The sequence below is a fragment of the Sideroxydans lithotrophicus ES-1 genome, assembly GCF_000025705.1.
Classification (GTDB): Bacteria; Pseudomonadota; Gammaproteobacteria; order Burkholderiales; family Gallionellaceae; genus Sideroxyarcus; species Sideroxyarcus lithotrophicus.
Map to the genome: position 1 here is coordinate 360001 of NC_013959.1, position 55690 is coordinate 415690.

A 55690-nucleotide genomic window follows, 5' to 3' on the forward strand; every position below is an offset into this window, starting at 1 on the left:
TGAAATCGTATGCATACAAACAGTGGGAGCGGACTTGTTCCGTGACTGCGTACCTTTTGTATAATGGGTCAGCGACTTACGTTCAGTAGCGAGCTTAACCGAATAGGGGAGGCGTAGGGAAACCGAGTCTGATAAGGGCGATAGTTGCTGGGCGTAGACCCGAAACCAAGTGATCTATCCATGGCCAGGATGAAGGTGGGGTAACACTCACTGGAGGTCCGAACCCACTAGTGTTGAAAAACTAGGGGATGAGCTGTGGATAGGGGTGAAAGGCTAAACAAACTTGGAAATAGCTGGTTCTCTCCGAAAACTATTTAGGTAGTGCCTCATGTATCACTCTCGGGGGTAGAGCACTGTCATGGCTAGGGGTCTATTGCTGATTACCAAACCATTGCAAACTCCGAATACCGAGAAGTGCGAGCATGGGAGACAGACACCGGGTGCTAACGTCCGGTGTCAAAAGGGAAACAACCCAGACCGCCGATTAAGGTCCCCAAGACATAGTTAAGTGGAAAACGAAGTGGGAAGGCTAAAACAGTCAGGATGTTGGCTTAGAAGCAGCCATCATTTAAAGAAAGCGTAATAGCTCACTGATCGAGTCGTCCTGCGCGGAAGATGTAACGGGGCTCAAACTATGCACCGAAATCGCGGATATGTACTTGTACATATGGTAGGAGAGCGTTCTGTAGGCCTGCGAAGGTGTCTGGTAACGGATGCTGGAGGTATCAGAAGTGCGAATGCTGACATGAGTAGCGATAAAGGGAGTGAAAGGCTCCCTCGCCGAAAGCCCAAGGTTTCCTGCGCAACGTTCATCGGCGCAGGGTGAGTCGGCCCCTAAGGCGAGGCAGAAATGCGTAGTCGATGGGAAACAGGTTAATATTCCTGTACCTCAATGCAATGCGATGTGGGGACGGAGAAGGTTAAGCGAGCCAGGTGTTGGATGTCCTGGTTTAAGCGTGTAGGGAGATCTCTTAGGCAAATCCGGGAGGTCAATCCTGAGGCGTGATGACGAGTGCCTTCGGGCGCGAAGTTGCTGATACCAAGCTTCCAAGAAAAGCCACTAAGCTTCAGTTGCATTGGGACCGTACCGCAAACCGACACAGGTGGGCAGGATGAGAATTCTAAGGCGCTTGAGAGAACTCGGGTGAAGGAACTCGGCAAATTAGCACCGTAACTTCGGGAAAAGGTGCGCCCCGCTAGAGTGTAGAGACTTGCTCTCGAAGCTCGATGGGGTTGCAGTGAAATGGTGGCTGCGACTGTTTAATAAAAACACAGCACTCTGCAAACACGAAAGTGGACGTATAGAGTGTGACGCCTGCCCGGTGCTGGAAGATTAAATGATGGGGTGCAAGCTCTTGATTGAAGTCCCAGTAAACGGCGGCCGTAACTATAACGGTCCTAAGGTAGCGAAATTCCTTGTCGGGTAAGTTCCGACCTGCACGAATGGCGTAACGATGGCCACACTGTCTCCACCCGGGACTCAGCGAAGTTGAAATGTTTGTGAAGATGCAATCTCCCCGAGGCTAGACGGAAAGACCCCATGAACCTTTACTGTAGCTTTGCATTGGATTTTGAATAGACCTGTGTAGGATAGCTGGGAGGCTTTGAAGCGGTGTCGCCAGACATCGTGGAGCCGACGTTGAAATACCAGCCTGGTGTGTTCGAGGTTCTAACCTAGATCCGTAATCCGGATTGGGGACATTGCATGGTAGGCAGTTTGACTGGGGCGGTCTCCTCCCAAATTGTAACGGAGGAGTACGAAGGTATCCTAGGTACGGTCGGACATCGTACTGATAGTGCAATGGCAAAAGGATGCTTAACTGCGAGACTGACAAGTCGAGCAGGTGCGAAAGCAGGTCATAGTGATCCGGTGGTTCTGTATGGAAGGGCCATCGCTCAACGGATAAAAGGTACTCTGGGGATAACAGGCTGATTCCTCCCAAGAGTTCATATCGACGGGGAGTTTGGCACCTCGATGTCGGCTCATCACATCCTGGGGCTGTAGCCGGTCCCAAGGGTATGGCTGTTCGCCATTTAAAGTGGTACGTGAGCTGGGTTTAAAACGTCGTGAGACAGTTTGGTCCCTATCTGCCTTGGGCGCTGGAAGTTTGAGGGGACCTGCTCCTAGTACGAGAGGACCGGAGTGGACGTATCTCTGGTGTACCGGTTGTCACGCCAGTGGCATAGCCGGGTAGCTATATACGGAAGAGATAACCGCTGAAAGCATCTAAGCGGGAAACTCGCCTCAAGATGAGACTTCCCTGGAGATTCGATCTCCCTGAAGGGTCGTGGAAGACTACCACGTTGATAGGTCGGGTGTGGAAGCGCAGTAATGCGTTAAGCTAACCGATACTAATTGCCCGTGCGGCTTGATCCTATAACATTAGGTCAGTTGCAAGTAGTAACGCTCGCAGCAATCAAGACCACTTTTTTACTTCTTCCAAAATTACATCAAGCGCTGGAACTCTAAACCAGCTTCAGCGATTGATAACAGTTATGTCTGACGACCATAGCAAGTTGGCCCCACTCCTTCCCATCTCGAACAGGACAGTGAAACGACTTCGCGCCAATGATAGTGTGCATCCGCATGTGAAAGTAGGTCATCGTCAGACTCCTTACAAACAACAAAGCCCTCCTCGTGAGGGCTTTGTTGTTTGTGGCGTTTGAAAATCGATCTTCTTGAACGCAGTGACAACGAGCCGCTGTTTGGCTCGTTGTGGTGGAGACTAACTTGCGCAGCAAGTTACGTGGGAGTCAAAGTAGGTCATCGTCAGACTCCTTACAAAGCAAAAGACTCCGCCCAAAAGGCGTGGTCTTTTGCTTTGGGGGCTCGAAAGAAGACCTGCTTGAGGTTCTGACAACACGTGCCGCAGGTGTGTGTTGCGGCGCAGGTCAACATGAACGTAGCGAATGTTAAGTCCCAATGAGTGGCCGGAGCCAAAACAGGGCATCGTCAGACTCTTTACCAATAAAAATCCCAAGGTGAATACTTGGGGGGATTGGTGCGTTTGAAATGCCTGCATGCGCCATCCAGAAGAAAGCAGGATTTCTGATATGCTTTGATGCATGGTCGCGGCATAAAGCTCGCCGGGCAGCAAACATCAGAAGGAAGCGTGCGTGAAGAAGATCCTCCTCATCAACCCTGCATACAAGGGCAGCCTGCATTCCAACATCAAGGTATTGGCGCTCCCCCCGCTTAATCTGTCCATCATCGCCCGCTATACGCCAGAGCATTACGACGTGTGTATCGTCGATGAAGCCATGGAAGACCTTGATCTGGATGCACAAGTCGATCTGGTCGGGATTACATGCATGACACCGTTGGCGCCGCGCGCCTACGAGATCGCTACGCGTTTTCGTGCGCGCGGGATTCCGGTCGTGATGGGAGGGATACATGTCTCATACATGACGGACGAGGCATTGCGTTATGCGGATGCGGTGGTGGTCGGCGAAGGCGAAAACATCTGGCCGAAGCTGCTTGAAGATTTCGAGCGCGGACAGATGCAAAGCGTGTACCGAACGTGCGAATTGCCAGATGTCGAGAACCTGCTGGCGCCGCGCCGCGACCTGCTGAAAGGGAAGTACTTCGTCGAGACCGTGCAGACAGGCCGCGGCTGCCCGATCAACTGCAATTTCTGTTCGGTCACCGCCTTCAACGGTTCACGTTACCGCGTGCGCAACATCGACAGCGTGATCGACGAGATCAACTCCATCAAGTCCAAGCGCATCTTCATCGTGGACGACAATATCGTCGGCCAGGGGCCGCGTTTCATCAGGCGCGCGAAGGATTTGTTCGACCGGATGCAGGACTGTAACAAGGAATGGGGCGGACAGACCTGCCTCAACATCGTCGAGCACGACGATGTGCTAAAAGCCGCGCAGCGCAGCGGTTGCAAGGGATTGCTGATCGGCTTCGAATCGCTGGACCCGGCAACGATAGACTCCATGCACAAATCGGTGAATCTGCGCCCCAATACCCGGAATTTCCGTGATGCGATCAAGAAACTGCACGATCACGGCATCGCCATCGTCGGCTGTTTTATCTTTGGAACGGAAGGGCAAAACCGGGATGCGTTCCGGCGCACCATCGATTTTGTACTGGAAAACGAAATCGATGCCGTACAGATGTCGCTCGAAACGCCGTTGCCGGGAACCGCGTTCTACAGGCAGATGGTGGAAGAGAATCGTCTGCTATTGACCGACTATCCGAACGACTGGCGGCATTACACCATCTTCGAGCCGGTCTTCAGGATGAATGGCATGACGCCAACCGAGGCATACGAGGGCTTGCTGGAGGCGTATGCCGAAGTATCCTCGTTCAAGTCCTCGCTCAAGCGCGGAGTGCGGACCTTCCGCAACACCCGCAGCCTGTTCAGTACCGGCATTTCATTCTCCTGGAATTACCAGGCATACAAGACCATCCGCAATACGCAGACACCGCTGGTGATGAAGGACTGATCTTTCGCCATTTTGGGCTGTGCTAGAATCCGGGCAGCATGGCTCGTGCTTCTCAAAATAATTTAGCGGCTTCCTAACTTGCAACCCTTAGTCATCAGCCACCTCTCAATTGCGAACAGCCTCGGCCTGGGCCTGTCGGCAACGATGGATGCCCTGCGCAAGCGCCGTTCCGGCCTGATCCCGTGCGCGTTCGAGGATGTCGACCTGGAGACTTATATCGCCAAGGTGGAAACGATAGAAGCCTGTCGCATGCGTCCAGATCTAGACGCATACGACTGCCGCAACAATCGCCTTGCCCAGTTGGGTCTGGAACAGGACGGATTTTCCACCGCGGTCGAAGCGGCCAAGAAAAAATATTCTGCAGGGCGTATCGGCGTGTTCCTTGGAACCAGCACCTCGGGGATATTGCAGACAGAGCTGGCCTATCGCCGCCTGGATCCGCAAACCGGCGCATTGCCGCCGGATTTTCATTATGCCGAGACGCAGAATTCCTATTCCCTTGCAAGTTTCGTCACGCGATACCTCGGGCTGGGCGGTCCTTCTTTTGTGGTGTCATCGGCATGTTCTTCCAGTGCCAAGGTATTCGCCAATGCGGTGCGGATGATGGCGGCGGGAGTGTGCGATGCGGCCGTCGTTGGCGGCGTCGACAGCCTGTGCCTGAGTACGCTATACGGCTTCAATTCACTGGGGCTGGTGTCGCGCTTCCCTTGCCGTCCGTACGACGCAGACCGCGATGGCATCTCGGTAGGGGAAGGTGCAGGGTTCGTGCTTCTGGAACGCGCAACGGCAGAAAATTCTGCAGACGCGATGCTCCTGCTGGGTGTGGGCGAGAGCGCAGACGCCTATCACATGTCCACACCGCATCCGGAAGGGCTGGGCGCAAAACTGGCGATGCAGCGCGCACTTGATTCAGCCGGACTCAAGGCGAGCGACATCGATTACATCAACCTGCACGGTACTGCGACCAAATCCAACGATGCCAGCGAAGGCAAAGCGGTTGCGGAGGTGTTCGGCACGAAAGTGCCGTGCAGTTCGACCAAGGGATGGACGGGACATCAGCTGGGAGCCGCCGGGATCACCGAGGCGATCATCGCCATGCTGGCGGTCGAGCACGGCTTCGTGCCCGGAAGCGTCAATACCCAGCAGCTCGATCCGAACATCATGATCAACTACCGGATCGAAAATGGCGAAGGGAAGATCGATCGCGTGCTGAGCAACTCATTCGGTTTTGGCGGCAGCAACTGCAGCCTTGTGCTGGGGAGGCGGACATGATGCGCTGTTACATCGAGGGCATCGGGTTGCTCGGCCCCGGACTGGATGGCTGGGTTGCCGGCCGGGCAGTCCTGGCCGGTGATGCAGATTATCTGGCGGCGCCGACAAACCTGCGCGCAAGCGACATGCTGCCCGCAGCGGAACGGCGCCGTGCCGGTGTGCCGATCAAGCTGGCGCTGGCTGTCGGACAGGAAGCGTTTCTGCAGTCGCAACGCGATACCAGCAAAGCATCCACGGTGTTCACTTCTTCCGGCGGCGACAACGACAACGTGCATGCCATCAACGGCATATTGGCGACCGCGCCGCGCGAAGTGTCGCCTACCCGCTTCCATAATTCCGTGCACAACGCCGCAGCGGGATACTGGTGCATCGCAGCCGGTTCGCATGAACCCTCCACCAGCCTGTGCGCATACGATGCGAGTTTTGCGGCAGGACTGCTGGAGTCAGCGACACAGGTGGCGGTGGATGGCGCTGTCGTTGCGCTGATCGCGTACGACCATCCCTACCCGGAGCCGCTGCACGCGGTGCGCCCGATCGCGGCGGCGTTCGGGATGGCGCTGCTATTGACCCCGCAGCAAACCGAGCGCTCCCTGGCCGCGCTCGAAGTGGATTTCGTGCTCGGCAAAACTACCGAGACCACGATGAAGGACGCCGGACTGGAAGCGTTGCGCCGCGGCATTCCGGCAGCACGCGGTTTGCCGTTGCTGGCTGCATTGGCTGGCGGAAAACCGGCGCAAATCAGCATCGCCTACCTCGACGACAATCATCTCGATATCCGAGTGTCGCCATGCTAGCGGACAAGGCTGCGATCGCCAGCGTCATCCCGCACGCCGGCAGCATGTGCCTGCTCGATGGCGTGCTGGAATGCGATGCGCAACGCATCCGCTGTATCAGCAGTACACATCGCGACGCAAACAATCCCCTGCGTTCCGGCGATGCGCTGCTTGCCCTGTGCGGCATCGAATATGCGGCGCAGGCGATGGCGGTACATGGCGCATGGGATGCGAAATCCGACCGCAAGCCGCGTGCGGGTTACCTGGCTGCGCTACGCGACGTTTCTTGCCACGTGATGCGCCTGGATGACCTCGGCGATGACCTCATCATCGATGCAGAGAGGATGATGGGCGACGAAGCGCGCGTCATCTACCGGTTCGATATCCATGCAGGAACGGCCGGGATCATGAGCGGACGCGCCACGGTGGTGCTGGATGCAGACAAGGCAGGTTTATGAAACGCGCATTGGTGACGGGCGGCAGCGGCGGCATCGGTGCGGAGATCTGCCGCAAACTCGCGCAACTCGGTTATCACGTCTACGTGCATGCCAACAACTCATTGCAGCGAGCGGAGGAGATCGTCGCCGGAATCGAGGATGCAGGGGGCAGCGCACAAGCCGTCGCCTTCGACGTGGCGAATGCAGAGCAGGCGCAAAGCGCGCTGCAGACGGTCCTGGCGGACGGTGCGATACAGATACTGGTGAACAACGCCGGCATCCATGACGATGCGGTGCTGCCGGGCATGAGCGCACAACAATGGCACAAGGTGATCGACGTCTCGCTCAACGGTTTCTTCAACGTGACGCAGCCGCTGCTGTTGCCGATGATAGGCAAGCGCTGGGGACGCATCATCAACATCTCCTCGGTCGCCGCCATCGCCGGCAACCGCGGTCAGACCAACTACGCGGCAGCCAAGGCCGGGCTGCATGGCGCTACCAAGTCGCTGGCACTGGAAGTGGCCAGCCGCGGCATCACCGTGAATGCGATCGCTCCCGGCATCATCGAATCGGCCATGACCGAGAACGTGTTCGACAAGGATGCCATCAAGCGCCTGGTGCCGGCCGGACGGGCTGGCAGGCCGGAAGAAGTCGCCGACCTTGTCGCTTTCATCGCCTCCGAAAAAGCGGCCTATATCTCGGGCCAGATCATCTCCATCAACGGCGCGATGATTTAAAGCCCGCGCAGCGAATGAGGTAAAATGCGCCCGATGTAATAAACGACAGGGAGCATCATGGCAGCAAGTGCACAAGAAAAAGAGTTGGCACAACTCATCGTTACCTCACTCAATCTCGAGGTCTCCGCAGACCAGATCGAACCGGAAGCTCCGCTATATGGCGAAGGCCTGGGGCTGGACTCCATCGACATCCTCGAACTGTCGCTGGCGATCTCCAAGACCTACGGCGTGCAACTCAAGTCCGACGATGCGGACAACAGCAAGATATTCAGTTCGCTGCGCAATCTGAACGACCACATCCAGCAACATCGCGCCAAATGATCCATGCGTCCGCCATCCGGCGGGCGTTCCTGATCCCATGAACGATAACGACATCGCCTTTCGCACCGAACTCAAGGCACTCATTCTTGCCGCGGTAGACAAGGATGAGCCCGCCGGCGGCCTGCGCGACGACGAACCGTGGTTCGGTCCCGAATCCAGGCTGGAACTCGATTCGCTGGATGCGCTGCAGATATCCATGGCGATCCAGAAGAGGTACGGTGTGCGCATGCCGGACAGCAAAGACACGCGCCGTGCGCTGACCTCGCTGCTGGCGCTGGCCGAACACCTGCATAAACACCGGTCATCATGAAGCCGGTCTATCTTTCCGGTCGCGGCCTCGCCTGTGCCCTGGGATTGGATATCGAGAGCTCGCTGACAGCGCTGCGCTCGGGTGGCGTCGCAGCGGCATCCCGCTTATTGCCCGGTGCGATGGGTGGCGCCTTTCCCTATTACAGCATTCCCCGCGAACAGGACGACTTCAACGAACGCGCGCGCACGCTTGTGCAACGCGTCGCTGCTGAGGCCGGCGCGCAACGGATTCGCAGCGGGGCGCTATTCATCGCCACCTCTTCATTCGACATCGGCGCCGTGGAGCAGGGAGAAGCTCAGCTGGATTACGGCGCATTCGCCGGCAAGATCGCCGCCTGGCTGGACTGGTCCGGGCCGGTGTACGTGATCAGCACTGCCTGTACCTCCAGTATCAACGCATTGATCGCCGCGCATGCACTGCTGGGCGCAGGCGAAGCGGCAGAGGCGCTGGTGCTGGGCATGGAGCTGGACAATCGGCTCACGCTGGGCGGCTTTGCGGCCCTGCAGTTACTGTCGCGCAACAGCAGCAAACCCTTCGGCATGGATCGCGACGGTCTGGTACTGGGAGAGTCCGTTGCTGCGCTGCGTTTATCCTCGCGTGAAACCGCACAATGGAAATTGCTGGGCGGCGCGAGCGTGGTGGATGGAAGCCAGCCTACCGGTGCCTCGGCAGCAGCGGTGGCAAGCATGTACCAACGTGCCTTGGCAGCGAGCGGCCTGACGGCGGATGCGATCGACTTGATCAAGGTCCAGGCCGCGGGCAGTCCGGGCAATGATGCGATCGAGGCCCAGGGGCTGCGCATAGCATTTCAAACGTCGCCCGCACTGGTCTCGCTCAAAGCCGCGATCGGGCACACCATGGGCGCATCCGGAGCTGCCGAGATCGCGTTGCTCACCGCCTGCCTGGAGCAGGATGTGTGGCCGAAGTATCCAGATGCCGCAGATGGCGAGCTGGGCATAGAACTTGCCGCGCACATGCCGGCGTCGGTGAAGCGGCTCATGGCGACGATATTGGGCTTCGGCGGCAGCCATGCGACCGTGGCGTTGGAGCGGGCATGAAGACATTTGCCATCAGCGGCCGCTGCATCGCCACTCCGCCACCTGCGGATTGGCGCGAACAATTGGCGCAGATGCTCGGCACAAAGCCGCGCCGCATCGGCACATGGGCGGAACTGGGACTGTATGGCGCATTGTGTTGTATGGCCGATGCCGGGGAAAAGACCTTGCCGCAGGATGCGCAGCTTTGGCTGGCAAGCCGGCGCGGTACCTATACGGCGACAGGCATCGTCCTCGATCAGTTGCGCGAAGACTTGCCCATGCCGCTGGCGTTCCTGCAGACGCAGCCAAACCAGTCGCTGGCGTTGCTGGCGGCACAGCTGCACTGGCAAGGTCAGGCCTGTTTTGTGGCGGGCGCCAAACCAGAGGCATTATTGCGCCTGGCTGCCGCGCAAGCGGGTAATGACGGGATGCTGCTGGGCTGGGTGGATGAGATGGCCGGCGGCGAGACCCGCTGGCTGCGATTGCAGCCAAGCCATGATGCAATAGAAGGATATGTCGAAGCAGCCGCGGAATCGCTGCTTTCCCCGCATGTCAGCCATGTGCGTCTGGCAGACAAGGGAATGCAGGTCAGACTGGCAGGCCAGGCAAGTCTTAACCTTGGTGCGAGGGGGGTGGAATGGTAGAATCCGCCGAGTTTTTTGATCATCCCAACTAGTTGCGTGGCTGTATTGAACATTACCGAAGCATCGACCTCCCTCCCGATCAAACGCGTATTGGTACTGAGTTATTCGCAGACCGGGCAGTTGACCGAGATCACCCGACGCATCCTTGCCCCGCTGGAGCAAGACGAGCGCATCGGTGTGCATGTCGAGACGCTTCGTCCGGTCAAGCCATTCCCTTTCCCGTGGGGATTCTTCAGTTTCCTCGATGCCTTTCCGGAGTCGGCGCACATGGTTCCGCCGCAGCTGCAGCCGCTGTCGCTGACCGGAGCGGAGGAGTTCGACCTGGTGATCCTGCCCTACCAGGTCTGGTTCCTGGCGCCGTCGCAACCGGTCACCGCATTCCTAAAATATCCGCTGGCCAGCAAACTGTTGGCCGGGAAACCGGTAGTCACGGTGATCGCCTGCCGCAACATGTGGATGCTGGCACAGGAAAAGATGAAGACGCTACTCGATGGTTACGGAGCCCGTCTGCTCGACAACGTCGTGCTGGTCGACCCCAGCCCGACCATGGCCAGTCTTTGGACTACGCCGCTGTGGCTGCTGAGCGGCAAGAAAGACTTGCTCAAGATACTGCCGCCAGCTGGCGTGGATGCGGCAAGCATCGAGGCGGCTAGCCGCTTTGGATATGCGCTACGCGATGCCCTGCTCAACAACGAAGAGCGCGGCAATGCGCCGCTGCTCTCCGGCCTGAAAGCAGTGGATTCCGATCCGCACCTGCTGGTGAGCGAAAAGGCTGCGACACGCAGCTTCTATGTGTGGGGCAAGCTGTTGCGCGTGGTCGGCGCGCCTGGCCAATTTCGCCGCTATCCGTTCCTGGTCCTGTATGTGGTGTTCCTGATCGCCCTGATCCTGACCGTAGTGCCATTGAGCCTGCTCGTCCAGTCGCTGTTGCGCCCGCTCATGCGGCGGCGTTTCGCGGCATTGAAACAACGCTTCGACCTGCCATCGGGGGCGGGCGCGGAGAGGATGCACCTGTATGAGCACTGATGTGTTTCTGACGCGCACCGCGTCATTCCTGCCGCTTGAGCCGGTCGGCAACGACGAGATGGAAAGCGTGCTCGGCATGGTCGGCGGCAAGCCCTCCAAGGCCCGTCGCATCGTGCTGCGCAACAACGGCATCCAGCATCGTTACTACGCGCTTGATCGCGTCACCGGGCTGCCGATCATGTCAAATGCCGAGATGGCTGCCGCGGCGGTCAGGAATCTGGGGGAAGTCGGACATGTGGATTGTCTGGCGACCGCCACCTCGCGCCCGGACCAATTGATGCCGGGGCATGGCGTGATGGTGCATGGTGCTTTGGGCTGGCCGCGCCTGGAAGTGGTGTCGCTGGCGGGCATCTGCGTGGCGGGCGCGGCGGCGTTCAAGCATGCCTGGCTGGCAGTGCGTGCCGGGGATGCGCAACGTGCCGTGGCTGTCGCTTCCGAGCTGGCCTCGGTCGGTTTGCATGCACGCAACTTCGCAGCCGAGGCCGAGCACAAGGTGAAAGAGCTGGAAGAGCGCCCCGAGATCGCCTTTGAAAAGGATTTCCTGCGCTGGATGCTGTCCGACGGAGCCGGTGCGGTATTGCTGGAAAGCAGACCGAGCGGCCCGCTGAGCCTGAAGGTGGAATGGGTGGAACTGTCGTCGGCTGCGCATGAACTTCCGGCCTGCATGTATTCCGGAGCCGAGAAGAATGCCGACGATAGCCTGACCGGATGGCAGCAGTTCTCGCCGCAGGACTGGGCCACGCGCTCGGTGTTCACGGTGAAGCAGGACGTGAAACTGCTGAACGAGAATGTCATCCGCGCCACGCTGACCGATCCCCTGCGCGAATTGATCAGGAAGCACGATCTCGCCGCGCAGACGATAGACTGGTTCCTGCCGCACTATTCGTCAAAGTATTTTGCCGAACTGGTCGCGGCTGGTGTGGCCGAGGCGGGCCTGAACATCCCGCGCGCCAACTGGTTCACCAACCTGATCGAAAAAGGCAACACCGGTTCCGCCTCGCCCTACATCATGCTGGACGAGCTGTTCCATTCCGGGCGCATCAAGAAGGGCCACAAACTGCTGATGTACATCCCGGAGAGCGGGCGCTTCTCCAGCGGTTTCATCTTCATGGAAGCGGTCTGATGGATGTGAACGACGTACCGCAGGAAGGCAATCGCACCATGGGCGGGTATCGGCGCGCGATGTATGCGCGCGACAAGGACGGGCGCATCGTGATCGTGCCGTCGCGCGGCGGTGAAGTGGACGAGACCGTCACCCTGCAGGCGCTGGACCTGATCAGGGAACAGACCGAACAAGCCAGGACGCGGGTGCAGGCAGGCAAGACTTCGCCGCTGGAATACTGGATGTATGCACAGCGGCTGGATCTGCCGCAGCTCTCGCAGGTAACCGGTTACTGGCAATGGCGTATCCGCCGTCACTTCAACCCCGAAAGGTTCGCCAGGCTGCCCGCGAAGGTTCTTCAGAACTACGCCTGGGTGATGGGCATCACGGTCGACCAGTTAAAAAAACTGCCATGAATATCGTTAACGAAAAATTCCGGCACCGCCATGCCGCCCACTGCGAAAGCGGTGTCGCCGCCTCGATGCTGACCCATCATGGCGTGCCGATCTCCGAAGCGATGGCGTTCGGCCTGTCGGCAGCGATGGCGTTCGCCTACCTGCCGTTCGTGAAGTTCGCCGGTTTCCCGCTGATCGCCTACCGCATGCCGCCCAGACACATCCTCAAGGGCATGGTCAAACCGTTCAAGATGCGCTTCCACTTCGAGACGTTCCGCGATCCGGCAACGGGCACGCGGCGACTGGATGAGTTGTTGGCACAAGACAGAGTGGTCGGCGTGCAGACCTCGGCCTTCTGGCTGCCGTATTTCCCCGAGGACATGCGCTTCCATTTCAACGCACATAACCTGATCGTATATGGCAAGGAAGGGGACGACTACCTGATCAGCGATCCGGTCGCCGAGGATCCGCAGCGCTGCGCAAGCGATGCCTTGCAGCGTGCACGTTTCGCCACCGGATTGATGGCACCCAAGGGGTTGTTGTATTACCCGGAATCCATCGGCCAGACCACGGTGACGGCGGAGGCCGTCATTCGCGCGATCAGGAAGACCGTGCGCACCATGCTGGGCCCCGTCCCGATCGTCGGGGTGCGCGGCATCCGCATGCTGGCCAACAGGGTGGCGAAGCTCGACCCCGGGGAGAAACTCAGCCTCAACTATGCGGGCCACATCGTGCGCATGCAGGAGGAGATCGGCACCGGCGGGGCGGGATTTCGATTCCTCTATGCCGCGTTCCTGCAGGAAGCGGCACAGGTCACGGGTATCGCAGAGTTGGCGGTGCTGTCGGAACGCATGAACGAGATCGGCGACGGCTGGCGCGAATTCGCCCTGAAGGCGGCGCGCATGATCAAAGGACGTGAACCGTTCGAGCCGAAGCGACTGGCCGAGATGCTGCATGGCCAGGCCGAGCAGGAGAAGGAATTCTTTCAGGCGTTGAAGCGGGCGATTGCCTGATCGTTTTGCCATCCCCTCTCCCCCCAGGGAGAGGGTTAGGGTGAGGGGACACTCGTTGTATTTCCACTTATCTTAAAACCAACACCGTCGGGGGTAGCCCGACAGCTAGTCACTTTTCTCGTCTTGCCGAGAAAAGTAACCAAAAGAGGGCGCCCCCAGCGCGCCGCCCCTTCGGGGTTCCCTCGATATTTCACAAACAAGCGGGGCTGCGCAACTTGCCCTAGCGGGGCACACAAAACGTGCCCCACCGTGGAGCTCAAACAGTGCTCGCCTAAACCTCCGCTTGTTTGCGAAATATCGAGGCGGCGCACAGGGGGAAGTGACAAATCAAAACCGAATGGTGGGCAGCAAGCTGCCCACCATATTCAAAGCAAGCAGAAGTGTTTATATTTAACTCAGATATCTCGATAGGGAGAGCTGCCTATGGGCAACGTTATCAAGTTTCCATGCACATATGAAAGAGAGTGGGCTTTCTATGAGGACACAATTCGGAAGTCCTGCGTTGGCACTTTCTTCAATGAAGCGGTGATTGAGAATAGCCTTCCAGCAATCAAAGAGCACTGGAAGACTATTTATGAGGATGTTTCTCTTCAGACTTCCTCGGTTGAGATTCCTGGCCCGTTGACTGATGCTCAAACTATTGCAATTCGTCGCTCTGTCGATGCCGCCGTGTCGGTAGTTGTAGAACGCCTCAAGCTGGAGCGCAGCAAGAGTATGGATTTACTCATTCAAGCTGAATTAATGCTTGCATACGTTAGTCGGCATGGGGATTTGCCACCGCAAGGGTGGCTAACACAGCCAAGCAGCGTGGGTACGAAGTGCCCACGCTGTGGTTTTGGGTTTTGACTTTCCATCCCCTGTGCGCCGCCGAGTAGCGCAGACCAGACAGGGGCAGTCCGACGAATATGTTTGAGCACGTGACCGCGCAGCGGGTCGTGCGAGTTTATGAGGAGGCCTGTCTGGTCGAGCAACGGAGGGAACCCCGCAGGGGCGGCGCGCTGGGGCCGCCTTCTTTTTGGTTACTTTTTTTTGGCGAAGCAAGAAAAAGTGACTAGTTGTCGGGCTACCCCCGACGGTGTTGGTGTTGAATCTGATTGAAACCGCGTGGGCACCTCAGCGTGCCCACTCTGCAAATTACAGCGGTTTGTCCGCCAGGTAAGTCGAGAAGATCCCGAGATCAACAGTGCGGCGCACGTTGACGAAACCTGCGCTTTCCAGCGTGCGCAGGACGTTCTCGGGTGCGGCACAGGCTTCGATGGTATCCCAGTAGTAGCGCCACAACAGCGCAGTGTCCCTGTTGCTGGCGATGAGTTTTGCCAGCGTGGGCACTGCGTATTTGCAATACCCCTTGAGTAGCGCAGTGGCGATCTTGCCTTGGGGAGGCGTGATCTCCAGGATGCACACCTTGCCGCCCGGTTTGAGCACCCGATGGAATTCGGCGAATGCGACCGACAGATCCGACACATGGCGCAGGGAGTAACCCATGCTCAGGAAATCGTATCGGGCATCCGGTAGCGGGATCAGCTCGGCGCGGCCTTCGACCACGGTGACGCCGGCTGGCAGCTTGGCATTGCGGATCATGCCCGCGCTGGGATCGAGGCCGGTGACCTTGCTCGCATCGCCCAGGATCCGGACGGCCTGCTTGGCTACCAGGCCGGTGCCCATGCCGACGTCCAGCACGTGCATGCCCGGCTTCAGTCCGGCGCGACCAAGTATCGTGCGGCGATAGATCGAGCCTGTGCCCAGACCAAGGATCCGCTCCATGCGGTCATAATCGGATGCGGTCTTGTTGAACTGCTCGCCGACCCAGTTACGACGGTCTTCCTCGCTATCATAATATTCGGTGAGAGGAGGGTGTGGTGCGTGGACGATTTCGTCCGATGGATTGCTGGATCGAGTGGTCATGGTCATGCTGCAGCGTTGATGTTCAGTGCATGGATGCTAACTGAAATCCCGACATGGCGCGCATGAAAATGAGCGGGGGCAAGCGAGCGGGGCGCGGCAGCGGGATTCGAGGTAGAATGCCGGCGTAAAAACCAGCAGGCATATGCCTTGCAGTTCAATAGAGAAATCGATGCCAGAACAAGACGTTTCATATAGTGCTGTGCGTGCCTTGAGCCGACATTCCGCAGACCATGCAACCTTGCCGGGCATGCGCTTCAGGGGCGTGTGACATGGGGCGTCTGGGCAAGATGATCCTCATGCTGGCGTTCATCGGCTACCCCATCGTGCTGCACGCGTTCATCCTCAAGGAAGAGGTGGATGTCTCGCAACTGCTGCTCGTGTTCGCTCCGCTGCTGGCAGTCGCATCCTGGGTGGTGTTTCGCATGTTCGGCAAGGCGTGGTGGCCGCTGCTGGCGCTGGTGTTTGCCGCTGCGGTTTACTATGTGGTGACCGGGAACCATGAGCGCATAGGCTTGCTGGCGGTGAACGGGCTGTCGCACGCCGTACTCAACCTGTTCCTGCTCTGGCTGTTCGGGCGCACATTGCTGCGCGGTCGGGAGCCGCTGGTCTTCCAGATATCGCGCCATATCAACGGCGAGCTGGAGCCGGAGATCGTCGTCTATACGCGCCAGGTCACCATCGCCTGGTGCATCTATTTTGCCCTGCAAGTGATCATCTCATTGTTGCTGTATGTCTTCGCGACGCTCGCCGCGTGGTCGTTCTTCATCAACGTGCTGAACCTGCCCTTGCTGATGCTCATGTTCGTTGCCGAAAAGGCCTATCGTACGGCACGTTTCCCCGACCATCCGCGAACTTCCATCATGAAGGTGATCGAGGTGTACAGCAAGGATTTTGCCGTACCCAGGAAAGCAGATAGCGAGCGCTAAGCACTTACTGTCCATGTCAGCGATCCAGCTTTTTTCCCACGACGATCCCGACCGCGTGTTCGCCTATCGCGAAGGGGTGCCCGTCAGCGCTGCGCAATTCCTGCAGCATGCCGCGCAACTGGCAGGAGCCCTGCCAGACAAGCGCTACATCCTGAACCTGTGCAGCGACCGCTATCGCTTCGCGGTCGGTTTTGCGGCAGCGCTGCTGCGCCGGCAGACCAGCCTGTTGCCGCCCAATTACACGCCCAGCTTTGTCGAGCGCCTGGGACGGCGCTACCCGGCCATGTATTGCCTTGCCGATGGCGAGGTGGATTTTCAGGGGGTCGAGGTCGTGCACTATCCGTCCATGGTCGCACGGGACGACTCCATGTTTGCAGTTCCGGCGATCCCGACCGAGCACCGGGCGGCATTGGTGTTCACTTCCGGCTCCACCGGCGAACCGGTCGAACACCCGAAATCGTGGGGCAGCCTGTGCAATGGTGCGGTCGCAGAAGCTGCGGCGCTGGGCATCGTGCGCGATTCCGGCATGGCAGTGCTGGGCACGGTTCCGGCGCAGCACATGTACGGCCTGGAATCATGCATGCTGATCGCCATGCAGAACGGGCTGGCGCTGGTGGGCGAGCGGCCGTTCTACCCGGCCGACATCGTTGCGCAGCTTGCCGCCTTGCCGCAGCCGCGTTGCCTGGTCACCACGCCGGTGCATCTGCGCACGTTGTTGTCCGGTGCAACCGAACTTCCATCTGTCGAATTCGTGCTGTGTGCGACGGCGCATCTTGCGCCACAGCTGGCGAGCGAGGCCGAGGCGCGTTTTGCCGCGCCGCTCTATGAGATCTACGGCTGCACCGAGTCCGGCATGGCGGCAAGCCGCCGTACGACGCAGGGTGCGGCCTGGCATCTGCTGCCCGGGGTCGGCATGCGCCAGGACCGGGATGGTTGCCGGGTGAGCGGAGGGCATGTCGAGATCGAGGCGCAGCTGAGCGATGTGATCGAGCGCAACGCCGACGGCTCGTTCCTGTTGCACGGGCGCACGGCAGACATGGTGAACATCGCAGGCAAACGCACCTCGCTGGCCAGCCTCAATCATCACCTGAATTCGATAGCGGGCGTGCAGGATGGCGTCTTCCTGATGCCCGACGATGACGACGGAACGGTGACTCGCCCGCTGGCCTTTGTGGTGGCGCCGCAGCTGAGCGGCGAGGACATCCTGAGCGCCTTGCGCAACAGTGTCGATGTCGTGTTCCTGCCGCGGCCGCTGTATTTCGTCGATGAGTTGCCGCGCAATTCGACCGGCAAGCTGACGCGCGAGTCGCTGCTGCGGCTGCAACAGCAGTGTGCACAGCGGCGATGAACAAGCTCACGTTGCAGATCGCGGCGAACCACCCGACCGGCGCCGGACACTTCCCGGGCAACCCGATCATTCCCGGTGCGCTGTTGCTGGCCGAGGTGCTGCGCCGTATCGAACAGTCGGAGGGGAAATCGTTTTCTGCGTGCAACGTCAAGGCGGCGAAGTTCCTGCATCCGGCGCGCCCGGGCGACACGGTCGAGATCGAATATGAGCGTTCGGCGCAGGGGACGATCGAGTTCCAGTGTACAGTTGCCGGAACCAAAGTCTTGTCGGGGGGCATAGTTGCGAGTGCGTGACGGAATCGAGGAGAAGAGCGCGCCGGGATGGGTGGCCAGGCCCGAGCGCAGCAATACACTGGCGATCCGCTTCATCGTCTGGGTCGCGCTTACCCTCGGGCGCCGTGTCGCACGCCTGTTCCTGTATCCGATCTGCCTGTATTTCATGCTGTTCGCCGGCGAGGCGCGTGCCGCCTCGAAGAAGTATCTGCGCAAGGTGCTGGGGCATGAACCGCGCCTCGGCGATGGTTTCCGCCACATCCATACCTTTGCCTCGACCATACTGGACAGGGTGTTCCTGCTCAATGGCCGTTTCGACAAGTTCGATGTCCATGCGCACCTGGACGATGCCGCGCAGGCGATGATCGTCAGGAAACAGGGCTGCATCCTGCTGGGGGCGCATTTCGGCAGCTTCGAGATCACGCGTGCCTATGCCGACGAGATCAAGGGGCCGCCTGCCAGTGTAGTGATGTACGAAGAGAACGCGCGCAAGCTCAACTCGGTGTTGCAGGCGATCAATCCGCAGCTGACGCAACAAGTGATCGGGCTGGGCAAGGTGGATTCCATGCTCAAGGTGGAGCAGGCGCTGCAGCGCGGGGAATTCATCGGCATCCTCGCCGACAGGGGATTGGAACTGGGCGCTGCCAGCGTGACCTGCGATTTCCTCGGCGAACCGGCGAGGTTTCCCAATGGGCCGTTGCGCATGGCTTACATGCTGAAGTGTCCGGTGCTGCTGATGGCGGGCGTGTATCGCGGCGGCAACCGCTATGACCTGTATTTCGAAGAGCTGATGGACATGAGCCACTCCGAACTTCCGCGCAACGAATTGATCCGGCAGGCTCAGCAGCGCTATGTGGCCCGCCTCGAACATTTCTGCCTTGCCGCGCCGTACAACTGGTTCAATTTCTACGACTTCTGGAAAACATGATGCGGCTCCTGTTCATATTGTTGTACCTGGCGCCGGTTGTCGGCCATGCGGAATCGAACGCCTGGGGATTGCCGCAACTGATGCAAAGCCTGGCACAGGTGCAGACCTCGCGAGGCAAGTTCGTGGAGAAGAAATATATGAGCGTGCTGAACAAGCCGTTGGAGTCTTCCGGTACCTTGTCGTTTCAGGCTCCCGGTCACCTGGAGAAGCACACGCTCATCCCCAGGGTCGAGAATCTGGTGCTCGACCAGGGGGTGCTCACCATCGACAACGAGTCGCGCAACATCAAGCGTACGCTGGTGCTGCAGGAATATCCGGCGGTGTGGGCATTCGTCGAGAGCATCCGCTCCACTCTGGCGGGCGACCTGCCTACGCTGGAGCGCTTCTACCAGATCGAACTCGAGGGCGACGCCGCAAAGTGGCGCATGCAACTGCTGCCGCTTGAGCAAAAGACGCGCGCAGTGGTGCGCCAGATCGTCATCACCGGGCGCGGCAACCGTGTGACCGGCATCGAAACATTCGAATCGAATGCCGACCATTCGATGATGAAGGTGATCGAGGAAGCGCCGTGAGATTTCGCGGTCATAATGCAGTGATCGTCTGGCTGATGTTCGTCGCGGCCTGTGTGCTGGTCATCAGCCGCACCCATTTCACCGCCGACATGTCCGCCTTCATGCCGCGCAACCCGACCCCCACGCAAAAACTGATGGTCGACCAGCTGCGCGACGGCGTGGTGTCGCGGCTCATCCTGATCGGCGTGGACGGTGCGCCGCCGCCGGTGCTGGCGCAGCTCAGCAAGGACATGGCGGCAGCGCTGCGCACGTCTGCGGAACTGGCCGCCGTGAACAACGGCGAGCAGACGGGCATGGAAAAGGATTTCGAGTTGTTGTGGCACAACCGTTATCTGCTCAGCGATGCGGTGACGCCGCAGCGTTTTACAGCGGCGGGTTTAAAGGAGAGCCTGTCCGGCTATCTCGATCTGCTGGGCACGCCGATGAGCGGCATGGCACAACGCGTGTTGCCCAAGGACCCCAGCGGAGAGCTGATCCATTTGCTGGAACAGATGCAGGGCGAAGCGCATCCCGCGATGCAGGACGATGTCTGGTTCTCGCGCGACGGCACGCGTGCCATGTTGCTGGCGCATACCCAAGGTGCTGGCAACGACATCGACGCGCAGGAACGCGCCATGCGGGCGATCCAGGGCGCGTTCGAGAATGCACGCAAAGCGGTTCCGGCGGCGGCATCGGCGCAGATGCGCATGACCGGCCCCGGCGTGTTCTCGGTCGAGTCGCGCGCTTCGATCCGCGATGATGCCTGGCGGCTCTCGCTCATCGCCACCTTGCTGGTGTCGAGCATGCTGCTGCTGCTCTACCGCTCGCCGCGCGTGCTGGCGCTCGGGCTGTTCCCGGTGGCAACCGGCGCGCTGGCCGGGGTCGCGGCAGTGAGCCTGGGGTTCGGCAGCGTGCACGGCATCACGCTCGGCTTCGGCGTCACGCTCATCGGCGAGGGCGTGGATTACGCCATCTATCTGTTCACCCAGATCGAACAGCACGACACGCCGCAAAACACCCTGTCGCGCATCTGGCCGACGCTGCGCGTGGGCGTGCTGCTCTCGATCTGCGGATTCAGTGCCATGCTGTTCTCCGGTTTCACCGGGCTGGCCCAGCTCGGCCTGTTCTCCATCGCCGGTTTGATCGGCGCCGTCAGCACCACGCGCTGGGTGCTGCCGCAACTGTTGCCGCAAGGATTCTCGGTGCATGCCTCCACGCGTTTCAGCAGCATGCTGATGTCGCTGGTGCGCCGTGCGCCGCGCGCGCGCCTGCTGTTGCTTGCGGCGACGGCGGCGGCCGCGGTGTTCCTGCTGGCGCAACGCAACTCGATCTGGAACGACAGTCTGTCGAGCATGAGTCCGGTGCCGAAAGAATCGCTGGCGCTGGATGAGCAACTGCGCCGCGACATGGGGGCACCGGATGTGCGCTACATGCTGGTGCTGAGCGACAGCGACCAGGAGAACGTATTGCAGCAGGGCGAGGCGATTGCGGTCGTCATGAGCAAGCTGGTCGGGCAGGGGATGCTGGCAGGCTTCGACATGCCGCCGCTGCCCAGCCGTGCGGTGCAACAGGCACGCCAGAATTCCCTGCCGGATGGGCCCACGGCCAGTCGCAACCTGGATGCCGCCTTGCACGGCCTGCCGTTCCGCAGCGCGGTGTTTGCGCCGTTCGCGCAGGAGATCGCTGCGGCGAAACAGCAACCGTTGCTGGATCGCGCTGCGATGCAAGGCAGCAACCTCGGCCTGAAGCTGGATAGCTTCCTGGTGCGCCGCGACGGCAAATGGTCGTTGATGTTGCCGCTGCGCGGCGTGAAAGATCCGGCAGGCCTGGAGCAGGGGATACGGCACGCGACCGAGACATCGTTCGTGCTGCTCGACATGAAGCAGGAATCGGAGCAGATGTTCCGCGCTTACCGTCATGAGGCGGCCAAGAACGCCATGCTTGGTGTGCTGGCGATCGCGGCCCTGCTGTTCATCAGTTTGCGCTCGCCGCGTCGCGTGCTACAGGTGTTGTTGCCGTTGGCAGCCGCGGTGATAGTGGTGACGGCGGGCCTGGTGCTTGCCGGCCACAACCTGTCCATCTTCCACCTGATCGGCTTGCTGCTGGCGGTGGCGGTCGGCTCCAACTATGCGCTGTTCTTCGACCGGCGCTGCACATCGCCGCAAGACCGCGAACGCACTGTCACTTCGCTGCTGTTCGCCAATATGTCGACCATGCTCGGTTTCGGTCTGCTGTCGTTCTCGCAATCGCCGGTGTTGAATGCCATCGGTTCCACCGTCGCGATCGGCGCGGTATTGAGTCTGATCTTTTCGGCAATACTGATCGTCGGTCGCGATGACTGACTGCAAAGGCTCGTTCCGTAGGGCTCCGTCGGTTGCCCGGCACTGGGTGGTCGGTTAAGATGCTCGTCGAGCGTGAGGTCGGGGAAGGGCGCCATCCGGCGTGGTTGAGAAGGGGGCTGCAATGAAGCATGCACATCTGGTTGTCATCGTTTTGAGCGCCGCATTGGCGACAGCATGTGCTTCGCGGCCGGTGAAAACGGAGACGCCCGAAAATGCGCCCACCACCAGGACTGCGCCTGCCAGGGAAAGTCCAAAAAGGGAGGCGCCAAAAGAAGTGATCAAAGAGGCGCCAGTCGAGAGCGAGGTCGTCGGCAAACCGGCGCCGGGCAGCAAGTTCGCCAAGCTGAAAACCGGCATGTCCCTGAACCAGGTGGAGAAACTGATCGGGCCGCCGACCAAACGCTGGACTCACCCGACGGGCAAGGCATCCATCCCGTTCTATTTCGGGCCGGATCGCTGGGTCATCCAGTATGCATACAAGAGTGAGGGCGTGCTGACCTTCAATTCCGGCGGAGAACAATTGTTGACGCGCATCGAGGTCAACAAGGGCGAATAAGCCGTGCCGGGCGCCGTTGAAGTGGACACCTCACGGCATTGCTGGTTAAATGTCCGCCCGGAACGGCGGGTATCTCCGCCCATCTCATCAAGCAGGAGTGGGGCTGTGCGAGAAGTAACTGTATTTGTCGTCGTAACACTGGCACTGGCTTTGGTGTCGCGCAATTCACTGCTTAAACCCGGCGTACACGGGTTCGCTCACGGGTTCTATCGTTTCTTCGCCTGGGAATGCATGCTGGGTCTGTTCGTGCTGAACATGGACGTCTGGGATGACGAGCCCGACTCGCCGCGCCAGTTGATCGCCGGGACGCTGTTCTTCTGTTCGCTGCTGCTGGTCGTTTCGAGCGTGGCCTTGCTGCACTGGATGGGCAAGCGGGACGCCAAACGCGACGATGTGCCGATGCTGGCATTTGAAAAGACCACAGCCCTGGTGACCAACGGAATATACCGCTACATCAGGCATCCCATGTACGGCTCGCTGTTCCTGCTGTGCTGGGGCTTCTTCTGCAAGCAGCCTTCGCTGGCCGGGAGTGCGCTGGCGGTGATCGCGAGCGTCTTTCTGATGGCCACTTCGCGCGTGGAAGAGCAAGAAAATCTCAGCTATTTCGGCGAGGATTATCGGGAATACATGAAGCGCACCAAGATGTTCGTGCCGTTCATCCTGTAGGCACAGTCAAAGTGGCTGGTTCATGTTCAGGGCGATTTGAGATGCTGGGTTTCTTCAATCTGAAGTTCGGTTTTATGGCTTGGCGCAAACGCAAATGTGCGCCCCGCGCCATCGAGTTTGCGGTGGCAGGCTGATATGCAAAGCAACAAGCCATCCAGGCTGGCCTATCTCAACGCCGACGAAATTGGCGCATATCTCGAAAGGCACAATGGTCATGTGCTGGGTGTGATCGGTTTCGGTCGCACCATGCCATTGCCGGCAGCGGCATGCGCTCCCCTTTGGGTCGACATCCCCGTGCTGGGCGGGCAGGACAGCAGCTTTGAAGTATGGGCCAGCGAGGCCCCGGTCGTTAAATGCGAGCACCAGAACATGTGCGGTACCGGCGACGGCGAAGTGCTGTTCGGCAGCCTCACCCTCGAACAGCGCGCAGGCGACACCCTGGAGCAACTGGCAGCGCAAGCCTATATGCGCATCTTCGCCTTCATCGATCATTTCGGTTACCGCAATCTGTTGCGCGTCTGGCATTACTTCCCATATATCAACGACGACGAGAACGGCCTCGAGCGCTATCGCGGCTTCAACGTCGGACGGCATGCGTCCTTCGTTGCGAATGGCCGCAGCATCGGCGAGGAAAGCGTGCCTGCGGCGAGTGCGCTGGGCAGCAACAGCGGCTCGCTGGCGGTCTACTTCATGGCCGGCAAGCAGCCCGGCAAAGCGGTGGAGAACCCGCGCCAGGTCAGCGCTTACCACTATCCGGAACGATTCGGCCCGAGCAGCCCGATCTTCGTGCGCGCCATGTCGGCGACTCTGGGCGGCCAGTATTGTTTCTTCATCTCCGGTACTGCCAGCATCGTCGGCTATGAAACGATGCACCAGGGCGACGCCGAAAAGCAGACCGATGAAACGCTGCTCAACATCCGCACGCTGCTGCAGCAGATCCCGGACTATGACCCGGCCCAGGGGCGCATGCTGCTCAAGGTCTATGTGCGCCGGATCGAAGACTTGCCGATGGTGCAAACCAAAGTGCAGGCCGAGTTCGGCTCGGCATGCAAAGCCGTTTATCTTCATTCCAATATCTGCCGTTCCGATTTGCTGCTGGAGATCGAGGGTGCCTATTTCAACGATGCGAAGTAGCACGCCGGTCTCCGACACATGAAGATTCTCGTTCGATCAATTGCACTCCTGTCTTTGCTCTGCTGCCTTTCCGGCGCGTACGCGCAGACGGAACTCAAGCCCGAGTGGGAAGTCGGTGCGGGTTTCGCCGCCATCGATTTCCCGATGTACCGGGGTTCGAACGAGCGCCGCTCGTTCCTGTTGCCGATCCCGTATTTCGTCTATCGCGGCGAGAAACTCCAGGTCAACCGCGAACGGGTGCGCGGACTGATCTTCAAGCGCGACACGGCCGAGGTCGATGTCAGCCTGAACGGCTCGGTTCCCGCCAAGGGCTCGATCGCGCGGCAGGGCATGCCCGACCTGGATCCGACATTGGAGGTCGGCCCCTCGCTCAATATCCATCTGTTGTATTCCGGCGATAAAAAGAACACCCTCGATCTGCGTATGCCGCTGCGCGGCGTGATCGCGTCCGACTTCAAGCATGTGCAGGGCGTCGGCTGGCTGTTCCAGCCGCAACTGGATGTGGATTTTCGCGACATCGACCACAGCGGCTGGAACATCGGCCTGGTGGGCGGTCCGATCTTCTCGGACCGGCGCTACCACCAGTATTTCTACGACGTCGCTCCGCAGTATGCGACGTCGACGCGTCCCGCCTACACGGCGAGCGGCGGCTACTCCGGCATGCAGTACATATTCGCTTTCAACCGGCGCCAGCAGGACGGGCACTGGGTGGGCGGCTTCATGAAGTGGGACAACCTGAACGGCGCGGTCTTTGCCGACAGCCCGCTGGTCAAGAGCAAGAGCTACTTCACCATCGGCATCGCCGCCACCTGGACGTTCAACCGGTCGGACAAACTGGTCGAAGTGAACGACGATTGAGCGCACTGCAGTCATAAAAACGGCATGGCCGTATGCTACGCTTGGGCATGGACGAGAATGGAACCAGGGAAAAGACAATAAGATGCGGGTCTGGCGACAACTGAAATCCCTGTATGAATACATCGTGCTGTACGGCGGGTTGCTGTTCTTCGCGCTGATGTGCCTGGCGTGGAGCCTGCCGGCCAGCGTGCTGCGCCATCTGCTGCCGCGGCGTCTTGGCGAGCGGATCGGACAGTACGCCATCATGGTGGTGTTCCGCATCTACCTGTTCGTGGTGCGTGCCAGCGGCCTGGTGAAGTGCGACCTGCAGGCACTGGATGCCTTGCGCGGCGTGCCGCTCATCATCACCACCAATCATCCGTCACTGATCGACGTCGTGCTCATCGGCTCGCGCCTGCCGCGCATGGTGTGCGTGCTGAAGGCGAACCTGCTCGACAACCCGCTGCTCGGCGGCGGCGCCAGCATGGCGGGGTACATCCGCAACGACTCCACCGGCAACCTGATCCGCCGCGCCGCGATCGCAACGCGCGAGGGCAGCCAGCTGCTGATCTTCCCTGAAGGCACGCGCACCGTGAGCGACCCGGTCAATCCGTTCAAGGGCGGTTTCGGCCTGGTCGCGCAAAAATCGGGCGTGCCGATCCAGACCGCATTCATCGAAACAAACAGTCCTTTCCTGGGCAAGCACTGGCCGCTGCTGAAGAAACCGGAATTTCCGCTGGTGTATCGCGTGCGTCTCGGCGAACGCTTCGAGGCGACAGGCGAGGTGAAGGGATTCGTCACCGATCTGGAAGATTATTACCGCCACGAAATGCAGGCGCAGAAAGACAGGGAACACGCATGAGCACCGCTTCGACCACGCACCTCGTCCTGATCCCGAGTTACAACACCGGGCCTGCGCTGTATCCCACCGTGCGTTCCGCACGCGAGCAATGGACACCGGTATGGGTGGTGATCGACGGCAGCACCGACGGCAGCGAAGTGGAACTGCTGCGCATGGCTGCAAGTGATCCCGGCCTGCGCGTGCTGGTGACGAAAGAGAACCACGGCAAAGGTGCGGCGGTGCTGTATGGCGTGCGCGAGGCGACCAAATCGGGTTTCACGCATGTGCTGACCATGGATTCGGACGGGCAGCATCCGGCGGAGAAGATACCCGAGTTCATGGCGGCCTCCATGGCCGATACCAATGCGCTGGTGCTCGGCGTACCGGTGTTCGACGCGAGCGCGCCTGCACTGCGCGTGCGCGGGCGCAAGGTCTCCAACTGGTGGGCGAACCTGGAGACGCTGTGGCAGGGCATCGGCGATTCGCTGTACGGCTTCCGCGTCTATCCCGCGCACCTGCTGATGCGCGTCATGGAAAAGAGTTACTGGATGCGGCACTTCGATTTCGACCCCGAAGCGGCAGTGCGCCTGTGCTGGCACGGTGCGCGTCCGGTCAACATCCCGGCGCCGGTCAAATACCTGCGGCCGGAGGAAGGCGGCGTGTCGCACTTCAATTACCTGCGCGACAACCTGCTATTGACCGGAATGCATTTGCGGTTATTCGCCGGATTTATTATCCGCATACCCTTGTTGATCTGGCGCAAGTGGCTTTAAAGTAACGGCGTCAACCTCCACGCCGAATCCCCATGCGCATCACCTTTGTCCATCCGGCCGGTTTCAACTTCGTTCCCGGCCAGCCGGACTTTTCTGTATTGGCGAATCGCATGCCGCCGATCGGCATCCTCTCGCTGGCGGCATGGCTGGACCAGCACGGCCACGAGACTTTCGTGCATGACTGCCTGGGCCCTTTCGCGCCACCGGGTATCGAAGAGAACGCCGAGCTCATACTCGCGACGGACCCACAGATGGTCGGTTTCTCCGCCACCACTTCCGGCTTCATGGATGCGGTGGATATGGCGCGATACATCAGGCAGAAACGTCCCGGCATCAAGATCGCCTTCGGCAACGTGCATGTCTCGTCCATCGGCGCGCCGCTGCTTGAGCACTTCCCCGAGATCGATTACCTGTGCATAGGCGAAGGCGAAGGCGCGATGCTCGACCTTGCCGACGGCAAGCCGCCGCAGGACATCTACAACCTGGTCTACCGCGACGGCGAGCGCATCGTTTCCAATCCGCGCCGCCAGCGCATCCTGAACCTGGACGAACTGCCGTTCCCTGCCTACGAGAAGCTGCAGGGTTTTCCCGATGCCTATCACCTGCCGTTGTTCTCCTACGAGAAGAAACACGGCGCGACCATGATCACCTCGCGCGGCTGCCCCTACACCTGCTCGTTCTGCGACCGCACCGTGTTCGAGCGCCTGTACAAGGTCAACTCCGCGCAGTACATCTACGACCACATGAAGCATCTGCGCGACAGGTTCGGCGTGTACCACATCAACTTCTACGACGACCTGTTCACCGCGCAAAAGAAGCGCGTGTTCGACCTGTGCGACCTGCTCATTGCGAAGCCGCTGGGCATGCAGTTCAACTGCGCCATCCGCACCGGCCACACTTCGGACGAGATGCTGCAACGCCTGAAGCAGGCGGGTGCGCTGATGGTGTCGATGGGCATCGAGTCCGCCGACCCGGCCATGATGGAGCGGCACAAGGCGGGCGTGACGCTGGAAGCAGTGACGAAGACCGTGCAACAGATCCATGCCGCAGGCTTGCGCGCGAAAGGCCTGTTCATCTTCGGCATGCCGGGCGAGACGCCCGAAACGGTGAAGACCACCAGCGACTTCATCCTCTCGCTGGATCTCGACGAGATGAACATGACCAAGTTCAGCCCGCTGTATGGCGCGCCGATCTGGGACGAATGCGTGAGCGGCGAAGAGGGCGATTTCATCGAAGACTGGCGCCTGATGAATTGCCTCAACTTCGTGTTCCTGCCCAAAGGTTTTTCTTCGCGCGAAGAGATGGATGCGCTCTACAACTGGCACATCCAGCGCTTCTACAACAGCAAGAACTACCAGCGCACTTTCGCCAGACGTCTGTGGCAACATCGCTGGAGCCTGTGGCACCTGATCAAGCACCTGCCGCAGGTCATCCAGGCCAACCGCTACTTCAAGGCCAACCAGCAGCAACTGGAAGCGATCAAGCAGAACTTTCCCAAGCACTCGCGCCAGCCGACCAATCTCGTGCCGCTGCTCGGCGAAGAGCTCTATGCCGACAAGGTGTCGACGGTGAAGGTGAGCTTGCCGATCAGCGTGCTGAAGAAGGCGGCGGAAGTGCCGCTGCAGAGTGCGGAGATGGCGGAAGAGTAGCAGCGTGAAATCGCGGCTCTAGTGCATCTTGTCCAGCGGACTCGTTACACCGCGTCCGCCCTTGTTCAGCACATGCGTGTAGATCATCGTGGTCGAAACATCGGAATGGCCGAGCAGTTCTTGCACGGTGCGGATATCGTAGCCACCCTCCAGCAAATGCGTGGCGAAGGAATGGCGCAAGGTGTGCGGGGTAGCAAACTTGGTTATGCCGGAAGCCGTCACCGCTTTCTTCATCGCGCGTTGCAGCAGCTTCTCATCGATATGGTGGCGACGTTCGCGCCCGCTGCGCGGATCGACCGAATAGCTGCCGGAAGGAAAGACATATTGCCAAATCCACTCCTGGGCAGCGTTGGGATATTTGCGGGCCAGTGCGTCAGGCAGATACACCTCCGTCATCCCTTTGCTCAAATCATCCTCGAACAAGCGGCGGCGCTTGAGCAGATACTCCTGCAAAGGCTTGATAAGCGTTTCTGGCAACATCGTTACACGATCCTTCGCGCCCTTGCCATCGCGGATCAATATCTCGCGCTGCCGAAAATCAATATCCTTCACCCGCAATCGACAGCATTCCATCAGTCGCATGCCTGTTCCATAGAGCAACCGGGCCATCAAACCATACGTACCTTCCATGCGCTCCAGCACCAATGACACCTCTTCGCGATTCAACACCGACGGCAAGCGTTGCGGCTTCTTCGCCCGCACCACATCATCCAGCCAGGGCAACTCCATCCCGAGCACCTCGCGGTAAAGAAACAACAGCGCAGACAAAGCCTGATTTTGTGTAGAGGCCGAGACATTACCCTCGACCGCAAGATGCGTTAAAAAAGCCTCCACTTCAGCGGCGCCCATGTCTTTCGGATGACGCTTGCCGTGAAACAGAATGAAACGTTTGATCCACTGCACATATTGCGTTTCGGTGCGGATGCTGTAATGCTTCACCCTGATCTTGTCACGGACTTGATCGAGCAATTTTGGAGGAGTTGGTGCAGGCGGTGTAGTTTCGTTAACCATCTCATTGCCTCCGACTTGATAGACACAAGACAAACAAAGGGTTATTCACCAGAATGCGGCAAATTATACACCTCGATTTTCTAGGATATACACCGTTAGCGGTGTCTACTTTACGTTAGGACTTGAAATATGATTAAGATTCTTATCTCTCTTTTGATTTCAGTAATCTCGGCGTCTTCATTGGCCGAAACAGCCGAAATTCCAACTGAAAAAATTGTTGGTGCAATTACTCGATATGCAAATAAAGTTGGCTGCTTTATTTATATGGATGAGGAAAATATTGTCAGATACGAAATTCAAGGCTCACCCTATTTTATAGCTATGTATAGCATCGATACTGGATGCACTACAGGCAACAACATGCACAGGCCAGCTTTTGCCGCTTTATCAACAGACAAGCGCGGAAAGGTTTTTGTTGTAGAAAAATATTCAACCCCTAAACAAACGCCAGATAACTTTCCTCAGAACATTGTACGGATATATATCAAGGACAATAAACTTTGGTATACGGCAAAGGACTACAACTGGGGTGTTGAAAACGATCCGAAAAAAACTGACGGCATATGTTGCCCTTCCTTATCATTTGACGCTGAGTTTTATTTTGATAAGGGGGGCTGGGTTGACACAAGGAGTGAACCATAAGAGCCGTCCTAACCCTACGCTCAAGTTCGCTCCCTCCGGTCACTGGGACGCGCCTTCGGCGCGCCCCTTAGCTACACGTTAGGCCTATAAAGACGAGACCATGACAATCGAAAAAGATGATTGGCGATTGGAATTTGGCAAGGAACCGTCCTTCTACATCAAGTACAAATGGTCGTGGAAAAAATGGACGAGAACGCGCCCTCACTGGGATCATGATCATTGTGAGTTTTGTTCGCAGAAGATATCTGATCTAGATGCCGAGAACATACAGCACGAGGGGTGGACCGATGACGAGGAAACTTATTGGGTTTGCAAGTCTTGTTTTGAGGATTTCAAGGAGATGTACCAATGGAACTTGAAATGAGTAAGCCTAACCTTGCGTTCAAGTTCGCTCCCTATGGTCGCTGGGACGCGCCTTCGGCGCGCCCCTTAACTTTACGTTAGGCTCTACCGAATGGACAATTGGAAAGTAGTCGGTGTTGTAGTTGAGGGCGAACGCATCAATGTCGGCGGAGTTAATCCATGGAATCACGAATGGAAAGCGACGAAGCATGACCCTGTCCGACTTCCGCATCCGAGTTACTCGACACAAATGCATACTATGCACATTTATCAAATCGAAACTGCGGGCCGATTCATACTATTCGCAGCTGGTGAGTTATCGGCAAACGCATGGGGGTTTTATGTGCCAGCCTAACCCTACGCTCAAGTTCGCTCCCTCCGGTCGCTGGGACGCGCCTTCGGCGCGCCCCTTAGCTGCACGTTAGGCTCTACGGAATGGACAATTGGAAAGTAGTCGGTGTTGTAGTTGAGGGCGAACGCATCAATGTCGGCGGAGTTAATCCATGGAATCACGAATGGAAAGCGACGAAGCATGACCCTGTCCGACTTCCGCATCCGAGTTACTCCACACAAATGCATACTATGCACATTTATCAAATCGAAACTGCAGGCCGATACATACTATTTGCAGCAGGTGAGTTATCGGCAAACGCATGGGGGTTTTATGTGCCAGCCTAACCCTACGCTCAAGTTCGCTCCCTTCGGTCGCTGGGACGCGCCTTCGGCGCGCCCCTTAGCTATACGTTAGCCATTGGAGTAATACCGTTATGATTAATCGTTTTAGCCTCGTTGTATTTTGTATTTTCGTGCTACATGCCCAAGCATATGCGGATACCGTCTCACAAACCTTTTTCGCATCCTGTATGCCTACTTCAGGTCAATTCTCATTGCGATTCGATGATGTATGGAACCCGTCGAGTCTTGAGTCATCTGCTATAGAGCGCAGGAACGGCAAACCACTTGTCTGCGAAATTGAAGGGGTTCGATTAGTTGCAAAGTACAAAGGCTTCTCGTCTGTTGGTCGCGGGCAATGCGATGCGACTCCGGGCGGTCAGCTATCGCTGACCATGAATGGTGAAAACTTTCTAAAAGACGCTCTCGTGAATTTCTGCTTCGACTCAATAATGAGTGTAGATGTGTTCTTTCAAAGCGCTAAAGATGGTGAAGTAAAGGTGTGTTCGAGAAGTAAGGAAGGGGAGGCTTGGGAATGTACCTACAAGCCGTTCTCAATCCCATTGAGCCTGCCCATCAAGTGACCACTTCAAAAGCTATGGCTAACCCAACGCTCAAGTTCGCTCCCTTTGGTCGCTGGGACGCGCCTTCGGCGCGCCCCTTAGCTTTACGTTAGGCCGCTACGTGAATCCCATGCCACCACAACTTTTCTCTGAAGATCGCCTTGATGTCTGGTACGACGGCTCCGCGATCTGTCTTATTGCAGTAGGCTCGCACGGCGATCCACTTGACCTTGGTGAAGAGGAAGTCCATGCACTCATTAAGAAACTCCAGCAATGCCTAGTTGAGGCTGAGAATAAATGATTACTTTATTTTCGCAGCCTAACCCTGCGTTCAAGTTCGCTCCCTTTGGTCGCTGGGACGCGCCTTCGGCGCGCCCCTTAACTTTACGTTAGACCCCATCGAAAGTCAGCACGCGGCTCGTTTGACAATCTCATTTATTGTAGCTACAGTAAAGCAATGAGAATCGAGTTCGATCCCGCCAAGGACGCAGCAAACCATGCGAAGCACGGTGTATCTCTGTCTATGGCGGTCGACCTCGACTGGGAAGCCGCGCTGGTGTGGGTTGATGAACGGTTGGAGTATGGCGAGACGAGGATGATCGCACTCGCACCAAAAACTGAAACTCTTTACTGCGTGGTATTTGTAAACCGAGGCGAACTGCGAAGGGTTATCAGCCTGCGCCGCGCCAATCGTCGCGAGGTGAAATACTATGTCGAAAATCTCTAAGCGCCCAACTATCCGCATGCCCACTACGGAAGAGGATAAGGCCATTACTGCTGCAGCTAAAAGTGATCCTGACGCGCAACCACTCACGCCCAAGCAATTGAAAGCCATGGTGCCAATCCGGGCCCTGCGTGGGCGTCCGAAGTCTGAAAACAAGAAACTGCTTGTCTCGGTGCGTTATAGCCCAGAGGTCGTTGCCTACTTCAAGTCAACCGGTGAAGGTTGGCAATCACGAATGGATGGTGTGCTTCGCAAATACGTGACACGCCATTCACGTAGTGCGTGATATTCGGTCTAACCCTGCGCTCAAGTTCGCTCCCTTTGGCCGCTGGGACGCGCCTTCGGCGCGCCCCTTAGCTCCACGTTAGGCATACGTTCGACATAGGGTGTGAGGAGCGCTAGGATTGCCCCATTGGTTTTGAATGGAGTCACAGATCGTGAACACACAACTCTTGCAGCAAGCTCGCGTGCTCGACGTTGACGAACAGATCGAGTTGGTTGATGCCATCTGGGATGGCATTGTTAGTCGCGGTGCCACGCCTTCGTTGACTGAGGCACAAAAGACAGAACTTGATCACCGCCTCGCAGACCATCTTGCCAACCCCGATGATGTTGTTCCCTGGAGTGAAGTAAAGGCCGCGGCTCTTGCCAAAATCAGGCAATGAGTCTGCCGGTTAATTTTCATCGTGCCGCCAGTGCAGAGTTCATCGAAGCAAGTGCGTGGTGCGAAAGCAAGCGAATCGGCCTTGCTTTGGAATTCATGGACGAGATCGAACGTTGCCTGTCGCTGGCATCGAAACACCCTCTCCAGTTTGCCGTTGTTCGCGAGGACATTCGGCGTGTCGTTGCCAATCGCTTCCCGTACAGCGTGTATTTCGCGCTGAGCAACATCGCATTGTTGTCTTGGCGGTATTTCATGGCAGTAGAGACCCCGCTATTTGGCTGGCAAGAGCCTAACTCTGCGCTCAAGTTCGTCCTCTTTGGTTGCTGGGACGCGCCTTCGGCGCAACCCTTGGCTTTGCGTTAGGCATTGTTGTCCAAGCTGTAAATCGCCTTGGAGTTGTAAAGAGGGCAGCTTCACAATTCCTTATTTTTTCTGCAGTAAAGGACGCTCAGTCCAGCTTCACGCTGTATAAAGTGATCGGTGCGGCGCTGTTCTTGTCGAACGCGATCCCTGCTTCCACTCCCGCTCGTGCGATCTCGGTGGCATCGTCGCTGCGCGCATAGGCCTGATACATGGCGCCGAGCGAGAATTCGTGGCCCGAACCGATGGCCCAGTACTGCGTGTACTCGAACACCTCGCGCATGGAGTAGATAGCGAAGATGCCGTGCGAGTTGGCGATCAGTGCGGTGATCTGGCTCGATTCGTAAGGGTCTTCTTCGTCTTCCTTGGGGTTCAGGAAACATTCTTCCTTCAGGATGGGATGCAGTTTGCGGAACGTTTCAAAAATCGCCGCCTTGCTGTTAAGCTGCACGTCCGGCGTCTTGGCGAGCAGGCTGGACAGCACCAGGTGGTGTGCCGCGCTGCCGCATACGCCGACGTAGCTGTCGCCGATGCGCAGGATCTTGTCGTGCGAGGCATCCTGCGTGGCATGCAGGCGGGTATTGCCGAAGGTGGTCAGGGTGTCTGCTGCGATGGCGGCGATGCCGTTCTTTCTGACTGCGACGATGGTGGTCATGTGAAGTTTTCCTTATTGGTCCGGATGCGATTTTATCATTGATGCTGTACAGCTCTCCTCTCCCTTACTGCTCCGATGCCGGTGCCTACTTCGCGGCGATCCGCGATCTGCCTTGGGCGGCATGGCTGGATAGCGGCGGCAGCGGGCGTTTCGATATTCTCGTGGCGCAGCCTGTCGTTACCCTGGTCACGCAGGGCGAAAGCACTGAGATACGCGATTCTTCCGGCGTTCGTCATGCGGCGGCAGAGCCTTTCTCGCTGATACGGGAATCGCTGGGCGCATTCATAGAGCCCATGCCGGACATTCCTTTTTCCGGCGGGGCGCTGGGTTACTGGAGCTATGACCTGGCGCGCCGCTATCACCCTCTCCCGCATATCGCGCTGGACGCCGAGCATCTGCCGGAGATGGCCGTCGGCATCTACGATTGGGCGATCGTCCTGGATCATCAGGAGCTGAGCGCAAGGCTGGTGTCGCGCCAGCGCTACGCCGGGACCGCACAGGTGCTGCCGCAGATCCTGCGGCGGTTGGATGCGGCATCCGTCGGGGGCGGGGAAGTTTTTTGCGTGCAGGGCAAGATCGATTCCAACCTGACTCCCGCCGCTTATCGAACCGCCTTCGATGCGGTGCACAAATATCTGCACGCAGGCGACTGCTACCAGATCAACCTTGCGCAACGCTACGCAGCACAAGCCTCGGGAGATGCATACGCCGCCTATCTTGAGTTGCGGAAATTGAGTCCGGCACCTTATGCCGCTTTCCTCGACTGGCCGCAGGTACAGATCCTGTGCGCATCGCCGGAGCGTTTCCTGCAGGTGCGGCAGGGCAGGGTAGAGACCAGGCCGATCAAGGGTACGCGGCCGCGCAGCAGCGATGCGGTCGAGGATGCCAGGCTGGCGCAGGAGCTGCGCGTGCATCCGAAAGACCGCGCCGAGAACCTGATGATCGTGGACCTGTTGCGCAACGATCTCGGCAAGTGCTGCGAGCCGGGATCGGTACGCGCGCCCAAATTGTTCGAGGTGGAAAGTTTTGCCAACGTGCATCATCTGGTCAGCACGGTGGAGGGCAGGCTGCAGAACGGATGCGATGCACTGGACGCGATGCGCGAATGCTTCCCCGGTGGCTCCATCACCGGCGCGCCCAAGCAGCGGGCGATGGAGATCATCGAGCAGCTCGAACCGCACCGGCGCGGCGTGTATTGCGGGTGCATCGGCTATGTCGGGTTCGACGGCGACATGGATACCAACATCGCGATCCGCACGCTGGTCTATTCGAATCGGGAGATCCGCTGCTGGGCGGGCGGAGGCATCGTCGCCGATTCGCAGTGCGATGCGGAATATCAGGAGACGCTGGACAAGGCGGCGGCGATGCTGAAGCTGTTGCAACGGTTCGGCGGCAAGCCGGGACGCTGAATTCCGGATCGTACGCACGCACATTCTCGACAGGGGCGGGTCCATGAGAGCAATGCCGCGATTCTTGTGTGACGAGATGCTCGGGCAGCTATGCCGTTACCTACGCGCCGCAGGCTACGATGCGCTGCTTGCCCGCGACGGCGCAAGCGATGCGCAGTTGCTGCGGCAATGCCGCGAGGAAGGGCGGCATTTTTTGACGCAGGACACATTGATCCGCGAACACAAGGCTGCGCACGGAGTGGCGTTGGCCCTGCCGCATGCAGACCTGGATCGATTGATCGCACTGCTGGATGAGCATTACCCGCTGGATTGGCTAAGCCACGCTTTTACCCGTTGTCTGCTAGACAACACCATCCTGGTGGCCGCGGATGCGGCGGCATCGAGGCGCGTGCCGGCCGATGCGCTCAGGCCGGGTGAGCCGCTGTACCAGTGCCCGGCATGCGGACGGATATACTGGCGCGGTTCGCACTACAAACGCATGCGCGAGAAACTTGCAGCATGGCAAGCAGCCAGAGGGTGAAATAAATATGGCGAAGGGGCAAAATGCCGTTATCGGGGAATGCACGCTTGCCCTCAACCAGGAAGTGACGACTATGGCCAAGTGGCTCGTTATCATCGGCGCCGTTCTTATCCTGCTCGGGATAGCCTGGCCCTGGTTGTCGAAGCTGGGCATCGGTCACCTGCCCGGCGATATCCAGATCGAGCGCAAAGACTTCAGTTTCTATTTTCCGGTCACCAGCAGCATCGTGGTTTCGCTGGTGCTATCGTTGCTCTTCTGGATATTCAGGAAATGATCTGAGTTGTGTCAATTGATGGATGGAGGCAGGAAGCGATGACGAATACCATGTTGATTACCGGTGCGAACCGCGGCATCGGGCTGGAGTTTGTCCGCCAATATGCGGCGGATGGGTGGCGTGTGCTGGCATGTTGCCGTCATCCCGACAAATCGGTCGCGCTCACTGAACTGGCGAAGCAACATCCCGGGCAGGTCATGATCCATGCTCTCGATGTGGCCGACCACGCACAGATCGAACAGTTGGCGAAGGTGCTGTCCAACGAGGCTATCGACTTGCTCATGAACAATGCCGGGGTCTATCCGGCATCGGACAAGAACGGCTTCGGCCGCACCGACTATGCGGAATGGATGACCGCATTCAGTATCAATGCCATGGCTCCGCTCAAGATGGTCGAAGCGTTCGTCGACCAGATCGCGCGCAGCAGACGGAAGCTCATCGTGACCATCACCAGCCAGATGGGCAGTGTCGCGGACAACAGCAGCGGCGGCAGTTACCTGTATCGTTCCAGCAAGGCGGCGGCCAACATCGTCGTGAAAAGCCTGGCGATCGACCTGAAGGATAAAGGCATCACCGCGGTGGCTTTCAATCCGGGCTGGGTGAAGACCGACATGGGCGGGCCCAATGCGATGATCCCGGTGGAACAGAGTGTTGCGGACATGCGTCGGGTGATCAGCAGGCTCGGCCTGGCGGATTCGGGCAAATTCATCGGCAACGACGGGATCGAGATTCCCTGGTGATCCGATCATGGATGGCATGCGTCACAATTCTGCAACCCATGTCCGGTTAGAATTATTGAGGTTTCCATAATTGGAATTGGCGACAACACACGAAACCTTTTACCTCGTCATTCCGGCGAAGGCCGGAATCCAGCGAGTTAATTCAACATGCTTTTGCCCCGGTTGTGGGATATTGTTTTTTTTGACTGGATTCCGGCCTTCGCCGGAATGACGGTAGCTCGCAAATTTTGTGTAATGAATTGTGGAGCGATCAATAATTACCGTGGGCTGTCTTCGTGGCGGTGCGGTAAAGATTTGCTAGCCAGGCATTGACGATAGCCGGGGAAAAGATTGCGGAGGCCAAGATGCTCGAACCAGCCATGCCGAATGACGAGATCTTCCTGAAATGGAAACGGCCGCAAAGGCCGGCCGCTGCCAGCGCATGAAGCCCTGCCAACCCCCACTCCTTTAAAGACCTTGTCCTATGGACCCGGATCATTTCGCCATTGACCAGCCTTCCGGTAAAACTGCCAGCCGTTTGCTGTCTGCCATTCGGGCATTGTGCGTGGTTTTGCCGCTCTCGCTTTGCGGCTGTGCGAGCAATCAGCTGGCAGACTCTTATGCAAACAATGATCTTGTTGCGGCGGCAAAGTCAGGCGATGTGAATGAGGTGCGCAAACTGCTGGCCGCAGGTGCGGATGTGGACTCCCAGGACGCGGACGGCATCACTCCGCTGATTGCTGCGGCCTTTTATGGCAACAAGGCGGTGGCCGAATTGCTGCTGGATCATTCGGCTGACTTGAATACCTATGGATCAAGTGACTATACGCCGCTGGCTGCCGCGATCCTGCAGGATCAAAAGGAAATGGCCAGACTGCTGATCTCGGCCGGTGCCGATGTCGACAAGAAACTCAGGGACGGCAGTGCTCCGCTCCATCTCGCTGCTCTGCAGGGCAGCAAGGATATCGTCGAGCTATTGGTGGCAAATAGCGCACAGGTCAACATCAAGGACAAGGATGGCTTGACCCCATTGCACGATGCGATCACCAGCGGAAGCAAGAGCATTGTCGAATTTCTGGTTGCGAAAGGTGCGGACATCAGAGCCAGGGACAATGAGGGCATAGACCCATTGACGGAGGCGCGGAATACCGCCATGTACCCGATCCTGAAAGCGGTGCACGTCACCAAGACCAAGAAACGGCGGCCAGCGTTATTGAGAACCAAGGCAGGAAAAGCGGCCCGCAAGAACGCCGGGCAAGCCAAGACGGCGGGTTGACCGGGTAAAGACCGACATGGTTGAGCCCAATGCGCTGATCACGGTGTGCTCGCCATGAAACACAGGAGTCTGTCTCGATGGCATGGGTTTCAACAGATGCTTGAGAATATATCCACGCCACCGGCTGGAGTTATTCTGCTGGCAGGTATGTCGATGCCGGCGCGCCATTTGATGACAGCTTCTCGTTTATTCTCTCCGCTAACCAGGTACATGACGCACGTGGCATGACTTAAACGTGCAGGACTAAGAGAGACCCTTTGTAGTGGCGGTTTGGGCGAATCGTGTATCGGTATCACTGTCGGCAATGCAGTCCCTTTCTCCCATGCCGCTCCGGGGAACAGGCTGGCAGTGTGGCCGTCTTCGCCCAAACCAAGCAGCACCAGATCGAATTCGTCGATGTCGGCAATAAGTTGTGCATAGCTGGCTGCCGCTGTTTCCGGCCCAAGCTCGCCGGGGATCGGGTGTATCTGTTGTCGTGGAATGTTCACATAATCGAGCCACATGGTTTGCGCCATGCGGCTGTTGCGATCTGGTGATTTGGCGGGCAGGCATCTTTCATCTCCGAAATAAATATGCCAGGCAGACCAGTCGGTTTCTGCGGTGCGGAGTGACTGATATACATAACGAGGGGTATTGCCTCCGGCCAGTGCGATGCGAAACGCACCATGCGTGGCGATCGCCCGTTCCGCAATTTCCAGGATGAAGCGTCTGGCCGCCTGCTCGAGTTGGGTCCGGTTGGCAAACTCGTGCCAGCGGCATGTCTGCAACGCAGTCATATCAAGGACTATTTGTCGACCGGCTCGATGTGGCCGCCGAAGCCCTTGCGCATGGCAGACAGGACTTTCTCGGCGAACGTGTGCTCCTGTCGCGAGCGGAAGCGGGTGTAGAGTGCGGCGGTGAGCACATCGGCTGGCACAGCCTCGTCCAGGGCTGCCTGTACTGTCCAGCGGCCTTCGCCGGAGTCTTGTACAAAGCCGCTGTAATCGGACAGATCCGGGTTGCGTGCCAGCGCGTCTGCCGACAGATCCAGCAGCCAGGAAGTCACCACGCTGCCGCGTCTCCAGAGTTCGGCGATGTCGGCCAGATTCAGTTCGTAGCGCTGGTCCGCTGGCAGCGTGCCAGCATTGGCATTCCTGAGGATGTCGAAACCCTCGGCGTAAGCCTGCATCAGGCCATACTCGATTCCGTTGTGTATCATTTTGACGAAGTGGCCTGCACCTGATGGGCCGCAATGGAGCCAACCCTGTTCTGCGCTGCCGCCATTGGTCCTGCCCGGTGAAGGAGGAATTCCTGAATCTCCCGGTGCGAGCGTGCGGAATACGGGTTCCAGACGCTTGGCTGCCGCCGCATCGCCTCCCACCATCAGGCAATAACCGCGTTCCAGTCCCCACACTCCGCCGCTGGTGCCTGCATCCAGATAGTGTATGCCGCGCGCGGCAAGAATCTTTGCGCGTCGGATATCGTCCTTGAAATTGCTGTTGCCACCATCGACGATGACGTCGTCCGCCGCGAAGCAGGCTGCCAATTCCGCCACGGTGTTTTCGGTGACGTCACCCGCGGGCACCATGATCCATGCAGCGCGGGGCGGCGCGAGCTTTTCCGCCAATTCCTTCAGACTGGCGGCGCCGGTCGCCCCATCGGCGACCAGCTGTGCAACCGTATCCGGATTCCGATCGTACACCACGCACGCATGACCATCCCGCATCAAGCGACGCGCCATGTTGGCGCCCATCCGCCCGAGTCCCACCATTGCGATTTGCATCTTGGTATCTCCTTGTTGAGTGATGGTTCTGCAAGAACTCAGTGAATCATACCCGCCAGCTTTGAAGAAGAAACGAAATAGCTGCGATCGTGCTGGCATAAAACATCCACCGAGAAAGTCAGCAGGAATTAAGACGGCTGGAACGCAAATAGGTTGCACTTGGCGAAGACTTTTCCGAATCGCTCACACTTGCAACGTGAAGAAAGTGGAAGTTGTCTTTGCGTTTGTCTGCATGTCATTGGATGAAGATGGAACGTTCGGTGATGACGCGAGTCTCATTGCGAGTGCGTCAAGGAGAACAACAAGATGAAAACGACGACTATTCCCAACGACACCCTGTTTGTTCTGTTTGGTGCGGAAGGCGACCTCTCATGGCGCCTGGTGATTCCAGCACTGTTCAATCTATTTCTCGATGGACATCTGCCGCAACGATTTCACTTGATAGCCGTGGATCGTGCAGATACTGATGCCGCTGCACTTGCCGCCCACTATCTCAAGGGCGTCACTGAGAATTCGCGCAAGGGTGCTCCGCAGCCGGAAGAATGGAAGGGATTTGCCGGATCGATTCGCTACATCAAGGCGGATGCGACCAAGCTGGAAGGTTTCAAAATATTGGCCGATACACTGGATGCACAAGAGGCCGAATGGGCAAGCAAAGCTGAGCGCGTATTCTATCTTGCCACACCACCATCCTTATTTGAGCTCATTGCCATCGGGCTTGGTGCAGCAGGCCTGGCGCAGGATCGGGAACGCGTGCGTCTGGTCGTCGAGAAACCTCTTGGCAGCGACCTGGAATCGTTTCGTGAGATCAATACTGCCCTGTGCCGAATCTTCGAAGAGCGGCAGCTATTTCGCATCGACCATTTCCTCGGCAAGGAGACCGTGCAGAACATTCTGGCCATGCGTTTCGCGAATCCGATCTTTGAGCCGATCTGGAACCGGCGTTATGTGGATCATGTCACCATCACTGCCGCCGAAACGCTGGGGGTCGAGAAACGCGGCGGCTATTATGAGCATGCCGGTGCTCTGCGCGATATGGTGCAGAACCATTTGATCCAGTTGCTGTGCCTGGTTGCCATGGAACCTCCCGTGTCCTACGACGCCGACGACATCAGAAACAGGAAAGTCGACGTCCTGCATGCTTTGCGCCAGATCGCTCCCGATGATGTGGACAGGGTCGCCTCCCGTGGCCAATACGCTGAGGGATGGATCCATGGTGACAAACTGCCGCCTTATCGAGCAGAGCCGGGTGTGGATCCGCATTCCAACATCGAGACTTATGCTGCGCTCAAATTGTATGTCGACAACTGGCGCTGGCAGGATGTGCCGTTCTACTTGCGCACCGGCAAGCGCATGGCATCGGATGTTTCGGAGATATCCATCCGTTTCCGCGATGTACCGCATCACGCCTTTCCGGCATCGGTCGGCTTGAACACGCAACCGGTCAGGCTCGTCATTCAACTGAATCCTGAACAGGGTATCGTGCTCAAGTTCATGGCCAAGGAACCAGGTTCACCATTGCGATTGCGTCCCGTCGATATGCGCTTCAGCTACAAGGAGGCGTTCCAGGTCGATTCGCCGGCAGCATACGAGACCTTGTTATGGGATGTCATGCTTGGCGATGCCACTTTGTTCATGAGGGCGGATCAGGTGGAAGCAGCGTGGAAGCTGCTGATGCCGATCCTCAGGGTCTGGGCCGAGAATCCGGCATCGGACTTCCCCAATTATGCGGCCGGATCGTGGGGGCCCGAATCATCCGATCTGCTGGTCGCATGCGACGGCAACAGTTGGCTGGCACCGACCCTGACAAAGCCGTAACGCCTCTCGATGACGAAGATGATTGAACAGATAAACAGTGCAGGTGCGCCGGGCAGTCCCGGCATTGCGCCGACCTGGTGCAGCAGCGCCAAGGAAATCGTTGGGTGTTCCCTGGGGGCATCTCGCGTGTGGTTCACCATCGGCGGCGGGATCATCAACGAAGTCTTCTATCCGCGCGTCGATATCCCGCAGATCCGTGATCTCGGCTTCATCGTTGCCGACGACCAGGGTTTCTGGGTAGAAGTGAAGCGCATGGACAGCCATAAGCTGGTATGGGCAGCGCAGGGAGTTCCCGCACTGGAGGTGGTTCATCAACATGAACGTTTCACATTAACACTTCGGATCGCACCTGATCGTCAACGCGATGTATTGCTGATCGATGTCAGGCTTGAGGGTGAGTCGGGACTGCGGCCTTATGCGCTGCTTGCACCGCACCTCGGCGGCAGTGGTCATGACAATCAGGCTGAGGTCGGCAGCTATCGCAATCATCGAGTGCTGTGGGCAGAGCAAGGGCCATACGGGTTGGCCCTTGCCGCTGCAGATGGCAGGCAGCGTGATGCCTGGTTTCGTGCCGGCGCGGGGTATGTCGGGGCAAGCGATGGGTGGCAGGATTTTTCCCGGCACGGCAGGATGGAATGGCAATATCCGCGAGCCGGTCCCGGCAACGTGTCTCTGATGGGTGAGCTGCCCAGGCAAGCGACCCTTGCCCTGGGTTTCGCGGGCAGCAGGGAATCGGCGGCCACCCTGGCGATCTCCGCCCTGAAGCGGCCGTTCGAGGAACCTTGGCAACAGCTGCTTGGCGACTGGTCGGCATGGCACCACCGCTGCGTTGAGCAGCGCGAATTTCAACATGAAATCCCGGACCCGTTGCGCGACCAGTTCTATACATCTGCCATGGTATTGCGAGTCCATCAGGACAAGATCCATCTGGGTGCGATGGTCGCCAGCCTTAGCGTTCCCTGGGGGAATACGCGCGACGAACGCGGCGGGTATCACCTGGTCTGGCCCCGTGATCTGGTGGAAAGTGCAGGGGCATTGTTGGCGCTGGGCGCTGAAGACGAAGCGAGGGATATCCTGCGTTATCTTATCGCGACGCAACATGCTGACGGACACTGGTATCAGAATCAGTGGCTGGGCGGGAAACCATACTGGCAAGGAGTCCAGCTCGATGAAGTCGCGTTTCCGGTCCTGCTTGCAGCAAGGCTGGCGGAGCGCGGTGCATTGCAAGGCATAGAAGTCGCCGACATGGTCAAGCGTGCAATCGGGTTCATCGCCCGGACCGGTCCGATCAGTCAGCAGGATCGCTGGGAAGAAGATACCGGGATCAATGCGTTCACTCTGTCGGTATGTATCTCTGCTTTGGTGGCGGGGGCGGAATGGCTTGATGCTGAACCGCGTGAATTCGTTCTGGATCTCGCGGATTACTGGAACGCGCATGTCGAAGACTGGACCGTGGTCTATGACACGGAACTGGCACGCCGCATCGGTGTTCGTGGCTATTACATCCGCAACGCCCCAACGGAACGCGATATCAACCCGCGTGCGCTCCTTGATGTGTTGCCGATCAAGAACAGGTCGGCCGAAACGGTATTGTCCGCCGCAGAGCAGGTCGGCATCGATTTTCTGCAACTGGTGCGCTTCGGCCTGCGTCAGGCACATGACCCTTTGATCGTCGACAGTCTCCGCGTCATCGATGAGCTGCTGAAAGTGGTCACGCCGAGCGGTCCTTCGTGGCATCGCTATAACGGCGACGGTTATGGCGAACATAACGACGGGGAGCCGTTCGATGGTGTGGGACAGGGGCGTGCATGGCCGTTGCTGACAGGCGAGCGAGGGCACTATGAACTCGCTGCCGGGAAAGACCCCTTGTTCTATCTGGAAGCAATGGTCGCCATGAGCGGCAACGGCGGCATGATTCCGGAACAAGTGTGGGACAGCGATCCCATTCCGGCCAAAGGGCTCTATCCCGGGCGTCCCAGCGGTTCAGCCATGCCTTTGGTCTGGGCGCATGCGGAGTACATCAAACTCCTGATATCCAGGCAACTCGGTCATCCGTTCGACCGGCCGGCCGCAGCTTGGCAACGCTATCATGGTGTGCGACCGGCGATCAGGCATGCGATCTGGTCGTCGCAACATCAGATCCGGAAGATCGGCAGCGGTCAGGCATTGTTCATCATGGTGTATGAGCCAAGCATCATTCATTGGAGTGCAAATGGATGGCAATCTGCGCAAGACACGCCGACCCGGGACACCGGTCTTGGGCTTCATTTCGCGGAACTGGGCACACTGGCCGTGCATCCGGGGCGCATCGACTTCACGATCCAGCGTGTGGATACAGGTGAATGGCTGGGCCACAACTGTATTGTCGAGATAGGAAGCGGTTAATCAGAAGTCGAATGATGGTTGCCGAGAAATATGAATGCCCGATTAGCGATAGCCCGACCGACTGAGCCTGTGACTTTTGTAGATGGCATATCGGTGACATGAACCAGGCACGCTAAGTGTCGGAGCGCCTCATTTTTTCGCCTATCTTGGCTTCGAACTTTTCCCTGTTGATGATGAAACGTTCATGCCGCCCCTTGGAGATCACTTCCACTCCGTCGTGAGCCTCGACCTGAAAGACCAGTTTTCTGCCATCGACCTCCACCAGTTCGACCAGGGCTGTCACTTCAAGGCCGGGCGGAGTGGCTGCCTGGTGGCTGACGTTGATGTGCGTGCCCACGGTCTGTTCTGCCGGCCAGTCGATGTGGGGATTGATGCATTTGATGCAGGCCCATTCGAGGAAGCCGACCAGAAATCCCGTGGCGAACACTTCCGGCATGGCCAGGAATTCCTCGGCTTCGGGATACAGTGCCGGAACGGTCTTGGAGGAAGGCACGAGGAATCTGTGCTCGTAGCGGATGCCGGGTTTCAGGGTGTCTTTCATTTTGGACTCCTGTCTGGATTCATGCAGGGATGCTTTTTACCCGGGTGATGCGGATCACTTCCTGGATCCTGCGCAAGCCGCGCATGACGCTGGCCAGGTGCTGCCGGTTGTTCACCTGCAGGGTGAAGTAGAGCGCGGTGTATTCGCCTTCGCTGGTGAAGTGGACGTTCTCGATGTTGGAGTCGGCATTGGCGATGGCGGCCGCGACTTTTGCCAGCACACCGCGCTGGTTGGCGACGATGAGCTTGATGCTGACATCGAACAGTTTGTTGATGTTCTTGTCCCACACCACGTCCATCCATTCTTCGCTGCTGCCGCGTCCCTTGCGCAAGCTGGGACAATCGTGTGTGTGCACGACGAGCCCGAGTCCGCTTTTGATGACGCCGATGATGGGGTCGCCGGGGATGGGGCGGCAGCATTTGGCGTATTGCACGGCCATGCCTTCGTTGCCGAGCAGCGTGATGATGCCGCTGTAATTGGTGTCCGTGCGCGTGCTTTCGCTTTCATTCAGCTTGGCCAGTTGACGCGCGATGACCATGTTCAGGCGGCGCCCCAGTCCGATGTCGGCGAATATCTCCTGTTGGGATTTTGCGCTGGTCTCGTTCAATACGCGCTCCCAGCATGCATCCGGGATGTCCTGCAGCCTGATGCCGAGTGTGCTCAATGCCTGGCTCAACAGGCGTTCGCCAAGCTTGGCGGACTCTTCCAGGTGCATGGTCTTCAGCGAGTGGCGTATCTCGCCGCGCGCCTTGCTGGTGACGACATAGCTCAACCATGCCGGATTGGGGTGGGCGAGGGTGGCGGTGACGATCTCGACGCGGTCGCCGTTATGCAGCTCGGTGCGCAGGGGTACGAGCTCGCCATTCACTTTGGCCGCGACGCAGCGGTTGCCGATGTCGGTGTGCACGCTGTAGGCGAAATCCACCGTGGTGGCGCCGCGCGGCAATGCGTAGATCTTGCCCTTGGGCGAGAACACATACACCTCGTCCGGGAACAGGTCGACCTTCAGGTGCTCGAGGAACTCGACCGAATCGCCGCTTTGCGCGAGGCTCTCCAGCAGGCTCTGCAGCCATTGGTGCGTCTTCTGGTGCAGGTCGTTGATCTGCACTTCAGAGGTCTTGTACAGCCAGTGCGAGGCGACGCCGCTCTCTGCCAGCTTGTTCATCTCGTGGGTGCGTATCTGCACTTCGATCGGCGTGCCGAACGGCCCGAACAGTGTGGAATGCAACGACTGGTAGCCGTTCGCCTTGGGGATGGCGATGTAATCCTTGAATTTGCCAGGAAAGGGTTTGTACAGGGCGTGCAGCACACCCAGTGCGACATAGCATGAGGGCACGTCGTCGACCAGCACCCGGAAGCCGTAGATGTCCAGCACCTGGGCGAAGGCGAGCGACTTGGACTGCATCTTCTGGTAGATGCCGTAGAGGTGCTTCTCGCGGCCGCGTATCTCGGCCTTGATGTGGTTCTCGTCCAGGCGCTGGCGGATCGCCTCGAGTATCTTGCTGACCACCTCGCGCCGGTTGCCGCGCGCGACCTTGAGCGCTTTCGACAGCACCGCATAGCGGTTCGGGTAGAGGTATTTGAAACTCAGGTCTTCCAGTTCCTGATACAGCGTGTTCAGGCCCAGGCGGTTGGCGATGGGGGCATAGATGTCCATCGTTTCGCGGGCGATGCGTTCGCTTTTTTCCTTCGATACCGAATCCAGCGTGCGCATGTTGTGCAGGCGGTCGGCGAGCTTGATGAGGATGACGCGCACATCGCGCGCCATCGCCATCAGCATTTTGCGGAAGTTCTCCGCCTGCGCGTCTTCCTTGGTCTCGAATTTGAGCTTGTCCAGCTTGCTCAGCCCGTCCACCAGTTCGGCCACGGGTTTGCCGAACTGCTCGCCAATCTGTTCGATGCTGATGCTGGTGTCTTCCGCCACGTCGTGCAGCAGGGCGGCGGTGATGGCCTGGGCATCGAGATGCAGCGGGGTCAGGATGCGGGCGACCGCGATGGGGTGGGTGATGTAGGGGGCGCCGGATTGGCGCAGCTGGCCCTGATGTGCGGTACGGCTGAAGTCGAGCGCGGACTCGATCTGCGCCACATCCTTTGGCTTCAGATAGGCGGAGACTTCCTGGAGAAGGATTTCAGCATCTGTCAGTGGCATAGAACATGTAGCAGGATAGCCGCCGGATGAGTCACGGCGGCATACGGTCAGGCCATGCCGCGGTTCAGGATCTCGATGCCGACTTTGCCTTCGCTGATCTCGCGCAAGGCGACAACGGTTGCCTTGTCCTTGCTGTTCTCAACTAGGTAGCCGGCGCCGTTGGCCAGCTGACGAGCGCGATAGGCTGCTGCCAGGGTCAACTCAAAGCGGTTGGGGATATGCTTCATGCAATCTTCGACGGTGATGCGTGCCATGGTGTGCTCCTATTTGTGCAATTGGTTGATGAGTGCCGCGTGACGTGAGAGTTGGCTGTCGCGGCGCAGACCTACGGAGATGATCACCGCGTCCAGCTGCCGCAATGCCTCGTCCAGCTTGTCGTTGATGATAACATAGTCGAACTCGGCCACATGCGAGATGTCTTCCCGCGCGGCCTGCAGGCGGCGGGCGATCACCTCGGCGCTGTCCTGGCCGCGGCCGTGCAGGCGCGTTTCCAGCGCAGACAGCGACGGCGGCAGGATGAAGATGGAGATGGCGTGCGGCATCAGCCGGCGTACCTGCTCAGCGCCCTGCCAGTCGATCTCCAGCAGGATGTCGCGTCCCGAGGCAAGCTCCTTTTCGATCCATGGCTGCGAGGTCCCGTACAGGTTGCCGTAGACCTCGGCACTTTCCAGGAAGTCCCCGCGTTTCGCCATCTCCAGGAAGATCTCCCGGCTGACGAAATGGTAGTCCTTGCCGTCCGTTTCGCCGGGGCGCGGTGCGCGCGTGGTGTAGGAGATGGAAAGGTCGATGTGGCTGTTGCTTTTGAGCAGCGCGCTGACCAGGCTGGTCTTGCCTGCTCCCGACGGTGCGCTGACGATGAAAAGATTGCCGGACATGCTGTTCTCCTATTCGATGTTCTGTACCTGTTCGCGCATCTGCTCGATGAGTATCTTGATATCCATCGCGGCGCGCGAGACTTCGGCATCTACGGATTTTGAGCCGAGCGTGTTGGCTTCGCGGTGCAGTTCCTGCATCAGGAAGTCGAGCCGCTTGCCGACCGCGCCGCCTTTGTCCAGTACGCGCCGGACTTCGGCGAGGTGGGTCTGCAGGCGCGAAAGTTCCTCGTCCACGTCGATCTTGCTGGCGTACAGGGTGATCTCCTGGCGTACGCGTTCGTCATCGTCGCTGCCCAGCGCTTCGAGCAGTCGCGTGCGCAGTTTGGCTTCGTAAGCGGTGATGGCAGACGGGATGCGCGGTGCTACTGCCGCGCGCAAAGTCTCGATCTGCACTACGCGCTCAAGCAGGAAGGACTTGAGTTTTTCGCCCTCGCGCTGGCGCGCGGCGGCAAAATCCTGCAATGCCTTTTGCAGTAGTGCATGCAGGTTGTCGTGCAAGGTCTCGGCCGAAAGCGCGGGGCTTTCCAGCACGCCGTCCCAGCGTAGCACGTCCGCAACGGAAAGCTCGCGGGCATCCGGCAGCATTTCGCGCACCTGGGCGCTCCATGCGGACAGTTGTTCCAGCAGCACCTGATTCATGCGGGCTGGCTGTTGCGCGGAATGGCGCGAGGCAAGGTTGATGCGGCATTCCGCCTTGCCCCGGCTGATCTGCGCCGAGATGGCTTCGCGCAGGATGGGTTCCAGTGTGCGCAGTTCGTCCGGCATGCGCAGTTGCAGGTCCAGATAGCGATGATTGACCGAGCGCAGCTCGAGGGTGAGCGAGCCGGAGTCCAGTTCGGTGGAGACGGCGGCGAAGCCGGTCATGCTGTATATCATTGATATGTCTCCGGGCGAAGTGGAAAAAACATGGGCTGAACGGCGCGCATTATATTACGATTGCACCTGACCACAGACTCCCGCGGAGTATTGGGCAATAAAAAAACTAGGGAGAAGATGAAGTTCGCAGTCCATCAGGCCAATCACATCGGCGGTCGCAAGTACAACCAGGACCGGGTGGGATATGCCTATACCAATGACGCGCTGCTGCTAGTGCTGGCTGACGGCATGGGCGGACATCTGCATGGCGAGATCGCCGCGCAGATCGCCGTGCATACCTTCATGCGCGCGTTCGCCCGTCTGGAGCACTCGCGCGTGAAAGAGCCGGAGGTGTTCCTGCGTGCCACCATGCGTGCCGGGCACGATGCCATCTTCGACTATGCGCGCGCGGAAAGTCTGGGCGGCAACCCCGGTACGACCTGCGTCGCCGCGCTGGTCCAGGATGGCCAGATATGGTGTGCGCATGCGGGCGATTCGCGTTTCTACCTGTTGCGAGAGAACAAGGTGGCCGCCGTGACGCGCGACCATTCCGTGGTGCAGCAATGGGCGGACTGGGGCATCATCAGCGCGGACGAGATGAAGACCCATCCCGACCGCAACAAGATCACCAACTGCCTGGGCGGCGTGGAAGACATGTTCTATGTCGATGTCGCGCAACCCGCGGCTGTGCAATCCGGGGACACAGTGCTGTTGTGCAGCGACGGTTTCTGGAGCCCGCTGACCGACGAGGAAATGGCCAAATTGTCATCCGTGCCGGCCATGTCGCAGAGGCTGGATGAGCTGATCGAGATGGCGGTGTATCGCGAAGGTGCGCGTGCCGACAATACCACCGCCGTGGTGGCTCGCTTGCGTGACAGCGAGGAAGAGCATGGCACCAAGATCCCGGTGTGCGTCATGCTGGACGAGCAGCCTGCACCAAAGAATTTCTGAGCAAGTCCGTTATGATCCGCCCGTTTCTCAACACTTCCGAGGTTCCATCCATGCGTCCCAGTCAGCGTAAGCACGACCAGCTGCGTGCCATCCGTATCACCCGTCATTACACCAAGCATGCCGAGGGTTCTGTGCTCATCGAGTGCGGCGACACCAAGGTCATCTGTACCGCCAGCGTGGAAGAGCGCGTGCCGCCGCACAAGAAGGGCAGCGGCGAAGGCTGGGTGACTGCCGAATACGGCATGCTGCCGCGTTCCACCGGCGAGCGCATGAGCCGCGAGGCGGCCAAGGGCAAACAGTCCGGCCGCACGCAGGAGATCCAGCGCCTGATCGGGCGCAGCCTGCGCGCCGTGGTCGATCTCGGCAAGCTCGGCGAGCGCACCGTCACGCTGGACTGCGATGTGATCCAGGCCGACGGCGGCACCCGTACTGCCAGCATCACCGGCGCTTTCGTGGCCTTGAGCGATGCGGTTGCGGCGCTCATGCAGCAAGGGCTGGTGAAGGAGAATCCGCTCAAGCACGCCGTCGCCGCCATTTCGGTCGGCATCTACCAGGGCATCCCGGTGCTCGATCTCGACTACCTGGAAGATTCGGACTGCGATACCGACATGAACGTGGTGATGCTGGGCAACGGCCACTTCGTCGAAGTGCAGGGTACTGCCGAAGGACATGCCTTCTCGCGCGAGGAGATGGACACGTTGCTGGAACTGGCCAAGCACGGCATCACGCAACTGGTGGCGATGCAGCAGAAGGCGCTGCAAGGCTGATGCTCCGCAAGCCGCATGCACAGGCAACCTGCAGGCATATATCCTGGAACTCGCCGTCATTCGGGCATCCTGCGGCATATGTCCTGAAGATGCCCGTTCCTGTTGGCTTGCAGGCATGATCATATAAGACGGACGACATGGAAAAACTGGTCATCGCATCCAACAATCCCGGCAAACTGCGCGAGTTCGAGAAGATGCTCGCGCCGCTGGGCATCGAGGTACTCACGCAAGCGCAACTCGGCATCTCCGAGGCGGAGGAGCCGCACTGCACCTTCGTCGAGAACGCGCTGGCCAAGGCGCGTCACGTCAGCCGCGCAAGCGGCTTGCCGGCGCTGGCGGACGATTCCGGCATCTGCGTCGAGGCGCTGGGCGGCGCGCCCGGCGTGCTGTCGGCGCGTTATGCGGGTAACAATCCCAAATCGGACCGGCGCAACAACGACAGGCTGCTGCAGGACATGCAGGGTGTGACGGACCGCCGCGCGCACTATTATTGCGTGCTGGTGCTGGTGCGCCATGCCGACGACCCGCAACCCGTCATCGCCGAGGGCGAGTGGTGGGGCGAGATCGCGCACGAGGAGCGCGGCGACGGTGGTTTCGGCTATGACCCGATGTTCTGGCTGCCTGAGTTTGGCAAGATGAGCGCGGAGCTGACACACGACGAGAAGGCGCAGATCAGCCACCGTGCCAAGGCGCTCAAGGTCTTGCTGGAAAAGCTGAAGCTCAAGCATTAGGTGACGCTGCAGCTCATGTCTACCCATCCTCTGCAACCCGTCGGCATCAAGGCGCAGGCGGTGAATTTCCAGGCATTGCCGCCGCTGTCGCTGTATATCCACATTCCATGGTGCGTGCGCAAATGCCCGTATTGCGATTTCAATTCGCACGCGGCACGCGGCGCTATCCCCGAGAAACAATACGTCGCCGCGCTGGTGCGCGACCTGGAGATGGCGCTGCCGCTGATCTGGGGGCGCAAGGTCTATACCGTGTTCTTCGGCGGCGGTACGCCCAGTCTGTTGAGCGGCGAGGTCCTGGCGGAGATACTGCGTCAGGTGCGCATGCTGCTGCCGCTGGACATCAACGCCGAGATCACTCTGGAAGCGAATCCGGGCACGGTGGAGGCGGACAAGTTCGCGCGGTTCAGGGAGGCGGGCGTGAACCGTCTTTCGCTCGGCATCCAGAGTTTCAACGACACCCACCTGCAGGCACTGGGGCGCATCCATTCATCTGCGGAAGCCCGGAGTGCGATCGGGATCGCGCAACAGCATTTCGACAACATCAATCTCGACCTGATGTACGCGCTGCCGCAGCAGACGCTGGAAGAAGCGCTGCAGGATGTGCAGACTGCGCTGCAATACCGACCGCAACATCTTTCCTGCTACCACCTGACGCTGGAACCGAACACCCTGTTCGCGCACCAGCCGCCGCCTTTGCCGGACGACGATGCCAGCAGCGACATGCAACTGGCGATCGAAGCGCTGCTGGCGACGCACGGTTACCAGCATTACGAGACTTCGGCGTTCGCGCAGCCGGGGCGCCGCTCGCGGCATAACCTGAATTACTGGCAGTTCGGCGATTATCTTGGCATAGGCGCGGGCGCGCACAGCAAGCTGAGTTTTCACGACAAGGTGCTGCGGCAGGCGCGTTACAAGCAACCCCAGGCCTACATGGAGGCTGTGGCTCGTGGCGAACCGGTGCAGGACGAGCATGAAGTGGCGCATGCCGAGCTTGCGTTTGAGTTCATGATGAATGCGCTGCGCCTGAACGAAGGGTTCGATAGCACGCTGTTCCAGGAGCGTACGAGTTTGCCGCTGTTATCGATACGGCGCGAGCTGGATGCGGCAGAAAAACGTGGCTTGCTGTTTCAGGACCATAAAAAAATCGCCCCGACCGAGGCGGGGCGACGTTTTCTTAACGACCTGCTGCAGTTATTCCTGCACGATAAGGCCTGAATTACTGTCCTTCACTTTCTTTTGCAGGTGCGGCGGCCGGCTTGGCGCTTTTTTTGGCTTTCTTGCCGTGACTCTTCTGTTTCTTGACGGTCTTGTGCGGAGGAGTGCTCTTGGGCTTGCTGCTTGAGGCCGGCTTGTGGGCCAGGGAGACGGTCTTGCCGGGCTGGGCCTTTGCCAGAGATTCGGCTTCGTTCTTGTTCATGCATTCGGCGTGGTAATTGGCCTTTTCATTTCCCTGCAGTTTCTTGTTCCTGGCATTCTGCTCGCAACGGGCAATCTTTTGCTTGCGCTCTTCTTCCTTGATGTTGGCAGGATCCTGGGCTTTTTCCAGGCAGGATTTCATGAATTCCTTGCGTTCGGAAGGCTGAAGTTTCTCGGCCCTGGCGGAGCAATCGCTGCCTTGTAGCGCCAATGCAGGTGTTGCGACAGTAATCAGTAACAAACAAGTCAGTGAGGCGATGTACTTCATGAATGCTCCTTGGGTTTATCAAAAGTGGCTACTCGAATGTGCTTGTCTGGGCAAAGCTACCAGCGCCCGTTCACGTTAAATCAAGATCGCATCGTGCGCAAATATTTTTAACGCCATGTATCTTGGCTAAAAAATGCTGTTCATGAAAATACCAATGTGACAAATGGCAGTCCCCAAATGAGTCGCCCCGACAGGGTCGGGGCGGCTTTTGTACGAATTACTGCATTGGCTTTGATATGGCAAACCAACTCCAAGAGTCTGGATAAGTCACATCTTTGGATGCGGATTGCTCTTGTCGAAGTCGTTTTCCTTGTAGCAATGCTTCAGATAAGCAGCTTTCTTCTCGCCTTCCAGTTTCATGTTCATGGCATTTGTGTCGCAATGCTGTTCTTTATCGTGCTGTTCTTCCTTGGCGGATTTTTCTTCCGCTTCGTGCTTCAAGCAGGATTCCATGAATTTTGCGTGTTCGGCAGTGTCGGTGATCTTTGCCGCTTTGGCCGAGCATTCGTTGGTCATCTCGTGTGCAAAAGTGGGTGCGGCAACGATTGCCAGCAATAAACTGGATAATGCGATGATGTATTTCATGTTGGCTCCTCGAAAGTTTTTAATGACTCTTTGATTGGCTCCGTGTGAATTACATATAGAGCGCTGCTTTTGAATGACTCAAAGAGTGCTACTGCAGCGTTTGAAATATTAATACAAATTTAACATTTGTTTGATCATATTTTTATCTTGGCGATTCAGTCGGTTTTTTTTGTGAAAACCAGGTCCCACACCCCATGCCCCAGCTTTAATCCGCGGAGCTCGAACTTGGTGAGTGGCCGGTAGGCAGGGCGCGGTGCGTAATCCATGGCGGTGTTCTGCAGCATGGGTTCCGAGCCTAATACTTTCAGCACTTGCTCGGCGTAATCCCTCCAATCCGTGGCGACGTGGATATATCCGCCCGGTTTGAGTTTCTGTACCAGTTGCGCAACGAAGGGCGCCTGGATCAGGCGGCGCTTGTTGTGACGTGCCTTGTGCCAGGGATCCGGGAAGAAGATGTGCACGCCGTCGAGTACGCCATCGCCCAGCATGTCGCGCAGGACTTCCACCGCATCATGCTGAATGATGCGGATATTGCCCAGCTGCTGGGCATCTGTCAGTTTGAGCAGATTACCCACTCCCGGGGTATGGACTTCAAGTGCGAGGTAATCATTTTCGGGATGTGCCTGTGCGATGGTCGCAGTGCTGTCGCCCATGCCGAAGCCGATCTCGAGGATTTTTGGCGCGGTGCGGCCAAAGGCCTGGTCCAGATCGAGCGAGCACGGTTTGTAGGGAATGCCAAAACGCGGCAGTAGCGTATCGATGGCACGTTGTTGCGCAACCGATACGCGCCCTTGACGCAATACGAAGCTGCGGATGTGACGCTTAGAAAGATCGGGAGTCTCGTCCATGTTGTCGGGCGTGTTTGTCGTTCAGTTCTTTGGCATGGCCGTACACCTGGCCGTCGCTGCTGGATTCTATGGCAGGGGGTGGTCAGTTGCTTTTTGAGCTGATGACCCCACCCGTGGGCGAACTCGGGCTGCCGCTGTACAGTTTCTTTGGCATACGTCCGGCGAGGTATGCGCTGCGTCCGGCCTCTACCGCAGATTTCATCGCTGAGGCCATCAGAACCGGTTGCTGTGCAGCGGCGATGGCAGTGTTCATGAGCACGCCGTCGCAACCAAGCTCCATCGCGATGGCTGCATCGGAGGCGGTGCCGACGCCGGCATCCACGATCACCGGCACCTGCACGCGCTCCATGATGAGTTGCAGGTTCCACGGGTTGAGGATGCCCATGCCGGAACCGATCAGCGAGGCCAGCGGCATGATGGCGACGCAGCCGATATCTTCCAGTTGTTTGGCGATGATGGGGTCGTCCGAGGTATATACCATCACCTGAAAGCCTTCAGCCACCAGCGTTCTTGCGGCGGCGACGGTCTCGACCACATTGGGGTACAGCGACTGCGGATCGCCCAGCACTTCCAGCTTGACCAGGCTGTGTCCATCCAGCAGTTCGCGTGCCAGACGCAGCGTGCGTACCGCATCGTCGGCGGTGTAGCAGCCGGCAGTATTGGGCAGCAGCGTATATTTCGACGGCGGCAGGATCTCCAGCAGGCTGGGCTCGTTCGGATTCTGGCCGATGTTGCTGCGGCGGATCGCGATCGTGATGATTTCCGCGCCGCTGGACTCGATTGCCGCCTTTGTTTCGGCGAAGTCCTTATATTTGCCAGTACCGACCAGAAGCCGTGATGAATAACTGTTGCCGGCGATGACTATTGGATCGTTCATTGTTCCTGTCCTGATGGATTGTTAGCTGTGCATAGCCATCTGACTTAATCGTCAAGCTACGCCATTTCAGTTATTGCTTAGCCGCCGCCAACCGCGATGACGATTTCCAGCTTGTCGTTTTCCGACAAATGCTGAACGGCGAACGTGCTGCGCGGAACGATCCCGCCGTTTAGTTCCAGTGCGATGCGTTTGCCGGCCAACCCCATCTCTTCAATAAGGTTGGCTACGGTTGTGCTGGGGGGAAGCTGGCGAGACTCGCCATTGATGCTGACGGTGATCACTTTGCTCATGTCGTCCATGTTAGAATCCGCGCTGCATTCTACTACAGGCGGGTGTAGTTCAATGGTAGAACGGCAGCTTCCCAAGCTGCATACGACGGTTCGATCCCGTTCACCCGCTCCATCTGTTCAACTCCTTTCGTCCTTCATCTACATCCCACCCGGAGCGCTTACGGGGCTGCGCATGCCATGCATGACGCGAATCTGCGCTTAACCTGGCGCGCTTTCGAGTGTGCCGAAACATGTCGTGGGTGGCCTGCAGTCGTCCGGGCGTGTTTTCCGGAATCCCCTTCTTCAGTTTTCGCTGGGCGTACAGGTAAGACTTTGAGGTGCAAGCTTATCGCTTAACGGTTAATTTATGCAGATTTGACGCAGGCTTGACGTAAGAGGCTTTAACTGAGACGATGCGGGACAGTCTGATTTTGGTTCGCTAACCTGATGAAATTACTCCGGTAATTCTGATTCAAAACCGACCTAGGACTTAAATTTATAACGATGGC

The 55690-nt window shown here is 58.5% G+C and carries 60 protein-coding genes, 1 tRNA gene and 2 rRNA genes (1 of these 63 cut by a window edge); 48 read left to right on the forward strand and 15 right to left on the reverse strand.

The window, feature by feature from the left end; translation table 11 throughout:
- The 16 genes from SLIT_RS01730 to SLIT_RS01805 all read left to right on the forward strand — a co-directional run.
- Positions 1-2377, forward strand: a 23S ribosomal RNA gene (locus tag SLIT_RS01730); it begins 508 nt to the left of the window's first position.
- Positions 2378-2499: 122 nt separating this feature from the next.
- Positions 2500-2612: ribosomal RNA gene (gene rrf / locus SLIT_RS01735) — 5S ribosomal RNA — on the forward strand.
- Positions 2613-3117: 505 nt separating this feature from the next.
- Positions 3118-4458: a B12-binding domain-containing radical SAM protein gene (locus SLIT_RS01740; protein ID WP_013028490.1), complete on the forward strand. Its 1341-nt coding sequence runs from the start codon at positions 3118-3120 to the stop codon at positions 4456-4458.
- Positions 4459-4536: 78 nt separating this feature from the next.
- Positions 4537-5730 carry a beta-ketoacyl-[acyl-carrier-protein] synthase family protein gene (locus SLIT_RS01745; RefSeq protein WP_013028491.1) on the forward strand — a complete coding sequence of 398 codons (1194 nt, stop codon included), beginning with the start codon at positions 4537-4539 and terminating at the stop codon, positions 5728-5730.
- Positions 5727-6524 (forward strand): beta-ketoacyl synthase chain length factor, encoded by a 798-nt coding sequence (locus SLIT_RS01750; protein WP_013028492.1) that lies wholly within the window; start codon positions 5727-5729, stop codon positions 6522-6524. The genes SLIT_RS01745 and SLIT_RS01750 overlap by 4 nt, the downstream gene beginning before the upstream one ends.
- Positions 6518-6961 (forward strand): hotdog family protein, encoded by a 444-nt coding sequence (locus tag SLIT_RS01755; protein ID WP_013028493.1) that lies wholly within the window; start codon positions 6518-6520, stop codon positions 6959-6961. Before SLIT_RS01750 ends, SLIT_RS01755 begins: the two co-directional genes overlap by 7 nt.
- Positions 6958-7677, forward strand: coding sequence for a 3-oxoacyl-ACP reductase FabG (fabG, locus tag SLIT_RS01760; protein ID WP_013028494.1), 720 nt, complete (start codon positions 6958-6960; stop codon positions 7675-7677). The genes SLIT_RS01755 and fabG overlap by 4 nt, the downstream gene beginning before the upstream one ends.
- Positions 7678-7734: 57 nt before the next feature.
- The gene (locus SLIT_RS01765) at positions 7735-7998 is read left to right on the forward strand and encodes a phosphopantetheine-binding protein (protein WP_013028495.1); all 264 of its coding nucleotides are present in this window, start codon (positions 7735-7737) and stop codon (positions 7996-7998) included.
- A gap of 37 nt (positions 7999-8035) precedes the next feature.
- A complete protein-coding gene (locus SLIT_RS01770; RefSeq protein WP_013028496.1) occupies positions 8036-8308 on the forward strand; it encodes a phosphopantetheine-binding protein in 273 nt (90 codons plus the stop codon).
- Entirely contained in the window at positions 8305-9366 is a 1062-nt protein-coding gene (locus SLIT_RS01775; protein WP_013028497.1) for a beta-ketoacyl synthase N-terminal-like domain-containing protein, read from the forward strand. Before SLIT_RS01770 ends, SLIT_RS01775 begins: the two co-directional genes overlap by 4 nt.
- On the forward strand, positions 9363-9989 hold the full coding sequence (locus SLIT_RS01780) for a hypothetical protein (protein WP_013028498.1): 627 nt from the start codon (positions 9363-9365) through the stop codon (positions 9987-9989). The genes SLIT_RS01775 and SLIT_RS01780 overlap by 4 nt, the downstream gene beginning before the upstream one ends.
- A 36-nt stretch (positions 9990-10025) precedes the next feature.
- Positions 10026-11015, forward strand: coding sequence for a hypothetical protein (locus SLIT_RS01785; protein WP_013028499.1), 990 nt, complete (start codon positions 10026-10028; stop codon positions 11013-11015).
- Positions 11005-12138 (forward strand): beta-ketoacyl-ACP synthase III, encoded by a 1134-nt coding sequence (locus SLIT_RS01790; RefSeq protein WP_013028500.1) that lies wholly within the window; start codon positions 11005-11007, stop codon positions 12136-12138. Before SLIT_RS01785 ends, SLIT_RS01790 begins: the two co-directional genes overlap by 11 nt.
- A complete protein-coding gene (locus SLIT_RS01795) occupies positions 12138-12533 on the forward strand; it encodes a DarG family dialkylresorcinol biosynthesis protein (protein WP_013028501.1) in 396 nt (131 codons plus the stop codon). Before SLIT_RS01790 ends, SLIT_RS01795 begins: the two co-directional genes overlap by 1 nt.
- On the forward strand, positions 12530-13525 hold the full coding sequence (gene darH, locus SLIT_RS01800; RefSeq protein WP_013028502.1) for a BtrH-related acyltransferase DarH: 996 nt from the start codon (positions 12530-12532) through the stop codon (positions 13523-13525). Before SLIT_RS01795 ends, darH begins: the two co-directional genes overlap by 4 nt.
- Before the next feature lie 423 nt (positions 13526-13948).
- Complete coding sequence (locus SLIT_RS01805; RefSeq protein ID WP_041420725.1) at positions 13949-14371, forward strand: hypothetical protein; 423 nt, start codon at positions 13949-13951, stop codon at positions 14369-14371.
- Positions 14372-14659: 288 nt separating this feature from the next.
- Here the strand turns inward: SLIT_RS01805 and SLIT_RS01810 are convergent, their stop codons facing one another.
- On the reverse strand, positions 14660-15430 hold the full coding sequence (locus SLIT_RS01810) for a class I SAM-dependent methyltransferase (protein WP_041420959.1): 771 nt from the start codon (positions 15428-15430) through the stop codon (positions 14660-14662).
- A gap of 269 nt (positions 15431-15699) precedes the next feature.
- On the opposite strand from SLIT_RS01810, the gene SLIT_RS01815 reads away from it, so the two are divergent.
- The 13 genes from SLIT_RS01815 to SLIT_RS01875 all read left to right on the forward strand — a co-directional run bounded on the left by SLIT_RS01815 (position 15700) and on the right by SLIT_RS01875 (position 28253).
- Positions 15700-16356: a COG4648 family protein gene (locus tag SLIT_RS01815; RefSeq protein ID WP_013028504.1), complete on the forward strand. Its 657-nt coding sequence runs from the start codon at positions 15700-15702 to the stop codon at positions 16354-16356.
- A 13-nt stretch (positions 16357-16369) separates the two neighbouring features.
- Entirely contained in the window at positions 16370-17704 is a 1335-nt protein-coding gene (locus SLIT_RS01820; RefSeq protein ID WP_013028505.1) for an AMP-binding protein, read from the forward strand.
- Positions 17701-17997 (forward strand): 3-hydroxyacyl-ACP dehydratase FabZ family protein, encoded by a 297-nt coding sequence (locus SLIT_RS01825; RefSeq protein ID WP_013028506.1) that lies wholly within the window; start codon positions 17701-17703, stop codon positions 17995-17997. Before SLIT_RS01820 ends, SLIT_RS01825 begins: the two co-directional genes overlap by 4 nt.
- Entirely contained in the window at positions 17990-18904 is a 915-nt protein-coding gene (locus SLIT_RS01830; RefSeq protein WP_013028507.1) for a lysophospholipid acyltransferase family protein, read from the forward strand. Before SLIT_RS01825 ends, SLIT_RS01830 begins: the two co-directional genes overlap by 8 nt.
- Positions 18901-19476 (forward strand): LolA-related protein, encoded by a 576-nt coding sequence (locus tag SLIT_RS01835; protein ID WP_150102916.1) that lies wholly within the window; start codon positions 18901-18903, stop codon positions 19474-19476. The genes SLIT_RS01830 and SLIT_RS01835 overlap by 4 nt, the downstream gene beginning before the upstream one ends.
- The gene (locus SLIT_RS01840) at positions 19473-21797 is read left to right on the forward strand and encodes an MMPL family transporter (RefSeq protein ID WP_013028509.1); all 2325 of its coding nucleotides are present in this window, start codon (positions 19473-19475) and stop codon (positions 21795-21797) included. The genes SLIT_RS01835 and SLIT_RS01840 overlap by 4 nt, the downstream gene beginning before the upstream one ends.
- 121 nt (positions 21798-21918) lie before the next feature.
- Positions 21919-22353 (forward strand): hypothetical protein, encoded by a 435-nt coding sequence (locus tag SLIT_RS15015; protein ID WP_013028510.1) that lies wholly within the window; start codon positions 21919-21921, stop codon positions 22351-22353.
- Between the two features lie 105 nt (positions 22354-22458).
- The gene (locus SLIT_RS01850; protein ID WP_013028511.1) at positions 22459-23019 is read left to right on the forward strand and encodes a methyltransferase family protein; all 561 of its coding nucleotides are present in this window, start codon (positions 22459-22461) and stop codon (positions 23017-23019) included.
- A gap of 135 nt (positions 23020-23154) precedes the next feature.
- On the forward strand, positions 23155-24153 hold the full coding sequence (locus SLIT_RS01855; protein ID WP_013028513.1) for a chorismate transformation FkbO/Hyg5 family protein: 999 nt from the start codon (positions 23155-23157) through the stop codon (positions 24151-24153).
- Positions 24154-24171: 18 nt separating this feature from the next.
- Positions 24172-25011: a MipA/OmpV family protein gene (locus SLIT_RS01860; RefSeq protein WP_013028514.1), complete on the forward strand. Its 840-nt coding sequence runs from the start codon at positions 24172-24174 to the stop codon at positions 25009-25011.
- An 82-nt stretch (positions 25012-25093) separates the two neighbouring features.
- Positions 25094-25852 carry a lysophospholipid acyltransferase family protein gene (locus SLIT_RS01865; protein ID WP_013028515.1) on the forward strand — a complete coding sequence of 253 codons (759 nt, stop codon included), beginning with the start codon at positions 25094-25096 and terminating at the stop codon, positions 25850-25852.
- Positions 25849-26604, forward strand: a complete 756-nt coding sequence (locus SLIT_RS01870) for a glycosyltransferase family 2 protein (protein ID WP_013028516.1) — start codon at positions 25849-25851, stop codon at positions 26602-26604. The genes SLIT_RS01865 and SLIT_RS01870 overlap by 4 nt, the downstream gene beginning before the upstream one ends.
- Positions 26605-26636: 32 nt before the next feature.
- Positions 26637-28253, forward strand: a complete 1617-nt coding sequence (locus SLIT_RS01875) for a B12-binding domain-containing radical SAM protein (RefSeq protein ID WP_013028517.1) — start codon at positions 26637-26639, stop codon at positions 28251-28253.
- A gap of 18 nt (positions 28254-28271) precedes the next feature.
- On the opposite strand, the gene SLIT_RS01880 is transcribed toward SLIT_RS01875, so the two are convergent.
- The gene (locus SLIT_RS01880; RefSeq protein WP_013028518.1) at positions 28272-29264 is read right to left on the reverse strand and encodes an integron integrase; all 993 of its coding nucleotides are present in this window, start codon (positions 29262-29264) and stop codon (positions 28272-28274) included.
- A 129-nt stretch (positions 29265-29393) separates the two neighbouring features.
- Here SLIT_RS01880 and SLIT_RS01885 point away from each other — a divergent pair, with 129 nt between their 5' ends.
- The 7 genes from SLIT_RS01885 (at position 29394) to SLIT_RS01915 (ending at position 33234) form a co-directional block, all read left to right on the forward strand.
- A complete protein-coding gene (locus tag SLIT_RS01885; RefSeq protein WP_013028519.1) occupies positions 29394-29906 on the forward strand; it encodes a hypothetical protein in 513 nt (170 codons plus the stop codon).
- A 1109-nt stretch (positions 29907-31015) separates the two neighbouring features.
- Positions 31016-31504 (forward strand): hypothetical protein, encoded by a 489-nt coding sequence (locus SLIT_RS01900; RefSeq protein WP_013028522.1) that lies wholly within the window; start codon positions 31016-31018, stop codon positions 31502-31504.
- A gap of 109 nt (positions 31505-31613) precedes the next feature.
- On the forward strand, positions 31614-31784 hold the full coding sequence (locus SLIT_RS16030; protein ID WP_190272143.1) for a hypothetical protein: 171 nt from the start codon (positions 31614-31616) through the stop codon (positions 31782-31784).
- Between the two features lie 156 nt (positions 31785-31940).
- Entirely contained in the window at positions 31941-32210 is a 270-nt protein-coding gene (locus tag SLIT_RS01905) for a BrnT family toxin (protein WP_013028523.1), read from the forward strand.
- The gene (locus SLIT_RS15495) at positions 32194-32493 is read left to right on the forward strand and encodes a BrnA antitoxin family protein (protein WP_013028524.1); all 300 of its coding nucleotides are present in this window, start codon (positions 32194-32196) and stop codon (positions 32491-32493) included. The genes SLIT_RS01905 and SLIT_RS15495 overlap by 17 nt, the downstream gene beginning before the upstream one ends.
- A 151-nt stretch (positions 32494-32644) precedes the next feature.
- Positions 32645-32872 carry an addiction module protein gene (locus SLIT_RS01910; protein WP_041420965.1) on the forward strand — a complete coding sequence of 76 codons (228 nt, stop codon included), beginning with the start codon at positions 32645-32647 and terminating at the stop codon, positions 32870-32872.
- Positions 32869-33234 carry a hypothetical protein gene (locus SLIT_RS01915; RefSeq protein ID WP_013028526.1) on the forward strand — a complete coding sequence of 122 codons (366 nt, stop codon included), beginning with the start codon at positions 32869-32871 and terminating at the stop codon, positions 33232-33234. Before SLIT_RS01910 ends, SLIT_RS01915 begins: the two co-directional genes overlap by 4 nt.
- Before the next feature lie 85 nt (positions 33235-33319).
- On the opposite strand, the gene SLIT_RS01920 is transcribed toward SLIT_RS01915, so the two are convergent.
- Positions 33320-33886: an Ntn hydrolase family protein gene (locus SLIT_RS01920; protein ID WP_013028527.1), complete on the reverse strand. Its 567-nt coding sequence runs from the start codon at positions 33884-33886 to the stop codon at positions 33320-33322.
- 41 nt (positions 33887-33927) lie between these two features.
- Here SLIT_RS01920 and pabB point away from each other — a divergent pair, with 41 nt between their 5' ends.
- The 5 genes from pabB (at position 33928) to SLIT_RS01950 (ending at position 38084) form a co-directional block, all read left to right on the forward strand.
- Positions 33928-35295 carry an aminodeoxychorismate synthase component I gene (gene pabB, locus SLIT_RS01925; RefSeq protein WP_013028528.1) on the forward strand — a complete coding sequence of 456 codons (1368 nt, stop codon included), beginning with the start codon at positions 33928-33930 and terminating at the stop codon, positions 35293-35295.
- Between the two features lie 43 nt (positions 35296-35338).
- Positions 35339-35815 (forward strand): Mut7-C RNAse domain-containing protein, encoded by a 477-nt coding sequence (locus tag SLIT_RS01930; protein ID WP_013028529.1) that lies wholly within the window; start codon positions 35339-35341, stop codon positions 35813-35815.
- A gap of 7 nt (positions 35816-35822) precedes the next feature.
- Positions 35823-36089: a DUF2905 domain-containing protein gene (locus tag SLIT_RS01935; RefSeq protein WP_013028530.1), complete on the forward strand. Its 267-nt coding sequence runs from the start codon at positions 35823-35825 to the stop codon at positions 36087-36089.
- A 38-nt stretch (positions 36090-36127) separates the two neighbouring features.
- Positions 36128-36829 (forward strand): SDR family oxidoreductase, encoded by a 702-nt coding sequence (locus SLIT_RS01940; protein WP_013028531.1) that lies wholly within the window; start codon positions 36128-36130, stop codon positions 36827-36829.
- 463 nt (positions 36830-37292) lie between these two features.
- A complete protein-coding gene (locus tag SLIT_RS01950) occupies positions 37293-38084 on the forward strand; it encodes an ankyrin repeat domain-containing protein (protein WP_013028532.1) in 792 nt (263 codons plus the stop codon).
- 89 nt (positions 38085-38173) lie between these two features.
- Here the strand turns inward: SLIT_RS01950 and pgl are convergent, their stop codons facing one another.
- Both pgl and gnd read right to left on the reverse strand, forming a co-directional pair.
- Positions 38174-38860 carry a 6-phosphogluconolactonase gene (gene pgl / locus SLIT_RS01955; protein ID WP_013028533.1) on the reverse strand — a complete coding sequence of 229 codons (687 nt, stop codon included), beginning with the start codon at positions 38858-38860 and terminating at the stop codon, positions 38174-38176.
- An 8-nt stretch (positions 38861-38868) separates the two neighbouring features.
- The gene (gnd, locus tag SLIT_RS01960) at positions 38869-39846 is read right to left on the reverse strand and encodes a phosphogluconate dehydrogenase (NAD(+)-dependent, decarboxylating) (RefSeq protein ID WP_013028534.1); all 978 of its coding nucleotides are present in this window, start codon (positions 39844-39846) and stop codon (positions 38869-38871) included.
- A gap of 306 nt (positions 39847-40152) precedes the next feature.
- Between gnd and zwf the strand changes: the two genes are divergently transcribed.
- Together zwf and SLIT_RS01970 are read left to right on the forward strand one after the other, a co-directional pair.
- Complete coding sequence (zwf, locus tag SLIT_RS01965) at positions 40153-41664, forward strand: glucose-6-phosphate dehydrogenase (protein WP_013028535.1); 1512 nt, start codon at positions 40153-40155, stop codon at positions 41662-41664.
- An 18-nt stretch (positions 41665-41682) separates the two neighbouring features.
- Entirely contained in the window at positions 41683-44049 is a 2367-nt protein-coding gene (locus SLIT_RS01970; RefSeq protein ID WP_049871027.1) for a glycoside hydrolase family 15 protein, read from the forward strand.
- 112 nt (positions 44050-44161) lie between these two features.
- Here the strand turns inward: SLIT_RS01970 and SLIT_RS01975 are convergent, their stop codons facing one another.
- Genes SLIT_RS01975 through SLIT_RS01995 form a run of 5 tightly spaced genes read right to left on the reverse strand, consistent with a single transcriptional unit; the run spans position 44162 to position 48490 of the window.
- A complete protein-coding gene (locus SLIT_RS01975) occupies positions 44162-44590 on the reverse strand; it encodes a thioesterase family protein (RefSeq protein WP_013028537.1) in 429 nt (142 codons plus the stop codon).
- Between the two features lie 19 nt (positions 44591-44609).
- Positions 44610-46739, reverse strand: a complete 2130-nt coding sequence (locus SLIT_RS01980) for a RelA/SpoT family protein (protein WP_013028538.1) — start codon at positions 46737-46739, stop codon at positions 44610-44612.
- 47 nt (positions 46740-46786) lie between these two features.
- The gene (gene rpoZ, locus SLIT_RS01985) at positions 46787-46993 is read right to left on the reverse strand and encodes a DNA-directed RNA polymerase subunit omega (protein WP_013028539.1); all 207 of its coding nucleotides are present in this window, start codon (positions 46991-46993) and stop codon (positions 46787-46789) included.
- Positions 46994-47002: 9 nt separating this feature from the next.
- A complete protein-coding gene (gmk, locus tag SLIT_RS01990) occupies positions 47003-47614 on the reverse strand; it encodes a guanylate kinase (protein ID WP_013028540.1) in 612 nt (203 codons plus the stop codon).
- 9 nt (positions 47615-47623) lie between these two features.
- Entirely contained in the window at positions 47624-48490 is an 867-nt protein-coding gene (locus SLIT_RS01995) for a YicC/YloC family endoribonuclease (RefSeq protein WP_013028541.1), read from the reverse strand.
- A gap of 90 nt (positions 48491-48580) precedes the next feature.
- Here SLIT_RS01995 and SLIT_RS02000 point away from each other — a divergent pair, with 90 nt between their 5' ends.
- From SLIT_RS02000 to hemW, 4 genes are all read left to right on the forward strand, one after another.
- Positions 48581-49420: a PP2C family protein-serine/threonine phosphatase gene (locus SLIT_RS02000; RefSeq protein WP_223293811.1), complete on the forward strand. Its 840-nt coding sequence runs from the start codon at positions 48581-48583 to the stop codon at positions 49418-49420.
- A gap of 50 nt (positions 49421-49470) precedes the next feature.
- On the forward strand, positions 49471-50187 hold the full coding sequence (rph, locus tag SLIT_RS02005) for a ribonuclease PH (protein ID WP_013028543.1): 717 nt from the start codon (positions 49471-49473) through the stop codon (positions 50185-50187).
- 137 nt (positions 50188-50324) lie between these two features.
- Entirely contained in the window at positions 50325-50918 is a 594-nt protein-coding gene (gene rdgB, locus SLIT_RS02010) for an RdgB/HAM1 family non-canonical purine NTP pyrophosphatase (RefSeq protein WP_013028544.1), read from the forward strand.
- Between the two features lie 15 nt (positions 50919-50933).
- The gene (hemW, locus tag SLIT_RS02015; RefSeq protein WP_013028545.1) at positions 50934-52133 is read left to right on the forward strand and encodes a radical SAM family heme chaperone HemW; all 1200 of its coding nucleotides are present in this window, start codon (positions 50934-50936) and stop codon (positions 52131-52133) included.
- Position 52134: 1 nt separating this feature from the next.
- Here the strand turns inward: hemW and SLIT_RS02020 are convergent, their stop codons facing one another.
- The 5 genes from SLIT_RS02020 to thiS form a co-directional block, all read right to left on the reverse strand.
- Positions 52135-52602 (reverse strand): PsiF family protein, encoded by a 468-nt coding sequence (locus SLIT_RS02020; protein ID WP_013028546.1) that lies wholly within the window; start codon positions 52600-52602, stop codon positions 52135-52137.
- A 267-nt stretch (positions 52603-52869) separates the two neighbouring features.
- Positions 52870-53187 carry a hypothetical protein gene (locus SLIT_RS02025; protein WP_013028547.1) on the reverse strand — a complete coding sequence of 106 codons (318 nt, stop codon included), beginning with the start codon at positions 53185-53187 and terminating at the stop codon, positions 52870-52872.
- Positions 53188-53342: 155 nt separating this feature from the next.
- Complete coding sequence (gene trmB, locus SLIT_RS02030; RefSeq protein WP_013028548.1) at positions 53343-54035, reverse strand: tRNA (guanosine(46)-N7)-methyltransferase TrmB; 693 nt, start codon at positions 54033-54035, stop codon at positions 53343-53345.
- An 82-nt stretch (positions 54036-54117) separates the two neighbouring features.
- Positions 54118-54912: a thiazole synthase gene (locus SLIT_RS02035; protein ID WP_013028549.1), complete on the reverse strand. Its 795-nt coding sequence runs from the start codon at positions 54910-54912 to the stop codon at positions 54118-54120.
- Positions 54913-54989: 77 nt separating this feature from the next.
- A complete protein-coding gene (thiS, locus tag SLIT_RS02040) occupies positions 54990-55211 on the reverse strand; it encodes a sulfur carrier protein ThiS (protein WP_013028550.1) in 222 nt (73 codons plus the stop codon).
- 29 nt (positions 55212-55240) lie between these two features.
- Here thiS and SLIT_RS02045 point away from each other — a divergent pair.
- Positions 55241-55314, forward strand: a tRNA-Gly gene (locus SLIT_RS02045).
- The last annotated feature ends 376 nt before the right edge of the window (positions 55315-55690 follow it).

Excerpts from the sequence above, each read along its gene's own strand:
- SLIT_RS02025 (WP_013028547.1), bottom strand. The coding sequence starts at position 53,187 with ATGAAATACATCATCGCATTATCCAGTTTATTGCTGGCAATCGTTGCC.
- SLIT_RS01915 (WP_013028526.1), top strand. The coding sequence starts at position 32,869 with ATGAGTCTGCCGGTTAATTTTCATCGTGCCGCCAGTGCAGAGTTCATC.
- SLIT_RS01980 (WP_013028538.1), bottom strand. The coding sequence starts at position 46,739 with ATGCCACTGACAGATGCTGAAATCCTTCTCCAGGAAGTCTCCGCCTAT.
- SLIT_RS15495 (WP_013028524.1), top strand. The coding sequence starts at position 32,194 with ATGTCGAAAATCTCTAAGCGCCCAACTATCCGCATGCCCACTACGGAA.
- gnd (WP_013028534.1), bottom strand. The coding sequence starts at position 39,846 with ATGCAAATCGCAATGGTGGGACTCGGGCGGATGGGCGCCAACATGGCG.
- SLIT_RS01970 (WP_049871027.1), top strand. The coding sequence starts at position 41,683 with ATGATTGAACAGATAAACAGTGCAGGTGCGCCGGGCAGTCCCGGCATT.
- SLIT_RS01870 (WP_013028516.1), top strand. The coding sequence starts at position 25,849 with ATGAGCACCGCTTCGACCACGCACCTCGTCCTGATCCCGAGTTACAAC.
- SLIT_RS01930 (WP_013028529.1), top strand. The coding sequence starts at position 35,339 with ATGAGAGCAATGCCGCGATTCTTGTGTGACGAGATGCTCGGGCAGCTA.
- SLIT_RS01860 (WP_013028514.1), top strand. The coding sequence starts at position 24,172 with ATGAAGATTCTCGTTCGATCAATTGCACTCCTGTCTTTGCTCTGCTGC.
- SLIT_RS01795 (WP_013028501.1), top strand. The coding sequence starts at position 12,138 with ATGGATGTGAACGACGTACCGCAGGAAGGCAATCGCACCATGGGCGGG.
- SLIT_RS15015 (WP_013028510.1), top strand. The coding sequence starts at position 21,919 with ATGAAGCATGCACATCTGGTTGTCATCGTTTTGAGCGCCGCATTGGCG.
- rdgB (WP_013028544.1), top strand. The coding sequence starts at position 50,325 with ATGGAAAAACTGGTCATCGCATCCAACAATCCCGGCAAACTGCGCGAG.
- SLIT_RS01770 (WP_013028496.1), top strand. The coding sequence starts at position 8,036 with ATGAACGATAACGACATCGCCTTTCGCACCGAACTCAAGGCACTCATT.
- SLIT_RS01905 (WP_013028523.1), top strand. The coding sequence starts at position 31,941 with ATGAGAATCGAGTTCGATCCCGCCAAGGACGCAGCAAACCATGCGAAG.
- SLIT_RS01825 (WP_013028506.1), top strand. The coding sequence starts at position 17,701 with ATGAACAAGCTCACGTTGCAGATCGCGGCGAACCACCCGACCGGCGCC.
- SLIT_RS01940 (WP_013028531.1), top strand. The coding sequence starts at position 36,128 with ATGACGAATACCATGTTGATTACCGGTGCGAACCGCGGCATCGGGCTG.
- trmB (WP_013028548.1), bottom strand. The coding sequence starts at position 54,035 with ATGGACGAGACTCCCGATCTTTCTAAGCGTCACATCCGCAGCTTCGTA.
- hemW (WP_013028545.1), top strand. The coding sequence starts at position 50,934 with ATGTCTACCCATCCTCTGCAACCCGTCGGCATCAAGGCGCAGGCGGTG.
- SLIT_RS01920 (WP_013028527.1), bottom strand. The coding sequence starts at position 33,886 with ATGACCACCATCGTCGCAGTCAGAAAGAACGGCATCGCCGCCATCGCA.
- SLIT_RS01995 (WP_013028541.1), bottom strand. The coding sequence starts at position 48,490 with ATGATATACAGCATGACCGGCTTCGCCGCCGTCTCCACCGAACTGGAC.
- SLIT_RS02020 (WP_013028546.1), bottom strand. The coding sequence starts at position 52,602 with ATGAAGTACATCGCCTCACTGACTTGTTTGTTACTGATTACTGTCGCA.
- pgl (WP_013028533.1), bottom strand. The coding sequence starts at position 38,860 with ATGACTGCGTTGCAGACATGCCGCTGGCACGAGTTTGCCAACCGGACC.
- SLIT_RS01805 (WP_041420725.1), top strand. The coding sequence starts at position 13,949 with ATGGGCAACGTTATCAAGTTTCCATGCACATATGAAAGAGAGTGGGCT.
- SLIT_RS02035 (WP_013028549.1), bottom strand. The coding sequence starts at position 54,912 with ATGAACGATCCAATAGTCATCGCCGGCAACAGTTATTCATCACGGCTT.
- fabG (WP_013028494.1), top strand. The coding sequence starts at position 6,958 with ATGAAACGCGCATTGGTGACGGGCGGCAGCGGCGGCATCGGTGCGGAG.
- SLIT_RS01810 (WP_041420959.1), bottom strand. The coding sequence starts at position 15,430 with ATGACCACTCGATCCAGCAATCCATCGGACGAAATCGTCCACGCACCA.
- SLIT_RS01935 (WP_013028530.1), top strand. The coding sequence starts at position 35,823 with ATGGCGAAGGGGCAAAATGCCGTTATCGGGGAATGCACGCTTGCCCTC.
- zwf (WP_013028535.1), top strand. The coding sequence starts at position 40,153 with ATGAAAACGACGACTATTCCCAACGACACCCTGTTTGTTCTGTTTGGT.
- SLIT_RS01750 (WP_013028492.1), top strand. The coding sequence starts at position 5,727 with ATGATGCGCTGTTACATCGAGGGCATCGGGTTGCTCGGCCCCGGACTG.
- SLIT_RS01790 (WP_013028500.1), top strand. The coding sequence starts at position 11,005 with ATGAGCACTGATGTGTTTCTGACGCGCACCGCGTCATTCCTGCCGCTT.
- SLIT_RS01835 (WP_150102916.1), top strand. The coding sequence starts at position 18,901 with ATGATGCGGCTCCTGTTCATATTGTTGTACCTGGCGCCGGTTGTCGGC.
- SLIT_RS01775 (WP_013028497.1), top strand. The coding sequence starts at position 8,305 with ATGAAGCCGGTCTATCTTTCCGGTCGCGGCCTCGCCTGTGCCCTGGGA.
- rpoZ (WP_013028539.1), bottom strand. The coding sequence starts at position 46,993 with ATGGCACGCATCACCGTCGAAGATTGCATGAAGCATATCCCCAACCGC.
- SLIT_RS01885 (WP_013028519.1), top strand. The coding sequence starts at position 29,394 with ATGATTAAGATTCTTATCTCTCTTTTGATTTCAGTAATCTCGGCGTCT.
- SLIT_RS01815 (WP_013028504.1), top strand. The coding sequence starts at position 15,700 with ATGGGGCGTCTGGGCAAGATGATCCTCATGCTGGCGTTCATCGGCTAC.
- SLIT_RS01765 (WP_013028495.1), top strand. The coding sequence starts at position 7,735 with ATGGCAGCAAGTGCACAAGAAAAAGAGTTGGCACAACTCATCGTTACC.
- SLIT_RS01755 (WP_013028493.1), top strand. The coding sequence starts at position 6,518 with ATGCTAGCGGACAAGGCTGCGATCGCCAGCGTCATCCCGCACGCCGGC.
- darH (WP_013028502.1), top strand. The coding sequence starts at position 12,530 with ATGAATATCGTTAACGAAAAATTCCGGCACCGCCATGCCGCCCACTGC.
- SLIT_RS01820 (WP_013028505.1), top strand. The coding sequence starts at position 16,370 with ATGTCAGCGATCCAGCTTTTTTCCCACGACGATCCCGACCGCGTGTTC.
- SLIT_RS16030 (WP_190272143.1), top strand. The coding sequence starts at position 31,614 with ATGCCACCACAACTTTTCTCTGAAGATCGCCTTGATGTCTGGTACGAC.
- SLIT_RS01875 (WP_013028517.1), top strand. The coding sequence starts at position 26,637 with ATGCGCATCACCTTTGTCCATCCGGCCGGTTTCAACTTCGTTCCCGGC.
- SLIT_RS01780 (WP_013028498.1), top strand. The coding sequence starts at position 9,363 with ATGAAGACATTTGCCATCAGCGGCCGCTGCATCGCCACTCCGCCACCT.
- rph (WP_013028543.1), top strand. The coding sequence starts at position 49,471 with ATGCGTCCCAGTCAGCGTAAGCACGACCAGCTGCGTGCCATCCGTATC.
- gmk (WP_013028540.1), bottom strand. The coding sequence starts at position 47,614 with ATGTCCGGCAATCTTTTCATCGTCAGCGCACCGTCGGGAGCAGGCAAG.
- thiS (WP_013028550.1), bottom strand. The coding sequence starts at position 55,211 with ATGGACGACATGAGCAAAGTGATCACCGTCAGCATCAATGGCGAGTCT.
- SLIT_RS01950 (WP_013028532.1), top strand. The coding sequence starts at position 37,293 with ATGGACCCGGATCATTTCGCCATTGACCAGCCTTCCGGTAAAACTGCC.
- SLIT_RS01855 (WP_013028513.1), top strand. The coding sequence starts at position 23,155 with ATGCAAAGCAACAAGCCATCCAGGCTGGCCTATCTCAACGCCGACGAA.
- pabB (WP_013028528.1), top strand. The coding sequence starts at position 33,928 with ATGCTGTACAGCTCTCCTCTCCCTTACTGCTCCGATGCCGGTGCCTAC.
- SLIT_RS01900 (WP_013028522.1), top strand. The coding sequence starts at position 31,016 with ATGATTAATCGTTTTAGCCTCGTTGTATTTTGTATTTTCGTGCTACAT.
- SLIT_RS01975 (WP_013028537.1), bottom strand. The coding sequence starts at position 44,590 with ATGAAAGACACCCTGAAACCCGGCATCCGCTACGAGCACAGATTCCTC.
- SLIT_RS01880 (WP_013028518.1), bottom strand. The coding sequence starts at position 29,264 with ATGGTTAACGAAACTACACCGCCTGCACCAACTCCTCCAAAATTGCTC.
- SLIT_RS01865 (WP_013028515.1), top strand. The coding sequence starts at position 25,094 with ATGCGGGTCTGGCGACAACTGAAATCCCTGTATGAATACATCGTGCTG.